Annotated in this window: 53 protein-coding genes (1 of these 53 running past the window's edge); 23 read left to right on the top strand and 30 right to left on the bottom strand. The window is 68.2% G+C overall.

Annotated features, from left to right (window positions below; translation table 11 throughout):
* Positions 1 to 135, top strand: partial view of an enoyl-ACP reductase FabI gene (fabI, locus tag CDO44_RS11235; protein WP_087780327.1) — the final stretch only. The gene continues 660 nt to the left of window position 1, outside the view; the window shows 135 of its 795 coding nt (coding positions 661-795); the start codon falls outside the window, past its left edge; its stop codon occupies positions 133 to 135.
* A gap of 201 nt (positions 136 to 336) precedes the next feature.
* On the opposite strand, the gene CDO44_RS11230 is transcribed toward fabI, so the two are convergent.
* Together CDO44_RS11230 and CDO44_RS11225 are read right to left on the bottom strand one after the other, a co-directional pair.
* Positions 337 to 1719, bottom strand: a complete 1383-nt coding sequence (locus CDO44_RS11230; RefSeq protein WP_198951348.1) for a sigma-54 dependent transcriptional regulator — start codon at positions 1717 to 1719, stop codon at positions 337 to 339.
* On the bottom strand, positions 1716 to 3530 hold the full coding sequence (locus tag CDO44_RS11225) for an ATP-binding protein (protein WP_158213260.1): 1815 nt from the start codon (positions 3528 to 3530) through the stop codon (positions 1716 to 1718). Before CDO44_RS11225 ends, CDO44_RS11230 begins: the two co-directional genes overlap by 4 nt.
* Before the next feature lie 325 nt (positions 3531 to 3855).
* Between CDO44_RS11225 and CDO44_RS11220 the strand changes: the two genes are divergently transcribed.
* Together CDO44_RS11220 and CDO44_RS11215 are read left to right on the top strand one after the other, a co-directional pair.
* Entirely contained in the window at positions 3856 to 5202 is a 1347-nt protein-coding gene (locus CDO44_RS11220; RefSeq protein WP_198951347.1) for a dicarboxylate/amino acid:cation symporter, read from the top strand.
* A 277-nt stretch (positions 5203 to 5479) separates the two neighbouring features.
* Entirely contained in the window at positions 5480 to 7225 is a 1746-nt protein-coding gene (locus CDO44_RS11215; RefSeq protein ID WP_087780325.1) for a tannase/feruloyl esterase family alpha/beta hydrolase, read from the top strand.
* A 262-nt stretch (positions 7226 to 7487) separates the two neighbouring features.
* On the opposite strand, the gene CDO44_RS28255 is transcribed toward CDO44_RS11215, so the two are convergent.
* Together CDO44_RS28255 and CDO44_RS11210 are read right to left on the bottom strand one after the other, a co-directional pair.
* Complete coding sequence (locus CDO44_RS28255) at positions 7488 to 7616, bottom strand: hypothetical protein (protein WP_254914568.1); 129 nt, start codon at positions 7614 to 7616, stop codon at positions 7488 to 7490.
* Positions 7617 to 7701: 85 nt separating this feature from the next.
* Positions 7702 to 7992, bottom strand: coding sequence for a hypothetical protein (locus CDO44_RS11210; RefSeq protein WP_087780324.1), 291 nt, complete (start codon positions 7990 to 7992; stop codon positions 7702 to 7704).
* A 142-nt stretch (positions 7993 to 8134) separates the two neighbouring features.
* On the opposite strand from CDO44_RS11210, the gene uvrA reads away from it, so the two are divergent.
* Entirely contained in the window at positions 8135 to 13945 is a 5811-nt protein-coding gene (uvrA, locus tag CDO44_RS11205; RefSeq protein ID WP_087780323.1) for an excinuclease ABC subunit UvrA, read from the top strand.
* 1 nt (position 13946) lies between these two features.
* Positions 13947 to 14573, top strand: a complete 627-nt coding sequence (locus CDO44_RS11200; RefSeq protein WP_087780322.1) for an aminotransferase class IV — start codon at positions 13947 to 13949, stop codon at positions 14571 to 14573.
* A gap of 7 nt (positions 14574 to 14580) precedes the next feature.
* Here the strand turns inward: CDO44_RS11200 and CDO44_RS11195 are convergent, their stop codons facing one another.
* A complete protein-coding gene (locus tag CDO44_RS11195) occupies positions 14581 to 15390 on the bottom strand; it encodes a ThiF family adenylyltransferase (RefSeq protein WP_087780321.1) in 810 nt (269 codons plus the stop codon).
* A gap of 205 nt (positions 15391 to 15595) precedes the next feature.
* Between CDO44_RS11195 and CDO44_RS11190 the strand changes: the two genes are divergently transcribed.
* A complete protein-coding gene (locus CDO44_RS11190) occupies positions 15596 to 16876 on the top strand; it encodes an MFS transporter (protein ID WP_369824615.1) in 1281 nt (426 codons plus the stop codon).
* On the opposite strand, the gene CDO44_RS11185 is transcribed toward CDO44_RS11190, so the two are convergent.
* Complete coding sequence (locus CDO44_RS11185; RefSeq protein WP_158213259.1) at positions 16794 to 18215, bottom strand: amidohydrolase family protein; 1422 nt, start codon at positions 18213 to 18215, stop codon at positions 16794 to 16796. The two genes, CDO44_RS11190 and CDO44_RS11185, sit on opposite strands and share 83 nt — an antisense overlap.
* Before the next feature lie 213 nt (positions 18216 to 18428).
* Between CDO44_RS11185 and CDO44_RS11180 the strand changes: the two genes are divergently transcribed.
* The 5 genes from CDO44_RS11180 to CDO44_RS11160 all read left to right on the top strand — a co-directional run bounded on the left by CDO44_RS11180 (position 18429) and on the right by CDO44_RS11160 (position 22190).
* Entirely contained in the window at positions 18429 to 19037 is a 609-nt protein-coding gene (locus CDO44_RS11180) for a gamma-glutamylcyclotransferase (RefSeq protein ID WP_233146145.1), read from the top strand.
* Between the two features lie 29 nt (positions 19038 to 19066).
* Positions 19067 to 19705: a pyridoxamine 5'-phosphate oxidase gene (gene pdxH / locus CDO44_RS11175; RefSeq protein WP_087780388.1), complete on the top strand. Its 639-nt coding sequence runs from the start codon at positions 19067 to 19069 to the stop codon at positions 19703 to 19705.
* 7 nt (positions 19706 to 19712) lie between these two features.
* Positions 19713 to 20795: a DUF72 domain-containing protein gene (locus tag CDO44_RS11170; RefSeq protein ID WP_087780318.1), complete on the top strand. Its 1083-nt coding sequence runs from the start codon at positions 19713 to 19715 to the stop codon at positions 20793 to 20795.
* 66 nt (positions 20796 to 20861) lie between these two features.
* Positions 20862 to 21383 (top strand): flavin reductase family protein, encoded by a 522-nt coding sequence (locus CDO44_RS11165; protein WP_087780317.1) that lies wholly within the window; start codon positions 20862 to 20864, stop codon positions 21381 to 21383.
* 21 nt (positions 21384 to 21404) lie between these two features.
* Complete coding sequence (locus CDO44_RS11160; RefSeq protein ID WP_087780316.1) at positions 21405 to 22190, top strand: hypothetical protein; 786 nt, start codon at positions 21405 to 21407, stop codon at positions 22188 to 22190.
* 22 nt (positions 22191 to 22212) lie between these two features.
* Here CDO44_RS11160 and CDO44_RS11155 read toward each other — a convergent pair whose 3' ends face one another.
* The 3 genes from CDO44_RS11155 to purE are packed head-to-tail and all read right to left on the bottom strand — an operon-like array spanning position 22213 to position 24851.
* Positions 22213 to 23208 carry an L-threonylcarbamoyladenylate synthase gene (locus tag CDO44_RS11155; RefSeq protein WP_087780315.1) on the bottom strand — a complete coding sequence of 332 codons (996 nt, stop codon included), beginning with the start codon at positions 23206 to 23208 and terminating at the stop codon, positions 22213 to 22215.
* 6 nt (positions 23209 to 23214) lie between these two features.
* Entirely contained in the window at positions 23215 to 24381 is a 1167-nt protein-coding gene (locus CDO44_RS11150) for a 5-(carboxyamino)imidazole ribonucleotide synthase (protein WP_087780314.1), read from the bottom strand.
* Positions 24378 to 24851 (bottom strand): 5-(carboxyamino)imidazole ribonucleotide mutase, encoded by a 474-nt coding sequence (gene purE, locus CDO44_RS11145; RefSeq protein WP_233146144.1) that lies wholly within the window; start codon positions 24849 to 24851, stop codon positions 24378 to 24380. Before purE ends, CDO44_RS11150 begins: the two co-directional genes overlap by 4 nt.
* Between purE and CDO44_RS28080 the strand changes: the two genes are divergently transcribed.
* On the top strand, positions 24823 to 24960 hold the full coding sequence (locus tag CDO44_RS28080) for a hypothetical protein (RefSeq protein WP_233146149.1): 138 nt from the start codon (positions 24823 to 24825) through the stop codon (positions 24958 to 24960). The genes purE and CDO44_RS28080 overlap by 29 nt on opposite strands.
* A 56-nt stretch (positions 24961 to 25016) precedes the next feature.
* On the opposite strand, the gene CDO44_RS11140 is transcribed toward CDO44_RS28080, so the two are convergent.
* Positions 25017 to 26108, bottom strand: a complete 1092-nt coding sequence (locus tag CDO44_RS11140; protein WP_087780312.1) for a YeiH family protein — start codon at positions 26106 to 26108, stop codon at positions 25017 to 25019.
* Between the two features lie 109 nt (positions 26109 to 26217).
* Here CDO44_RS11140 and CDO44_RS11135 point away from each other — a divergent pair, with 109 nt between their 5' ends.
* On the top strand, positions 26218 to 27156 hold the full coding sequence (locus CDO44_RS11135; protein ID WP_198951346.1) for a LysR family transcriptional regulator: 939 nt from the start codon (positions 26218 to 26220) through the stop codon (positions 27154 to 27156).
* 91 nt (positions 27157 to 27247) lie between these two features.
* Entirely contained in the window at positions 27248 to 28090 is an 843-nt protein-coding gene (gene trxA, locus CDO44_RS11130) for a thioredoxin (protein WP_087780311.1), read from the top strand.
* A 188-nt stretch (positions 28091 to 28278) separates the two neighbouring features.
* Here the strand turns inward: trxA and CDO44_RS11125 are convergent, their stop codons facing one another.
* Positions 28279 to 29196 (bottom strand): tripartite tricarboxylate transporter substrate binding protein, encoded by a 918-nt coding sequence (locus CDO44_RS11125; protein ID WP_233146139.1) that lies wholly within the window; start codon positions 29194 to 29196, stop codon positions 28279 to 28281.
* Here CDO44_RS11125 and CDO44_RS28075 point away from each other — a divergent pair.
* The 3 genes from CDO44_RS28075 to CDO44_RS11115 all read left to right on the top strand — a co-directional run bounded on the left by CDO44_RS28075 (position 29077) and on the right by CDO44_RS11115 (position 30245).
* Positions 29077 to 29421 (top strand): tripartite tricarboxylate transporter substrate-binding protein, encoded by a 345-nt coding sequence (locus tag CDO44_RS28075; RefSeq protein WP_233146143.1) that lies wholly within the window; start codon positions 29077 to 29079, stop codon positions 29419 to 29421. The two genes, CDO44_RS11125 and CDO44_RS28075, sit on opposite strands and share 120 nt — an antisense overlap.
* 92 nt (positions 29422 to 29513) lie before the next feature.
* On the top strand, positions 29514 to 29792 hold the full coding sequence (locus CDO44_RS11120) for a GntR family transcriptional regulator (protein WP_158213257.1): 279 nt from the start codon (positions 29514 to 29516) through the stop codon (positions 29790 to 29792).
* 6 nt (positions 29793 to 29798) lie between these two features.
* The gene (locus CDO44_RS11115) at positions 29799 to 30245 is read left to right on the top strand and encodes a UTRA domain-containing protein (protein WP_369824628.1); all 447 of its coding nucleotides are present in this window, start codon (positions 29799 to 29801) and stop codon (positions 30243 to 30245) included.
* 4 nt (positions 30246 to 30249) lie between these two features.
* On the opposite strand, the gene CDO44_RS11110 is transcribed toward CDO44_RS11115, so the two are convergent.
* The 6 genes from CDO44_RS11110 to tkt are packed head-to-tail and all read right to left on the bottom strand — an operon-like array spanning position 30250 to position 38037.
* Positions 30250 to 31134, bottom strand: coding sequence for a phosphoribosylaminoimidazolesuccinocarboxamide synthase (locus CDO44_RS11110; protein ID WP_087780307.1), 885 nt, complete (start codon positions 31132 to 31134; stop codon positions 30250 to 30252).
* A gap of 28 nt (positions 31135 to 31162) precedes the next feature.
* On the bottom strand, positions 31163 to 32227 hold the full coding sequence (gene fba / locus CDO44_RS11105; RefSeq protein WP_087780306.1) for a class II fructose-bisphosphate aldolase: 1065 nt from the start codon (positions 32225 to 32227) through the stop codon (positions 31163 to 31165).
* 34 nt (positions 32228 to 32261) lie between these two features.
* On the bottom strand, positions 32262 to 33710 hold the full coding sequence (gene pyk, locus CDO44_RS11100; protein ID WP_233146138.1) for a pyruvate kinase: 1449 nt from the start codon (positions 33708 to 33710) through the stop codon (positions 32262 to 32264).
* A 4-nt stretch (positions 33711 to 33714) separates the two neighbouring features.
* Entirely contained in the window at positions 33715 to 34917 is a 1203-nt protein-coding gene (locus tag CDO44_RS28070; protein WP_087780304.1) for a phosphoglycerate kinase, read from the bottom strand.
* A 4-nt stretch (positions 34918 to 34921) separates the two neighbouring features.
* Entirely contained in the window at positions 34922 to 35932 is a 1011-nt protein-coding gene (gene gap / locus CDO44_RS11090) for a type I glyceraldehyde-3-phosphate dehydrogenase (RefSeq protein ID WP_087780303.1), read from the bottom strand.
* Positions 35933 to 35988: 56 nt separating this feature from the next.
* Positions 35989 to 38037 carry a transketolase gene (tkt, locus tag CDO44_RS11085; protein WP_087780302.1) on the bottom strand — a complete coding sequence of 683 codons (2049 nt, stop codon included), beginning with the start codon at positions 38035 to 38037 and terminating at the stop codon, positions 35989 to 35991.
* A 122-nt stretch (positions 38038 to 38159) separates the two neighbouring features.
* Between tkt and CDO44_RS11080 the strand changes: the two genes are divergently transcribed.
* Positions 38160 to 38903 carry a 16S rRNA (uracil(1498)-N(3))-methyltransferase gene (locus CDO44_RS11080; RefSeq protein ID WP_087780301.1) on the top strand — a complete coding sequence of 248 codons (744 nt, stop codon included), beginning with the start codon at positions 38160 to 38162 and terminating at the stop codon, positions 38901 to 38903.
* A 277-nt stretch (positions 38904 to 39180) separates the two neighbouring features.
* Here the strand turns inward: CDO44_RS11080 and sodC are convergent, their stop codons facing one another.
* The 6 genes from sodC to CDO44_RS11050 all read right to left on the bottom strand — a co-directional run bounded on the left by sodC (position 39181) and on the right by CDO44_RS11050 (position 45164).
* Positions 39181 to 39705, bottom strand: coding sequence for a superoxide dismutase family protein (gene sodC, locus CDO44_RS11075; protein WP_087780300.1), 525 nt, complete (start codon positions 39703 to 39705; stop codon positions 39181 to 39183).
* Positions 39706 to 39739: 34 nt separating this feature from the next.
* Positions 39740 to 40186, bottom strand: coding sequence for a barstar family protein (locus CDO44_RS11070; RefSeq protein ID WP_087780299.1), 447 nt, complete (start codon positions 40184 to 40186; stop codon positions 39740 to 39742).
* A gap of 3 nt (positions 40187 to 40189) precedes the next feature.
* Positions 40190 to 40612, bottom strand: coding sequence for a ribonuclease domain-containing protein (locus CDO44_RS11065; protein ID WP_087780298.1), 423 nt, complete (start codon positions 40610 to 40612; stop codon positions 40190 to 40192).
* Between the two features lie 2 nt (positions 40613 to 40614).
* The gene (locus CDO44_RS11060; protein WP_233146137.1) at positions 40615 to 41886 is read right to left on the bottom strand and encodes a patatin-like phospholipase family protein; all 1272 of its coding nucleotides are present in this window, start codon (positions 41884 to 41886) and stop codon (positions 40615 to 40617) included.
* Positions 41846 to 44167, bottom strand: coding sequence for an NADP-dependent malic enzyme (locus CDO44_RS11055; RefSeq protein ID WP_087780296.1), 2322 nt, complete (start codon positions 44165 to 44167; stop codon positions 41846 to 41848). The genes CDO44_RS11060 and CDO44_RS11055 overlap by 41 nt, the downstream gene beginning before the upstream one ends.
* Before the next feature lie 70 nt (positions 44168 to 44237).
* Complete coding sequence (locus CDO44_RS11050) at positions 44238 to 45164, bottom strand: FAD-binding protein (protein ID WP_087780295.1); 927 nt, start codon at positions 45162 to 45164, stop codon at positions 44238 to 44240.
* A gap of 282 nt (positions 45165 to 45446) precedes the next feature.
* On the opposite strand from CDO44_RS11050, the gene CDO44_RS11045 reads away from it, so the two are divergent.
* The 3 genes from CDO44_RS11045 to CDO44_RS11035 all read left to right on the top strand — a co-directional run bounded on the left by CDO44_RS11045 (position 45447) and on the right by CDO44_RS11035 (position 47919).
* Positions 45447 to 46604 carry a pyridoxal phosphate-dependent aminotransferase gene (locus CDO44_RS11045; protein ID WP_087780294.1) on the top strand — a complete coding sequence of 386 codons (1158 nt, stop codon included), beginning with the start codon at positions 45447 to 45449 and terminating at the stop codon, positions 46602 to 46604.
* 77 nt (positions 46605 to 46681) lie between these two features.
* On the top strand, positions 46682 to 47050 hold the full coding sequence (locus CDO44_RS11040) for an antibiotic biosynthesis monooxygenase (RefSeq protein ID WP_087780293.1): 369 nt from the start codon (positions 46682 to 46684) through the stop codon (positions 47048 to 47050).
* The gene (locus CDO44_RS11035; RefSeq protein ID WP_087780292.1) at positions 47047 to 47919 is read left to right on the top strand and encodes a sigma-70 family RNA polymerase sigma factor; all 873 of its coding nucleotides are present in this window, start codon (positions 47047 to 47049) and stop codon (positions 47917 to 47919) included. The genes CDO44_RS11040 and CDO44_RS11035 overlap by 4 nt, the downstream gene beginning before the upstream one ends.
* A gap of 100 nt (positions 47920 to 48019) precedes the next feature.
* Here the strand turns inward: CDO44_RS11035 and CDO44_RS11030 are convergent, their stop codons facing one another.
* Positions 48020 to 48958, bottom strand: coding sequence for a transglycosylase SLT domain-containing protein (locus CDO44_RS11030; protein ID WP_087780291.1), 939 nt, complete (start codon positions 48956 to 48958; stop codon positions 48020 to 48022).
* 639 nt (positions 48959 to 49597) lie between these two features.
* Here CDO44_RS11030 and CDO44_RS11025 point away from each other — a divergent pair.
* A complete protein-coding gene (locus CDO44_RS11025) occupies positions 49598 to 51145 on the top strand; it encodes a UbiD family decarboxylase (RefSeq protein ID WP_087780386.1) in 1548 nt (515 codons plus the stop codon).
* 46 nt (positions 51146 to 51191) lie between these two features.
* Here CDO44_RS11025 and CDO44_RS11020 read toward each other — a convergent pair whose 3' ends face one another.
* The 6 genes from CDO44_RS11020 to CDO44_RS10995 all read right to left on the bottom strand — a co-directional run bounded on the left by CDO44_RS11020 (position 51192) and on the right by CDO44_RS10995 (position 56730).
* Positions 51192 to 51566, bottom strand: coding sequence for a hypothetical protein (locus CDO44_RS11020; protein ID WP_087780290.1), 375 nt, complete (start codon positions 51564 to 51566; stop codon positions 51192 to 51194).
* Positions 51563 to 51973, bottom strand: a complete 411-nt coding sequence (locus tag CDO44_RS11015) for a phage holin family protein (protein WP_087780289.1) — start codon at positions 51971 to 51973, stop codon at positions 51563 to 51565. The genes CDO44_RS11020 and CDO44_RS11015 overlap by 4 nt, the downstream gene beginning before the upstream one ends.
* A gap of 10 nt (positions 51974 to 51983) precedes the next feature.
* Positions 51984 to 52295: a YqjD family protein gene (locus CDO44_RS11010; protein WP_087780288.1), complete on the bottom strand. Its 312-nt coding sequence runs from the start codon at positions 52293 to 52295 to the stop codon at positions 51984 to 51986.
* 128 nt (positions 52296 to 52423) lie between these two features.
* On the bottom strand, positions 52424 to 53800 hold the full coding sequence (gene dacB, locus CDO44_RS11005; RefSeq protein ID WP_198951350.1) for a D-alanyl-D-alanine carboxypeptidase/D-alanyl-D-alanine-endopeptidase: 1377 nt from the start codon (positions 53798 to 53800) through the stop codon (positions 52424 to 52426).
* A gap of 188 nt (positions 53801 to 53988) precedes the next feature.
* Positions 53989 to 55575 (bottom strand): PAS domain-containing methyl-accepting chemotaxis protein, encoded by a 1587-nt coding sequence (locus CDO44_RS11000; protein ID WP_087780287.1) that lies wholly within the window; start codon positions 55573 to 55575, stop codon positions 53989 to 53991.
* Positions 55576 to 55626: 51 nt separating this feature from the next.
* Complete coding sequence (locus tag CDO44_RS10995) at positions 55627 to 56730, bottom strand: alpha-hydroxy acid oxidase (protein WP_233146136.1); 1104 nt, start codon at positions 56728 to 56730, stop codon at positions 55627 to 55629.
* 3 nt (positions 56731 to 56733) lie between these two features.
* Here CDO44_RS10995 and CDO44_RS28065 point away from each other — a divergent pair.
* Positions 56734 to 56981, top strand: a 248-nt coding sequence (locus CDO44_RS28065; protein WP_233146135.1) for a hypothetical protein, incomplete at its 3' end; no start/stop codon positions are given.

Below are 56981 nucleotides of genomic sequence, written 5' to 3'. Positions count from 1 at the left end.
CTGCGCCGCAACGTGACCATCGACGACGTCGGCAATGTGGCCGCCTTCCTGCTGTCGGACCTGGCCTCGGGCGTCACGGGCGAAGTGACGCATGTGGACGCGGGCTTTTCGACGGTCGTTCCTGGGATTGGTTGACCCCCCCTACGCGCTTACGCGCGCCCCCCAGGGGGCGGCACTGGCGGACCGGCGGAGCCGGATCCGCTGTGCCCTGGGGTACTACCAGGCTGGCGGGGGGCGGCGTTCTTGCCCCATTGCATCCTGGATCTGAGTGCGAGGGAAGTCCCATCTCTCTTCCTCTCAACGCCGCCGCGCCGGCGGCACGGCCGTCTTCAGGGCTCAGCCTTCCCCACGCGACACGAACTCGGTCCGGTCGATTCCGTGTCGCTGCAACTTGTCGTAGAACGTCTTGCGCGGAATGCCCAGGGCTTGCAGCGTCGCCCTGACGTCGCCCCGATGCCGCGCCAGCGCCTCGCGTATCAGCTCCGCCTCGTAGCGCTCCATGCGCTGCGGCAGGCTGGCTTCCGATGGCGGCTCCTCCGGCCCCGCATCCTCCACCCCCAGCACCACCCGCTCCGCGTAGTGCATCAACTCCCGCACATTTCCCGGCCATGCGTGCGTGCGCAAGTGCTGCCGCACGGCCGGCGTCAAGGCCGGCGGCTCCATCTTGAAACGCGCCGCGGCGCGGGACACGAAATAGGAGAACAGGAGCGGGACGTCCTCCCTCCGTTCCCGCAAAGGCGGGATGCGAACCGTCACCACATTCAGCCGATGAAAGAGATCCGCCCGGAACTCGCCCCGCTGGGCCGGATCGCTCAGGTCCACCTTCGTCGCGGCGACCACGCGCAGATCCACCGGCCGCACCTCGTTCGTACCGAGAGGCGAAATCTCGCGCGTTTCCAGCACCCGCAGCAGCTTGATCTGGGCCGACAGCGGCATGCTCTCGATCTCGTCCAGGAACAGCGTGCCGCCGCTCGAATGCTCGATGCGCCCGATACGCCGCCGCTGGGCGCCCGTGAACGCCCCGGCCTCGTGGCCGAACAACTCGCTTTCGATGACCGTATCCGGCAGCGCGCCGCAATTGAGTCCGACGAAAGGCCGCGCATGGCGCGCCCCCCACGCATGCAAAGCCTGGGCGACCACTTCCTTGCCCGCGCCCGTTTCCCCCAGGACCAGCACGTCGACGTCCGCCGTGGCCAGGTGATGCAGGGTCTTGCGCAGGCGTTGCATGACGGGCGTCTCGCCGATCAGCGGCAAAGTCTCGCCCGCCTCCTGCGCCAATCTCTTCAACCGGCGGTTGTCCAGCACCAGGCGCCGCTTGTCCAGCGCGTTGCGCGCCGCAGTCGCCAGCCGCTCGGCCGGATATGGCTTGGCCAGGAAATCGTAGGCCCCCTCATGCATGGCCGCCACGGCCATCTCGATGTCGCCGTGGCCGGTAATGAGGATCACAGGCAGATCGGGGTCCCGTTCACGCAAGCGCCGGAATAGTTGCAGGCCGTCCATGACGGGCATGCGCACGTCGGTCACCACCACGCCGGCGAAATCGGCCGGAATGCGGTCGAGCGCCTCGGCCGCCGACGCCGCGGTTTCTACCTCGAAGCCCCCGAGCTCGAGCGTCTGCAGGTTGGCCTCTCTCATGGCGGGATCGTCGTCGACGAACAGCACACGGTTGACGGGATCGGCGCGTGACGACGCCGGGGCGGAGGAAGCGGAAGCGTTCACGAAACGGCCTCGGGAAGGTGGATGGTGAACCGGGTGCCGCGGCCGGCCTCGGAGCGCACCGACAACGCGCCGCCGAAGTCGGCCACGATGTCGCGGCTGATGACCAGCCCCAGGCCCAGGCCACGCGGCTTGGTCGTGACGAAAGGCGTATAGAGCGCGGCCATCACGCTCTCCGGGAGCCCGGGTCCGTTGTCGCCCACGACGATGGCTACCTGGCCGCCGTCGCGTTCGGCGCCGATCCGGATCTGCGGCCCGGGCGTGCTCTCGAGCGCGTCGATGGCGTTCTGCAGCAGGTTGACGAGAACCTGTTCGAGCCGCACGCGCTCGGCCTTCACGGACAGTCCCGGTTCGGACGGGGTACGGTGCAGCGCAATGCCGTGCCGGCGCAGCTGGAAGCCCACCAGGGTCAACGCGCCGTCGATGGCGGCGTCCACGGACACGGGACCATCCACGGCATTGGCGCTCTTGCGAGAGAACGTCCGCAGTTCGTCGGTGATGACGCCTATGCGTTCGGTGAGCGCGGCGATCGCCGCCATGTTTCCTCTCGCGCGGTCTACGCTGCCGCGATCCAGGTAGACCGCCGAGTTGTCCGCATAGCTGCGGATGGCGGCCACGGGCTGGTTGATTTCATGGGCGACGCCGGCAGTGATCTGGCCCAGGAAGGCAAGCTTGTTGGCTTGGACGAGTTCCTCCTGCAGCTTGTGCAATTCGGCCTCCGCGCGCCGCCGGTCTTCCATTTCGGCCAGCAGCTGGTCATTGGCGTCCCGCAGTTCACGGGTGCGGGACGCCACCCGCGACTCCAGTTCCTGGCGTGCCGCTTCCTGCGCCCTCACGCGGTCGTAGGCGCGATGCCGGCGATGCATCCAGATGCCGGCCGCGAACAGCGCGCACAACACGGCCAGGGCCGCCGTCGCACGGGCAGAGGCGGCAGCCCGCGCCATGGCCTCGCGCGTCGCGCCCAGAAGATGGAATTGCCACGGCGTGCCCGGCACCGGAACTTGCACGTGAACGAAAGCCTCTTCGCGCTGGCCGGGAAGGCGCGCCAGCACCTGATCGGCGGACGCCGCGGGATCGGCGCGCACCGGCAGCGGCGACAACGGGGCGGTGCCGAACTGCAGGCTCGCCCGCAGCGCGTCCCGGTCGGCCGGAGCCAAGGGCCGGGCGGCCAGGAAACGCCATGCCTCCACCGACGACAACAGCACCACGCCGTGCTCGTCGGTCACGAACACAGGGTCGGGAAAGCGACGCCAGCCCGCCTCGACGCGATCGAATTCCACCTTGACCACGATCACGCCCAGCATCCGGCCGTCCTGCTCCAGTTGCCGGGCGAGATACAGGCCCGGCTGGTTGCTGACGTTGCCCAGCGCGAAGTATTCGGCCTGGCCCGTGGCGGCCGCGCCCTGGAAATAGGGCCGGAAGGCGTAGTCCGAGCCGACGAAGCTGGTGGGCTGGTTCCAGTTGCTGGCGGCCATGCCTACACCGCGCGTATCGAGCAGGTAGATGACGGCGGCTCCGGTATCCCGGCTCAATGCCTCGAATTTCAGGTTCAGCGCCCGGTAGCGAGCCGGGTCTCCCGTGGCCAGCGCCGTCCTTACCTCGGAGTCCTGTGCCAGCACGAAGGGAAGCGAGCGTTGCTTGTCGAGCTCGCTGGTCAGCAGCGCCACCTTGAGCGCGGCCGCGTTGCCCGAGCCTGCGAGGACGTCGGCATAGGCCTGGTCGCGGCCGATGCCCCCCGCGGCCCACAGCGCGGCAGCCAAAACCCCCAAGCCGATCAGCGCAAAGCTGATCCAGGCCCGGCGGTGGCCGGACACGGGGGACTCCTGTTCATTGCCGGAGGCGGATGGGCGAGAAGGCGGGACCATGAGGCGGGCTTGCGTTGATGTGCGAATTATCGCACCGAAAATCCGACGATGAGCGAAAAACCGCACAACCAACCGGGACAGACAAGCGAATCGTTAGATTTTTATTTAAAAATCAATAGGTTATTGGATCACCCAATGTTCCCGAAAGGCAGGCATGCCGATTGCATAGGTAGTTATCAACGAGGCTCGCAGAGCTTTGGAAACCGTTGAAAACGAGGCTTCGTCCCCGCCCCATCCGGCCGGAGACGCACGGCCGCAGGAAGGGGACATCCCGATGATCGACATGCCCGGCACGGCGCAGGCGCCCGTGCGCAAGAAGAAGTTCTATCAAATCCTTTACGTCCAGGTGCTGTTCGCCATTACGGTCGGCATCCTGCTCGGCCACTTCCACCCCGAACTCGGCGAAGCCATGAAACCCCTGGGCGACGCCTTCATCAAGCTGGTCAAGATGATCATCGCCCCGGTGATCTTCCTGACCGTGACCACCGGCATCGCCAGCATGCGCGACCTGCAGAAAGTCGGCCGGGTCGTCGGCAAGGCCATGATCTATTTCCTGGTCTTCTCCACGCTGGCCCTCGTCATCGGGATGGTCGTGGCCAACGTTGTCCAGCCCGGCACCGGCCTGCACATCGACCCGGCCACGCTCGACGCCAAGGCCGTTGCCTCCTATTCGGCCAAGGCCCACGACCAGACGCTGGTCGGTTTCCTGATGAACATCATTCCCAACACCGTGGTCAGCGCCTTCGCCAGCGGCGACATCCTGCAGGTGCTGTTCTTCTCGGTGCTGTTCGGCATCTCGCTCGGCGCCGTCGGCGACAAGGGCTTGCCGGTGCTGAATTTCATGCAATCCATCTCGTCGGCCTTCTTCAAGCTGGTCGCCATCCTGATGAAGGCCGCGCCCATCGGGGCGTTCGGCGCCATGGCCTTCACCATCGGCAAGTATGGGATCGGCTCGATCGCCAATCTGGCCTTGCTGGTCGGCACCTTCTACCTCACCTCGCTGCTGTTCGTGCTCATCGTGCTGGGCGCGGTGGCGCGGTACAACGGCTTCTCGATCCTCAAACTCATCCGCTACATCCGCGAAGAGCTGCTGCTGGTGCTCGGCACCAGCTCGTCCGAAGCCGCCCTGCCCACGCTGATGGAAAAGATGGAGCGCGCCGGCTGCTCCAAGCCGGTCGTCGGCCTGGTCATCCCCACCGGCTATTCGTTCAACCTGGACGGCACCAACATCTACATGACCCTCGCTGCCCTGTTCATCGCCCAGGCGATGGACATCCACTTGCCGCTGGGCGACCAGGTCCTGCTGCTGCTCGTGGCCATGCTCAGCTCCAAGGGAGCGGCAGGTATTACCGGCGCCGGCTTCATCACGCTGGCGGCGACCTTGTCGGTGGTTCCCTCCGTGCCGGTGGCCGGCATGGCGCTCATCCTCGGCATCGACCGCTTCATGTCGGAATGCCGCGCGCTGACCAACCTGGTCGGCAACGCGGTGGCGAGCGTGGTGGTGGCGCGCTGGGAAGGCGAACTGGACAAGGACATGCTGGATCGGGCACTGACCTCGTCCGGCGCCAAGCAGATCGAGGCCGGACTGGAAGACGACGGCCTGGTGGCGACGCATCGGTAATCACCCCTTCGGGCGGCCAGTCGGCCGCAGTTCCGGAAAAGGCATGCGCGCGCATGCCTTTTTTCTTTGGCCCGGATCGAGAGGCCACATCGGGAATAATTAAATCTACAACGAAGAAATTTTCAAAAAAGACCAATTCATCTAGGGTTTTACCTGAATCCGCCCTTTATTTATTTAACTATATTAACTATATGGCGAGACCATCGGCCGCCATCCGTTGCGCAGCCAAGATGTACCCAGAGCATCCGCGCGTTCGGCCACGAGGAGGAGACAATTCATGAAAACACGCTATTTGGCCGGAGCCGGCACGTTGGCCGTCCTGGCCGCCCTGCACGGCTGCGGCGGATCCGATGACGGTCCGGTCGCCAATGGCCCGTCCGAGCCACCCCCGCCGGCGGTAAAACCGCGGCTCGCCTGCGCCGACATCACCGCGGAAGCGCTCGGCATTTCCAGGCTCGAGCTGGATGCCGCAGCAACCGTGGATGCCGTGGCGGCGGCCAATCCCGCCCAGGCTCAGCCTTCGCACTGCCGCGTGCGAGGACGGCTCAACGTGCGCAACAGCGAAGTCGACGGGAAGGCCTATGCCATCGGCTTCGAGCTGCGCATGCCCGACGTCTGGAATGGCCGGTTTTTCTTCCAGGGTGGCGGCGGTACCGACGGCGCGATCAATCCGGCCCTCGGCTCGATGACAGGCGCGGGAGCCACCACCAACGCGCTATCCATGGGCTTCGCCGTCGTCAGCACCGACGGCGGGCACACCAGCGAGAGCGAGCCCATCGTGGGCGGCTCGCTGTTCGGCCTGGATCCCCAGGCCCGGGTGGATTACGGCTACAACGCCGTCGGCACCGTCACGCCGGCCGCCAAGGAAATCATCACGCGCTTCTATGGCCGCGCGGCCGAGCATTCGTATTTCGTCGGCTGCTCGAACGGCGGCCGCCAGGCCATGGTGGCGGCCTCGCGCTTTGCGGATCAGTTCGACGGCATCGTCGCCGGCAATCCCGGCTTCAACCTGCCGCAGGCCGCCGTGCAACACGCCTGGGACAACCAGGCGTTCGCCGCGGTCGCGCCGCGCACCGCCGGCGACCGGCCCATCATCAGCCAGGCGTTCTCCATGGCCGACATGCAACTGGTGGCCGACAAGGCCGTGGCGGCCTGCGACGCGCTGGACGGCGCCGCCGACGGCATGATCGACGACCCGGTCGCCTGCAAGGCGGCCTTCAAACCCGAGGACTTGACCTGCGCCGGCGCCAAGGACGCCACGTGCCTGACCGGGCCGCAGGTCGAGGCGTTGAAGAAAGTCTTCGGCGGCCCGAAGAACGCCAAAGGCGAAGCCCTCTACGCCGACTGGCCGTACGACGCCGGCGTGGGAACCATGGGCTGGCGCTTCTGGAAACTGGGGTCTTCGGAAACCGAAGTCCCGAACTCGCTGATTGCGACGCTCGGCGGCGGTTCGCTGCCCTATGTCTTCACGACGCCGCCGACGCAGGTGCGCGGCACCGGCACCCAGGTGATCGATTATCTGCTGCGGTTCAGTTTCGAAACGGACGCGCCCAAGATCTACGCGACGAATTCGGTCTATACCGAATCGGCGATGAGCTTCATGACGCCGCCCAACCCCGCCGACCTGGGCGCGTTCAAGTCGCGCGGCGGCAAGATGATCGTCTACCACGGCAACAGCGATCCGGTGTTCTCCGTGAACGACACCATCGACTGGTACGAGGCCCTGCGAAAGACGCATGCCGATGCGGCCAGCTTCGCCCGCCTCTTCACCATACCCGGCATGAACCATTGCAGCGGGGGCCCGGCGACCGACAAGTTCGACATGGTCACGGCCATCGTCAACTGGGTGGAAAACGGCGTTGCGCCCGACGCCGTGCAGGCCTCGGCCCGCGCCGGCAGCGACGCCCCCTGGCCCGGCCGCACCCGGCCGCTCTGCCCGTACCCGCAACAGGCCCGCTACCTAGGCAGCGGCTCGCTGGAGGAAGCGAAGAACTTCCGCTGCGTGACGCCGGGAGCGTCGTAACCCCGCGGCCAGGGGTACCTTCGCCCGAAAAAAAGCCACCCGCAAGGGTGGCTTTTTATTCTGCGTATCACGCAATGCGCACAACGCATGGTGCAGCGACTCCCTAAACCCAGGGCACAGCGGATCCGGCTTCGCCGGTCCGCCAGTGCCGCCCCCTTGAGGGGGAGCGGCTGAAGGCCGCATGGGGGTGGGATTCCCCTCCGGTCCGCCGGTGCCGCCCCCTAGGGGGGCGCGCGTCAGCGCGTAGGGGGGAGCGTCGGCATCAAGCCCGCTTGACCTTCTCCAGCATCTTGAAAATGCCCTTGGGCGCCCCAACAAAAAGACGCTTGAAGGGCTTGCCCAGGCAGCGGCGCTCGAGGGTGTTGCGGCGCGTGCGTTTCTTTTCCGCCATGTCGATCTCCAGTCGTTGAATCCGGCTAACCCGCTATTCTAGCGGATATTCGGCACGAGCAGGCAAGCGGCACCGCACTGCCGCATCAACGCTGGGGCGCGCCGCCGACGAACTCCGTGGTTTTCTGTTCGGCCTTGCCGAGCACCCGCCCCAGCGCCTTCTGGGTCTGGTGCGAGACGACCCGCCAGGTATGGCCGACTTCGGGAATGGTGTGGACGGCGACCGTCCCCGCCAGGAGCGCCAGCGCGATCGCCACCAGCACCGCCACGCGCAGGCTGCGTGGAGGCGGCGGCACGTCGCCGAGGGTGGGCGGCGGAATGTACATCCCGGCCTCGGCACCCAGCAGATCGAGGGGGGAGGATTTGCGCTTGCTCATGTCGATATCCTAACTTGGCGCCCCGGCTGCCGCCTGTACTGTCTTGTTACTTAATCTTGTCAAACGTTGCGATTTTCGCAGCATCGGCTAACCGGCTACGATTGAAAGATCGCCGGCCTTTTTCCGGCTTCAAAAGCGAACGATGTCCTCCGCCCCCTCCTCCCCCGATTCTCCCCAGGAAACCGCAGCCGAACCCGAGATCCGGGTGGTCGGCGCGCGCCAGAACAACCTGAAGAACCTGAGCCTGTCCATTCCCACCAATGAACTGGTGGTGGTGACCGGCGTATCCGGCTCAGGCAAGAGCTCGCTGGTCTTCGACACGCTCTATGCCGAAGGCCAGCGCCGCTACGTCGAGACCTTCTCCCCCTATGCGCGCCAGTTCCTGGACCGCATGGACAAGCCCCAGGTCGACCGCATCGAGGGCATTCCGCCCGCCATCGCCATCGACCAGACCAACCCGGTGCGCACCTCGCGCAGCACGGTCGGCACCATGACCGAGCTGAACGACCACCTGAAGCTGCTGTACGCGCGGGCGGGCCGGCTGTTCTGCCGCCAGTGCGCCCATCCGGTGCAGAAGGACACGCCCGAGTCCATCTACGCGTCGCTGGCCCGGCGTTCGGCCGAGGCAGGCGATCCGAGGCTGGTGGTGACCTTCCCGGTACAGGTGCCGGCCAACTACAGCGAGGATGAAATCCGCGACTTCCTGGAACGCCAGGGCTACACCCGCGTGCATGCGCAGCGCAAGGTCGGCACGGGCAAGAACGCGGTGCAATTGCTGGACGTGGTGCAGGACCGCTTCCGCTTCGGCAACGCCGAGCGCTCGCGTGTGATGGAGGCGCTGGACGCGGCGCTGCGGCTGGGCGCGGGCCGGGTCGACGTGCGCGTCGTGGACGCCGAGGGCAACGAGACGGCGCGGTGGAAGTACAGCGACGAGCTGCACTGCGCCGATTGCGACATTGCCTATTCCACGGCCACGCCCAGCTCGTTCTCGTTCAACTCGCCGCTGGGCGCCTGCGAGACCTGCCGCGGCTTCGGCAGGGTGATCGGCGTCGATTACGGCCTGATCATCCCCGACGAGAGCAAGACGCTGCGTGGCGGCGCCATCAAGCCGTGGCAGACCGCCAGCTACAAGGAATGCCAGGACGACCTGGTCAAGTACGCGACCCGCGCCGGCATTCCTCTGGACGTGCCGTGGCGCAAGCTGACCGCCGCCCAGCGCGAATGGGTGCTGCAGGGTACGCCCGACTGGAAGGGCGGCAGCGACGCGTGGAAGCACCAGTGGTATGGCGTCAAGCGCTTCTTCGACTGGCTGGAGACCAAGGCCTACAAGATGCACATCCGCGTGCTGCTGTCGAAGTATCGCGCGTACACGCCCTGCACCGACTGCAACGGCGCCCGGCTCAAGCCCGACTCGCTGCTGTGGCGCGTGGGCACCAAGGCCGAAGCCGACGAGGTGCTGCCCGAATCCGACGACCGCTACACCCGCTTCCGGCCGGTGAACGTCTCCTGGAACGAAGCGACCCTGGCGGCGCTGCCGGGCCTGTCCATCCACGACTTGATGCTGCTGCCCATCGAACGCGTGCGCGCCTTCTGCGACGCCCTCCATTTCGAAGGCGTAATGGACGCCGCCACCGAGCTCCTGCTCCAGGAAGTCCGCGCGCGACTCAAGTTCCTGTGCGACGTGGGCCTGGGGTACCTGACGCTGGACCGGCAGAGCCGCACGCTGTCCGGCGGCGAAGTGCAGCGGATCAATCTGACGACCGCGCTCGGCACGTCCCTGGTGAACACGCTTTTCGTGCTGGACGAGCCTTCCATCGGCCTGCACCCGCGCGACATGAACCGCATCGTCGAGGTCATGCACCGGTTGCGCGACGCCGGCAACTCGCTGGTGGTGGTCGAGCACGATCCGCAGGTCATGCTGGCCGCGGACCGCGTGATCGACATCGGGCCCGGCCCCGGCGAGCGCGGGGGCAATATCGTCTTCAACGGTTCGCCGACGCAGTTGCGGCAGGCCCGCACGCTCACCGGCGACTATCTTTCCGGACGCCGGCACGTGGCGGCCCCGCGGCCCATGCCCGTCACCCAGGGCACGCCGCGGCTGATCGTCGAAGGCGCGCGCGAACACAACCTGAAGAACGTGACGGTGGAATTCCCGCTGGGACGCCTGGTATGCGTGACGGGGGTCTCGGGCTCGGGCAAGTCGACGCTGGTGCAGGACGTGCTGTACCCGGCCCTGCTCAAGCTCAAGGGCAAGCCCACCGAAGCGGCCGGGGCGCACGACCGCATCCTCGGCGACGACTGGATCACCGAGGTGGTCATGGTCGACCAGTCGCCCATCGGCAAAACGGCCCGCTCCAACCCGGCCAGCTACGTCGGCGCATTCGACGGCGTGCGCAAGCTCTTCGCCCAGGCCCGACTGTCCAAGGAACGCGGCTACACCGCCGGCATGTTCAGCTTCAACGCCGGCGACGGCCGCTGCCCCACGTGCGGCGGAACGGGCTTCGAACACGTCGAGATGCAGTTCCTGTCCGACGTCTATCTGCGCTGCCCGGACTGCGACGGCACCCGCTTCCGCCAGGAGATCCGGGAAGTCACGATCGAGCGCAAGGGCCGCGCGGCATCGATCTCCGATGTGCTGGAAATGACGGTGACCGAGGCCCTGGACTTCTTCGAAGGCGAGCGCGACGTCCAGGTCGGCCTGGCGCCGCTGGCCGACGTCGGCCTCGAGTACGTGCGGCTGGGCCAGCCCGTGCCCACCCTGTCGGGCGGCGAGGCGCAACGCCTGAAGCTGGCCGGCCACCTGGCCGAAGCCGCGCGGTCCGGCATTTCCACCATCGGCGCCAAGCTGTCGAAGAAGGGCAGCCTGTTCCTGTTCGACGAACCCACCACCGGCCTGCACTTCGACGACATCTCGCGGCTGATGGGAGCATTCCGCAAGCTGCTGGCCGCAGGCCACACGCTCATCGTCATCGAGCACAACCTGGACGTGATCCGGGCCTCGGACTGGCTGATCGACCTGGGCCCCGAAGGCGGGGACGCCGGCGGCGAGGTCATCGCGACCGGCACGCCCCAGGACATCATGAGGCATCCGGCCTCGCATACGGGGCGGGCGCTGCGGGAGTACGAAGCCGAAATCGGCAGCCTGGCGGATGCCGCCGGCAGCCCGGACGCCTCCGCCGAACCGGCCTTGCGCGTGGCCGAGCGATTCGAGCCCTATGTGGTGGCCGGCGCCGACGTCGACGCCGGGGTGCCGCTGCAGAACCTGCTGTCCAGGCGCCGGCATGCGTCGCGCGCGATCGAGATCAAGAACGCGCGCGAGCACAACCTGAAGAACGTCGACGTCGAGATCCCGCGCAACACCTTTACCGTGATCACGGGCGTATCGGGCTCGGGCAAATCGACCCTGGCCTTCGACATCCTGTTCAACGAAGGGCAGCGCCGCTACCTGGAGTCGCTGAACGCCTATGCGCGCTCCATCGTGCAGCCGGCGGGCAAGCCCGACGTGGACGCCATCTTCGGCATCCCGCCCACGGTGGCCATCGAGCAGCGCACCAGCCGCGGCGGCCGCAAGTCGACGGTCGCGACCATGACCGAGACGCATCATTTCATGCGGCTCCTGTACATGAAGCTGGGCACCCAGTACTGCCCCAACTGCGACATTCCGGTCGAGCCGCAGACCTTCGACCTGATCGTCAGCCGCATCATGCGCGAACTGAAGGGCCAGCACATCGGCGTGCTGGCGCCGCTGGTGAGCGCGCGCAAGGGCTACTACACCGATCTCGCCAAGTGGACCGCCAACAAGGGCTACACCCATTTGCGCGTGGACGGCGCCTTCATTCCCACCGCCAAGTGGCCGCGCCTGGACCGTTTCAAGGAACACGACATCGACCTGCCGGTGGCCGACTTCATCGTCGATCCGGCCAACGAGGCGCAGCTGCGGGCCGCGGTGCACGAGGCGCTGGAGCACGGCCATGGGGTGATGAGCGTGGCCTGGCCGCTGCAGAAGCTGCGCGCGGCGATGTCGAGCGGCGCCGAGGCGCCGGCGCCCGATCTGGAGCAGCGGGTGTTCTCGGTCAAGCGGGCGTGCCCGTCCTGCGGCCTGAGCTTCCCCGAACCCGACCCGCGCATGTTCTCGTACAACTCCAAGCACGGCTGGTGTCCGTCCTGCTTCGGCACCGGCGTCAAGCTGCACGGCTTCGATGCCGAACAGACCGGCGAGGAAACGGCCTGGAACGCCTGGTACGAGGACGAGGTGCTGCCCTGCACGGAATGCCATGGCCAGCGCCTGAACCGCAATGCGCTCGCGGTGCGCTGGCGGGACCGCTCGATCGCGCAATTGGCTTCCATGGCGGTGCGCGATGCCGGCGCGTTCTTCCGCGAACTCGAGACCGAGGGCCGCGAGGCCGACATCGCGCGCGACATCCTGGCCGAATTGCGCAGCCGGCTGGAATTCCTGGAGGAAGTGGGCCTGGGCTACCTGGCGCTGGATCGCGCCGCGCCGACCCTGTCCGGCGGCGAGGCCCAGCGCATACGGCTGGCCGCGCAACTGGGCTCCAACCTGCAAGGCGTCTGCTACGTGCTGGACGAGCCGACCATCGGCCTGCATCCGCGCGACAACCGCATCCTGCTCAACGCGCTGGCCAGGCTGGAGGGCAAGGGCAACACCCTGGTGGTGGTCGAGCACGACGAAGACACGATACGCCGCGCCGAGCACGTGATCGATATCGGGCCCGGCGCCGGCGTGCGCGGCGGGACGGTCGTCGCCCAGGGCCGGGTCCAGGACATCATCGCCAACCCAGCCTCGCTCACGGGCAAGTACCTGGCCCACCCCCTGCAGCACCCCTTGCAGGCACGCCGGCCGGTTGCCGACGACACGCCGCGCATCACGGTGCGCAAGGCCAGGCTGCACAACCTGCGCGACGTCGACGCGAGTTTTCCCGTCGGCCGGCTCACCGTCGTCACGGGCGTGTCCGGCTCGGGCAAGTCGACGCTGGCGCGCGACGTGCTGCTGGACAACCTGCAGCGGCGCATCGGCAAGGAAGCCACCGAGAAGAAGAACGGCAACTGGAGCGGCTGCGCGGCCATCGACGGCTGGGACGGCATCGACCGGGTGCTGGAAGTCGACCAGACGCCCATCGGCAAGACGCCGCGCTCCTGCCCGGCCACCTACGTGGGCTTCTGGGACACCATACGCAAGCAGTTCGCCGACACCATGGAAGCGCGCATGCGCGGCTGGACCGCCGGCCGCTTCAGCTTCAATACCGGCGAGGGCCGCTGCCCGGTCTGCGAAGGCCAGGGCATGCGCACCATCGAGATGAACTTCCTGCCGGACGTGAAAGTGCCCTGCGACGCCTGCAATGGCGAACGCTTCAACCGCGAGACCCTCGCCGTGCACTTGCGCGGCAAGAGCGTGGGCGAGGTGCTGGCGATGGAGATCGACGACGCCGTGGAGTATTTCGCCGCGCATCCGTCCATCCTCAATCCGCTGCAGCTGCTGCAGAGCGTGGGCCTGGGCTACCTGACGCTGGGCCAGCCCTCGCCCACCTTGTCGGGCGGCGAGGCGCAGCGCATCAAGCTGGTGACGGAGCTGGCCAAGGCCAGGCTGGACGAAGGGACGATGCGCACCGGTCGCGCCTACAAGGCGCCGCACACGCTGTACGTGCTGGACGAGCCCACCGTGGGCCTGTCGATGGCGGACGTGGAAAAGCTGATACGCGTGCTGCACCGGCTGGTCGACGCGGGCAATACGGTGGTGGTGATCGAACACAATCTCGATGTCATCGCCGAGGCGGACTGGCTGCTGGACATGGGGCCGGAAGGCGGCAACGAAGGTGGACAGGTGGTCGTGCAGGGCACGCCCGAGCACGTCATGGCGCAGCGCGCGCGGTCGCATACCGGCCGCGTCCTGGCGGAATTCATGACGCCCCAGGCCGCGATGACCAAGGCCTCGTGACATGCGGCCCCGGCTGATAGAAACCATCCGGATCGACGCCGACGGCCGCATGCCCCTGCTGCCTTGGCATCTGGAGCGGCTCGGCCGCTCATGCGCCGAACTCGCCTACCATGGTTCGGTGGACGCCGTGCAGCGCGCCGTCGCCCGCGCGGCGGCGGGCCTGCCCGAAGGCGTCGCGCATCGGATGCGCGTGCTGGTCGCGGACAACGGCGCGGTGGAGATCGAGACTTCGGTGCTGGCCCCGTTGCCCGCCCGGCCCCGGGTGGCCTTGGCCGCCGGACGCCTGGACTCGAACGCGGCACTGCTGCGCCACAAGACGACGTGGCGGCCCTGGTACGACGGCGCGGCGGCCTGGCTCGCGGGCCATCCCGAACATTTCGACCTGCTGTACCTGAACGAGCGCGACGAACTGTGCGAGGGCAGCCGCACCAACGTCTACGTGCTCCTGGATGGCCTGTGGATCACGCCGCCCATTTCGTGCGGACTGCTGCCGGGCGTGCAGCGCGAGGCGCTGCTGGACGAGGAAAAAGTCCGGGAGGCGGTCGTCACGCGCGACAGCCTCGTGCGGGCGCAAGGCCTGCGGCTCTCCAACGCGTTGCGCGGCTGGTTCGACGTCGTGCTCGACTAGGACCCGTTCAGCGCTCCGCCGGAAACACGACGCGCAGGACCTCGTGCGCCGCCGCCAGGCCCATGGCGGCAGTCACCGTCACGGCCGACCCGTAGCCGGCGCAGGACAAGCCCTGCGGCGCCTCGGCCGGTCCGTCCACATCCTGGGTCCAGGCCGCCGGCAGCCGCGCCGGTTGGTCCACCCACAGCGCGCGCACCTTCATCTTCGGCACCCGGCGCGCCGGCTTGCCGGCCACGGGCGAGGCCTTGGGATAACCGTGCTGCCGCCGCAACTGGTTGCGGATCTTGGCCAGCAGCGCGTCGTTGACCGCTTCCGACAGGTCCCCCGCGCGCAGGGCGAGCGGATCGGTCTTGCCGCCGGCGCCGCCGCATACCACCAGCGGCGCGCCGCTGCGCCGGGCATGCAGGATCATCGCGATCTTGGCCGCCACCTGGTCGGTGCAGTCCACCACCACGCTGCCCGGATCGGCCAGCAGGCACGCGGCGTTGTCCGGGTCGAGGAAATCGTCCACCAGGTTCAACGCGCAATGCGGGCTGATGTCGCGGATGCGCTCGGCCATGGCTTCCACCTTGGCCTGGCCCAGCGTGCGGCCCAGGGCATGGACCTGGCGGTTGATGTTGGACTCGGCGATGTGGTCGAGGTCGATCAGCGTCAGGGTGCCGATGCCGCAGCGGGCCAGGGCCTCGGCCGTCCACGACCCCACGCCGCCCAGTCCAACCACCGTGGCGCGCGCGGCGCGCAGCGCATCGAGCGCGCCCGGTCCGTACAGGCGATCGAGGCCGCCGAACCGGCGTTCGGTATCGATGTCGCAACTCATGACGGGGGCCTGCGGAAAGAACGGGATGGACGCATGGAAAATACGGCGCCGGGCCGTGAGGGCAAGAACGCCCCGATAGTAGCAGGGCGGCCGATGCGGCGAAGATCCCGGCCCGCCGCATGGCCGTACGCGTCGCGCGGCGTTAGAATGATGCCAAATCAAAAGCCGCCGCGAGACCACGGCGGCACTCTCCGCCGCACCCATCTTGCCCCATCCGCCGCCGCGCCAGGACGCCATCACCGCCGAGCCGCAATCCGCGCCGCTCGACGAACGCGGCGTCGCCGTCTTCTGCGCGCTGGCTATCCTCACTCACATCGCGCTGACCGGCGGACGCGTGACCGTCTCGCTGGGCGCGCTGGCGCAGGGCGCATCCAGTTTCACCGTGGGCGTGCTCATGGCCCTGTTCGCGCTGGTGCCCATGCTGCTCTCGGTCCATGCCGGCCGCTGGGTCGATCACATCGGCGCGCGCCGGCCCATGCGTATCGGCGCCGCCCTGCTCATCGCCGGAAGCCTGCTGCCTTTCGCGCTGCAGGACACGCGCGTGCTGTTCGTGTCGAGCTGCCTGACCGGCATCGGCTGCATGGTGTTCCAGATCGCCGTGCAGAACGTGATGGGCGTGTACGCGACGCCCGACCGGCGCATCCTCAATTTCTCGCGCCTGTCGCTGTCCTTGTCGATCTCCGGGTTCGGCGGGCCCCTGGTTGCCGGGCTTTCGATCGATCACCTGGGATTCCGCTGGGCGTTCGGCGTCCTGCTGCTGTGCCAGCTCCTCGCGCTGGGCGTCCTGCTGAAACAGCAGCGCCGCCTGCCTCGCGCCGCGGGCACGGCCCGTCACGCCGCCCGGGAACAAGTGGGCGACCTGCTGGCCAGTCCCATCCTGCGCCGGGTCCTGATCGCCACCGCCCTCTTGTCCGGAGCCTGGGACCTGAACTCCTTCATGGTGCCCATCTTCGGCGCCGCCATCGGGCTGTCCGCCACGACCATAGGCATCATTCTGTCGGCCTTCGCGGTGGCCACATTCGTGATCCGCATCATGCTGCCGTGGATACAGCGGCGGATCGCGCCGTGGACGCTGCTGCGCACCGCCATGTTCACCGCCAGCGCGGTCTACGTGCTGTATCCGTTCTTCCGCGAGGTTCCCGTCCTCATCATGCTGGCCTTCCTGCTGGGCCTGGCCCTGGGCAGCGGCCAACCCAGCCTCCTGGCACTGCTCCATGCCCACGCCCCGCCGGGCCGGGCGGCCGAGGCACTGGGGCTGCGAATGGCCACGATCAACGGCGGACAGTTCGTGCTCCCCCTTGCCTTCGGCAGCCTCAGCGCCATGGCCGGCCTGGGCCTGCCCTTCTGGACGGTGGCGGCATGCCTGTTCGCGGGCGGGCTGTTCAACCGGCCGCCGCCCCGCATCACGCCTGCTGCGCCCGCTGCACCATCTGCAGGGCACGCTGACGCAGTTGACGGGCCGCCAGCTCGGCCCGGGCGTCGGTAAGGCGACCTGCCGCCTTCACTACCCGGCCGTCGACGATCACGGTGTCGATGTCGGCGGGCGTACCCTGCAAGACCAGCGTTCCCACCGGATCCAGCATGGGCGCCGTCGCGACGCTGTCGCTGCGGATCAACAACAGGTCGGCGCGCTTGCCCGGGGTGATCGAGCCGGTCAGGTCGCCCAGGCCCAGCGCCTGCGCGCCGGCGATCGTGGCCAGTTCGAGCATGTCCCGCGCCGAAACCGCCTTGGTCGCGGGGGCCTTGCCGGTCGCGGCAAAAGACTCGGCGTTCAGGCGGGCGATCTCGGCCGCCAGCGCCACGCGCATCTGCGTCATCATGCCGCCGCCGAACGCCGACGGGATGTCGGTGCCCAGACTGACGGGCAGCTTCGCCCGCGCCGCCTTCCAGATGGCGGGGTGGCCATGGCCGCAATGCAGTTCCGCCTCGGGTGTGCAGACCATGCAGGCGCCGTGGTCCGCCGCCATCCGGAATTCGTCGCCGTCGAGCTCGTTGGCGTGCACCAGCTGCAGCTTGCCGTCCAGCAGCCCCTGTTGCGCCAGCGTGGCGATCAGGCGCTTCTTGCGCTGCGCATAGATGGGCGCGCCGCAATGGAAGGAAGTGAGGACGCCCAATTCGCGAAGCATCCTCATGTCGGCGAAGGCGGGTTCGAGCGGCATGAAGTCGGGACCGGGCAGGCAGGCGCCCAACGCCACGCGGCCGTCCTCGGACGACAGCCGGCCGACCCGTAGCGAACGAGCATGCTCGACCATGCGGCGCAGCGGCGCATCCGACCCCTGGGGCGTGCGGGCCGCAATGGTATAGGCAAAGATCGCGCGCACGCCGGATTCGAGCAGGCCGTCGACGGCGGCTTCCGCGTGGTCGGGCGTCATGGCCTCCCGATTCCAGTCCATCAAGGTGGTGGTGCCGAGCGCCATCTGTTCCAGCGCGCCCACGTATTCGGCCAGCCGCACGTCCTCGGGGCTCATCCGGTTGGAATATTTGAGCACCAGCGTGCTGTAGTAGTCGGCAAAGGTGTGTTCGGTCGATATGCCCCGCTGCATGGTCTGCGCCAGGTGGATATGGCCGTTCACGAATCCCGGCGACACCAGCATGCCCGTGCCGTCCAGGACGGCGGCGCCGGCCGGCGCTTGCAGGTGCCGGCCCACCGCCGCGATGCGCCCGTCGATGACCAGCACGTCCGCCATGGGCAGGTCGCCGAGCCGGGGATCCATCGATATCACATAGCCGCCGCGAATGACGAAGTCCCTCCGCGCGGCCGGGCCGGTTGGCGCCGCTGCGCCCAGGACCGGCCAGGCCGCCGCCGCACCGACGGCTGTTTTCATGAAGGCTCTGCGTTCCATGTTTCCCCCAACTTTGATTGGAATGTCGTTGGCTTCCATTTGCAATCGATAGCATTATGCATGCTATCGATTGCAAATGGAAAACGAGTGAAATCCCGGATTTGGACGAATATCCCGCGCCGGCGATAGAATGGAAGCCCTCCCCCTGCTTGCGCACTCTTGTCCCTCGCCGCCTTTCCGCCGGAATACGCCCCGCTGCTCCTCACCGCCGCCGAGCGCCAGGCGTCCATCGAAACCGCGCTGCGCGACTGGAACCGGCGCGATGACGTCTGGCTTTTCGCCTACGGCTCGCTTATCTGGAAAGCCGACTTTCCCGTGCAGGAACGCCGCATGGCCACGGTGCGTGGCTACCACCGCTCGCTGTGCCTGTGGTCCCGCATCAATCGCGGCACGCTGGCTTCGCCGGGCCTGGTGTTCGGGCTGAACCGGGGCGGCAGCTGCCGCGGGGTCGCGCTGCGCCTGGCTGCCGCCGACGTCGACGACGTGTTCGCCGCGCTGTGGGAGCGCGAGATGATGATGGGTTCCTACCTGCCCCGCTGGCTGCGCTGTGATACGGCCACGGGCCCCGTCGAGGGCCTGGCCTTCGTCATCGACCGGGGAGGATCCGGCTATGCCGGCGGCCTTGCCGAGGCCGAGGTACTGGCGGCGATCCGCCGCGCGCATGGCCGCTACGGCGCCTGCGTGGACTACGTGCTCGATACGGCGCGGGCGCTGCGCGCCCATGGCATCCGCGACCGGCGCCTGGACCAGCTCGCGCGGCGGCTGACCGCGCCGCACGAGGCCGCCCCCCGCAACCCGGTATAGTGATGGGTGGAATTTCTTCTTCGCGTTCGATCATGTCCATCGCCGACATTCGCCAGAACTACCAGCAAGGCGCCCTGCTGGAGGCCGACGCGCCCGCCTCGCCGTTCGAATTGTTCGGCGCCTGGTTCGGCCGCGCCGTGTCCGACCAACTTCCCGACCCCAACGCCATGGCGCTGGCCACCGTGGACGAACGCGGCCGGCCGGCGGCCCGCACGGTGCTGCTCAAGGGCTACGACGAACGGGGCTTCGTCTTCTACACCAATTACCAGTCCCGCAAGGGCCGGGACCTCGCCCATCTTCCCTACGCCAGCCTGCTGTTCTTCTGGCCCGCGCACGAACGCCAGGTCCGCATCGAAGGCCGCGTGGAGCGCACGTCCGAACAGGAATCGGATACCTACTTCCACAGCCGGCCGCTCGGGTCGCGCATCGGCGCCTGGGCCTCGGACCAGAGCGCAGAGATCCCCGACCGCGAAGTCCTGCGAGAACGCGAGACGCGCTTGCGGGCCGAACTGGGCGAACATCCTCCGCGGCCGGCGCACTGGGGCGGCTACCGCGTAGTGCCGGACGCCATCGAGTTCTGGCAGGGCCGGCCGTCCCGCTTGCACGACCGCCTGGTCTATCGTCCCGTGCCCGAAGGCGGCTGGCGCATCGTGCGCCTGGCTCCCTGAGCTTGGCATGGCCTCGCAGGAACGCCCTCCGGGCGCGAGCGTACCGCCCGACACGGCCGGCGGCCAGGGCTCGTTTTTCGACGACGCGCCCGCTGCGGCCAAGCCGGCCGCCAAGGGCAAGGCCAAGACCGTGCCGGCGGCCGAGCATCCCGCCGGGCTGCGGCAGCTGGGCGCCGCCATGCCGCCCGAGGTCTACCTGGGCACCTCGTCCTGGGCATTCTCGGGCTGGAACGGCATCGTCTACGGCGCCAAGGCGAGCGAATCGCTGCTCTCTCGCGAAGGCCTGCCGGCCTATTCGTCCCACCCCCTGCTCAACAGCGTCAGCCTGGACCGTACTTTCTACGCGCCGCTGACCGCCGAACAGTACGCCCACTATGCGGGCCAGGTGCCGGCCGGCTTTCGCTTCGTCGTAAAGGCGCCGAACCTGGTGACCGACGCGGTGCTGCGCGAGGACCGCGGCGTGCCGGCAGGTCCCAATCCCAGCTTCCTCGACCCGGTCCTGGCCACGGACCATTTCGTCACCCCGTGCCTGGAGGGCCTGGGAACGAAAGCCGGACCCCTGGTGTTCCAGTTTTCGCCGCTGCCGCCCGAGATCCTGGCCGATCCTGCCGGCTGGGTGGCGCGTCTGTCGGCCTTTCTTGCCGCGCTTCCCCCTCTGCCGGCCTCCCGGGGCCACGAGCAGCCGTTCTACGCGGTGGAGTTCCGCGATCCGCAGGTGGTCACGCCGCGCATGATGAAAATGCTGGCCGAACAAGGGGTGCGCTATTGCGTGGCCATCCATGCGCGCATGCCGTCGGCGGCCCGCCAGATGCAGGCGGTGGCGGCCACCGGTCCGGGCCCGCTGGTCGTGCGGTGGAGCCTGCTCGCGGGACAGCGCTACGAGGCCGCCAAGGCGCGCTTCTCGCCTTTCGACAAGATACAGGTGGAAGATCCGGAAACGCGCCGGGTACTGGCCGAAGCGGCCCGGGCCGCGCACGCCGCGGGTCAGCCAGCCTGGATCGTCGCCAATAACAAGGCCGAGGGCAGCGCGCCGCTCACGCTCGAGCTGCTGGCACGGGAAATCGCAGCACGCCTGGCGCCACCCGGATAAAATGAGGCTTTACAGCAACGTCAGCCGCGCAACCAGCGACCTGGGTGCGTCAGCCCCTTCCCCTGGATGCCTGCAGCTCTCCCGGATTTCGATTCCACCGCGTTCCGCTCGGCCCTGGGCCGCTTCGCCACGGGCGTGACGGTCGTCACGGCCATGGGGCCCGACGGGCGGCCCATCGGCCTGACGGTCAGTTCGTTCAACTCGGTCTCGCTGGCGCCGCCGCTGGTGCTGTGGAGCCTGTCCTTGACCTCGGGCTCGCTGCCCATTCTCGACGCCGCGAGCCACTATGCCGTCAACGTGCTGGCCGCCGACCAGCTCGAGGTGGCCAAGCGTTTCGCCACCCGCGGCAATGCGACCGACCGCTTCGCCCAGTTCCCCTGGCGGCCGGGAGGCAACGGCGCGCCGCTGCTGGAGGGTTGCACGGCCTGGTTCGAATGCTATAACCGCAGCAGGTACCGTGAAGGCGATCACTGCATCTTCGTGGGCGAGGTCGAGCGCTGCGGTCATACCGACGCCATGCCGCTGGTGTTCCATGCGGGAGGCTTCGACCTCACGCCGCAGCGTTCGCGCAAGACTCCCGCTTCCTAGAACCTTTCCGCCGGGCTTTCCATGCATCGTCGCTTCGCTCTCGCTCTGCTCTGCACCCTGTCCCTCGCCGCCTGCAACGGCGGCTACTTCGGCTCGCCGGAGGAAGACGGGGGCGACGGGGGGGGCGGGGGCGGCAACAGCGATGCCCAGGGCATCTGGGCGGGCAACATCACCAGCGACACGCTATCCATGCACATGCTGGTCACGCCCACCAACGAACTGTGGGCCATGTCTTGGAGCGAGAACTTCAGCCAGGTACGGCGCCTGACGCGCGGCACCGGCTCGCTCAACGGCAAGGCCTACTCGGGCACCGGCAAGACCTTCGGCACCGGGGACACCACGGCGGAAACCGCGAACATCACGGGCACCGTCGCCAGCGGCGCCAGCTTCGACGGCAACCTCGGGCAGAACGTGACCTTCACCTCGACGTTCAACGGCCAGTACAACGAGGCCTTCGACCTCGCCGCCTATGCCGGCACCTGGCAGGGTCGCGACAGCGCCAGCTCCCGCGTGACTTTCACCATCCAGGCCAACGGCGATTTCGAGGCCAGGTCCGAGATCAGCGGCCGGCCTGACACCTGCAACATCAGCGGCGCGCTGGCCAAGGCCTCGTCGGGCAAAAACTACGCCACCACGACCTTTTCGTTCGGCAACGCCACCAACTGCCTGAGCCAGCACGCGGGCACGAGCATGCAAGGCGTGGCGATGCGATTGACGGAACAGAACAAGGAGCCACTGTTGCTGATCATGGCGACCAACAGCGCGCAGTCGGCGGCGTGGTTCGCCTACGCGCGCAAGCAGCCGTGAGGAACCAGGGCCCGTTCAGGCCCTAGCCCGCCCCCGATCCCACGGCCGCGCGGCCAAGACGGTCCCGCACCGCAGACCAGGCCGGCGCCGCGGGCGGATTCTCTAGCAGCAGCAAGTCCAACCCGCGGCCATCGAGTTCACGCAGCGTGGCATAGAGCGCCTGCGCATATCGTTCGGGCTCGCTGGGGGCTTGGACCCAGACGGTGGCCCCGCCGGGATCGCGCGACGACCAGACGCCCACCGAACGACCCTGGGCGCGCGCGGCAGCCACTTCAGCCGCCAGCACGGCGGCACCGGCCAGCTTGAGCGGCGTGCGGGGCGCGTAATGCGCCGACAGCGATCCCGACACGCGCGGCACCGAGCGCCGTTCGTCCATCTGCGCCCGCGTGAGAACGGCGGTGCCGAGCACCGCGGACAAGGCCACGGCCGATACGTGCCCGGGCCGCAGCAGGATGGGGATGTCGCTGGAGACGTCGACGATGGTCGATTCGATGCCCACCTCGCACGGTCCGCCATCGAGCACCACCGGCACGGCCTGGTCGAACTCGCCGGCCACGTGCTGCGCCGTGGTCGGGCTCACCCGCCCGAAACGGTTGGCCGAGGGCGCCGCCACGCCGCCGCCGAATGCGGCCAGCAGGGCCTGGGCCACAGGATGCGAAGGGCAACGCAGCCCCACCGTATCCTGCCCGCCCGTGACGGCGTCGAGCACGCCGGGGGCGCGCGGCAGGATCAGCGTCAACGGGCCTGGCCAGAATGCCGCCATCAGTCGCCGCGCGGCGTCGGGAACGCGCGCCGCCCAGCGCGACAGGTCGGCGCCGGCGGCCACGTGGACGATGACCGGGTGGTCGTTGGGCCGGCCCTTGGCGGCGAAGATGCGCGCCACGGCCTCGGGATCGGACGCATCCGCGGCCAGGCCGTAGACCGTCTCGGTGGGCATGCCCACCAATTGCCCGGCACGCAGCAGGTCGGCCGCTTCGGCGATGGCCGCGGGCGTCGGCGGCAGGATGCGCGCGCTCATCGGCGACTACGGAAAAACGATGCCCAGGGCGGCCGCGACTTGCGCCGCGCTGCGCCCTGCCTCGTCACGGTCCGCGCCGAGGCAGGTCACATGCCCCATCTTGCGGCCCCGCCGCGCCTCGGCCTTGCCGTACAGGTGGAGCTTGGCCGAGGGCGCCTGCAAGGCCCGGCCCCATTCGGGCTCGACCGCCTGGTCGCCGCGCCGGAACCAGATGTCGCCCAGGACGTTGAGCATGACCGAGGACGCGAGCAAGTCGGGAGCGCCCAGCGGCATGCCTGCCAGCACGCGGACCTGCTGCTCGAACTGGCTGGTGACGCACGCATCGATGCTGTAGTGGCCGCTGTTGTGGGGACGAGGCGCGATCTCGTTGACGATCAGGCGATCCTCGGGCAGCACGAAGAACTCCACGCAAAGGACCCCGCAATAATCCAGCCCCGCGGCGACCTGGAGCGCCGCCGCGGCGGCGCGGCGTGCGATGTCCGCGGAAGCCCGGGGCGACGGCACGGTGGAGATCGCCAGGATGCCGTCGCGGTGCACGTTCTCGGAAACGGGATAGGTCACCACTTCGCCGTCGAAGCCGCGCGCCACGACGACGGAGATCTCGAATTCCAGCGGCAGCCTCGCCTCGAGCACGCAGGGCACGCCGCCGAAGGAGGCGAACGCGGCGCGCGCCTCGTCGGCCGACTCGACCCGCGCCTGGCCCTTGCCGTCGTAGCCCAGGCGAGCCACCTTCAGGATGCCGGGAAACAGCGATGCGGACGCGGCGTCGATGTCGGCCGCGGAGCGGATCTCGGCATACGGCGCCACCGGCACGCCGATCGAAGCGATATAGCCCTTTTCGGCGATGCGGTCCTGGGCGATGGCCACCGCGCCGGCGGCCGGGCTGACCTGGCAGCGCTCGGCCAGCTTCTCCAGGCTGGCAGCCGGGACGTTCTCGAATTCGGTGGTGACGGCGGCGCAGCGCTCGGCCAGCTGCGCGAGCGCCGCCTCGTCGTCGTAGTCGGCGCGGATGTGCAGGTCGGCTACCGCGCCCGCCGGACAGTCGGCGATGGGATCCAGCACCGCCACGCGATATCCCATGCTCTGTGCGGCATGACAGAACATGCGTCCCAGCTGACCGCCTCCAAGCAGCCCGAGCCAGCCGCCCGGCTGCACCGTGCGCCCCGCCGTCATGCCTGGCCTCCGGGCGGCAGCGCCATGGCGCGCGCGGCCTCGGTCTGCCGGGCGCGGAAGGCGTCGAGCTTTTGCCGCAACGCGGGCTCGGTACAAGCCAGGTTGGCCACCACGTGCAAGGCCGCATTGGCCGCGCCTGCCTCGCCGATGGCGAACGTGGCGACCGGTACGCCCTTGGGCATCTGCACGATGGAAAGCAGGGAATCCTCGCCGCGCAGGTACTTGGACGGCACGGGCACGCCGAACACGGGCACCGGCGTCAGCGCCGCCAGCATCCCCGGCAGATGCGCCGCCCCGCCGGCCCCCGCGATAATCGCCCGCAGGCCGCGGCGCGTGGCGTCGGCGCCGTACTCCACCATGTCGAGCGGCATGCGATGGGCCGACACGACCCGCGCCTCGTGGGGAACGCCGAACTCGTCGAGCACGGCCACGGCGTGCTTCATGATCTCCCAGTCGCTGGAAGACCCCATGACGATGCCGACCTGCACCGCCGCGGAAGAGGAAGAAGGGGAAGAAGAGGAAGGACTGGACATGTGGGACCTTGCGGGCGCCCGGCGCATGAGCCGGGCGAGCGTCTAAAGACAGGATTTTAACCCGCAGCCGAGCTTCGGCCCCTGTCGGTTTCGACGGCGCCCCTACCCCATCAAGCGATTGATCACCGCGCCGCCGGCCACCAGCCACGCGAACAGCAGGCCGGCGAGCAGCAGCGGGCGCAGCCCGGCGCGGCGGATGGCGCCAACGTGGGTCGTCAGCCCCAGGCCGGCCATGGCGATTGCCAGCAGCAGGGTATCGATGTCGATCGCCACCGACACCAGCGGCGCGGGCAAATGGACGAGAGAATTGAACGCGACCATGGCGATGAAGCCCACCGCGAACCAGGGGATGCACAGTCCCCCGCCCTCGCCCGCACGGCTGCCCGCGCCGTTCCTGGCTCCCCCCCAGGCGAGCCATGCCGAGAGCGCCAGCAGGAACGGCGCCAGCATCATGACGCGCACCATCTTCGCGATCACGGCCGTGTCGGCCGCCTCGGTGCCCACCGCCCGCGCGGCGGCGATGACCTGGGCGACCTCGTGGACCGTCGAGCCCACGTAGACGCCGAAACCGTGCGCGCCGCCGGGAATCAGCCCCCACTGCGCATTCAGCTCGTAGAGGAACGGATACAGGAACATGGAAAGCGTGCCGAACACCACGACCGTGGCCACGGCCACCGCCACCTGGTCGGGCTTGGCGCGCAGCACCGGCGCGGTGGCCATGACCGCCGCCGCGCCGCAGATGGAACTGCCCGCCCCGATCAACCAGGCCGAGGCGCGGTCCAGCTTGAATACGCGGGTGCCGAGCAGCCAGGCCAGGCCGAAGGTCGACAGCAGCACCACCGCATCGACAGCGACGCCCGCCACGCCTACGCCGCCGATGTCCTGCCACGTCAGGCGCAACCCGTAAAGGACGACGCCGGCCCGCAGCAGGGTCTGCTTGGCCACCCCCACGCCGGCGGCGCTCTGCGCGGCAATGCGGGGGTAGACGGTATTGCCCACCAGCATGCCGAGCACGATGGCCAGCGTCAGCGCGCTCAGGCCGCGGCTGGCGAACACGTCCCATCCTCCCAGCATCATCGCCGCCGCCCCGATGGCGCCGGCCAGCAGCAACCCCGGGCCCGCCTGCCGGAAGAAGCCTGCCGGTCCGCGCACCAAAGCAGGCGCCGGGGCGGGAGAAACGGAGGAATAAGGCATAAGCTAATAACTTCTGGAATTAACGCCCTCCACTCTATTCGCCGCCCTTGACGGGGTAAAACGGTTTATTTTTGTATATTCAAACGGAAAAACTGGTTATTCGAGTTATATGGAAACCTTGCGCCTGACGCTGCGCCAATTGCAGATCTTCGCCGCCGTGGCCGACACCGGCAGTACCAGCGCGGCGGCGGCGGCCGTTGCGTTGTCGCAGTCGGCCACCAGCGCCGCGCTGAACGACCTGGAGCGTGCGCTCGACATGGCGCTTTTCGACCGAGTGGGCAAGCGCCTCGTGCTCAATGACAACGGCCGGGAACTGCTGCCCCAGGCACGCGAGCTGCTGGACCGGGCCGCCGGCATCGAACGCTGGGCCCACGACGACCAGGGACACGTGGGCCTGCTGCGCATCGGGGCCAGCACCACCATCGGCAACTACGTGCTGCCCACGCTGCTGGCCGGCTTCCAGCGCGACCTGGAAAGCTCCGGCCAGCCGAGCTGGACCGCGCACGTGGCCATCGCCAATACGCTGGCCATCGCCACGCAGGTGGTGAATTTCGAACTGGACCTGGCCCTGGTCGAGGGACCGTGCGAGCAGCCCGAGCTGACGGTCGAGCCGTGGCTGGCCGACGAGCTGGTCATCGTCGCCGGCGCGCGCGACCCCATCGTGCCGGCGAGCGGCGGCCTCGTTTCCACGGCGCAGTTGCGTGCCGCCACCTGGCTGCTGCGCGAAGAGGGATCGGGAACGCGCGAGACCATACGCGAAGCGTTGACGCCCCACTTGCTGCACATGAAATCGGGCATCGAGTTCGGCAACTCGGAAGCCATCAAGCGCGCCGCCGCCGGCGGGCTGGGCATCACCTGCCTGTCGCGCTGGGTGGTGAGCGACATGCTCAAGACCGGGGAACTGGTCGAGCTGCCCACTGCGCTGCCCCGGCTGGTGCGATCGTTCTACCTGATTTCCCATGCGCGCAAGCATGCGACGCCGGGCGTGCGCCGGCTGACGGCCTACCTGCGCACGTTCGCGCTGACCTCGGCGCCGCCCCTGCCCTGACCCACCCGAGCGCCGCGGAGGCGGCCAGCCCGCCGCGCGCCAAAATGAAGCACAATCTCTTTTTCGCTCATTGCTTCATAGGATTTCCGGTATGGATGTCACGCTCGCCAATTTCGAGCGCGAGGTATTGCAGGCCTCGCGCGAAAAGCCGGTCCTCGTCGACTTCTGGGCGCCGTGGTGCGGCCCCTGCCGCTCGCTGACCCCGATCCTGGAAAAGCTCGAACGCGACTACGGCGGCAGCTTCAAGCTGGTCAAGGTCAACGTCGATGAAAACCAGCAGCTGGCCGCCCATTTCCAGGCCCGCAGCATCCCGCTGGTGGTCGCCATCCTCAACGGCCGGCCGGTGGACCAGTTCACCGGCGCGCTGCCAGAGGGACAGATCCGCGCCTTCATCGACCGCCTCCTGCCCTTGCCCCACGAGCAGGAGCACCAGCAGGCGATGGCGGCCATGCAGGCCGGCGACGTCGCCGCGGCGGAAAAACACTTGCGCGCAGCCCTCGTGCTCGATGCGACCTACGATCCGGCGCGGATGGACTATGTCGAGCTCCTGCTCACCACGGGCCGCCCCGAGGATGCCAAGGCCCAGTTCGAACTGCTCACGCCCCAGGCCAAGGCCGACCCCCACTACGCCAACCTGGAAACCGCGCTGAACGCCGTCGAGCAGGCCCAGGACTCGCCCGAGGAAACCGAGCTGATGAAGCGCATCGAGCAGAACCCGGACGATCTGCAGGCGCGCCTCGACCTGGCCAACAAGCGCATCGCGCGGCGCGCATGGGCGGGGGCGATGGACGAGTTGCTGGAAATCGTCAAGCGGGATCGCAGCTTCCAGGACGAGATCGGCCGCAAGACCATGATCGCGGTCTTCGACATGGCTTCGGCGCAACCGGAACTGGTTTCGCAGTACCGCCGGAAACTATCAACGGTATTGTTTTAGGCTAGAGGGAGGCCGCCCCCCTACACCCCTCCGGGTGCCCCCTCCAGGGGCGATGCGGATCCGGCTTTGCCGGTCCGCCAGCGCCGCCCCCTTGAGGGGGAGCGGCCAAAGGCCGCTAGGGGATGGGCCTTCCTTCCGTCCGCAGCGCCGCCCCCTGGGGGCGCGCGTCAGCGCGTAGGGGGGCTCCTCTACTCCACCTTTATCCCGGTATCGGCCACGACCTTGCCCCAGCGCTGCGTTTCATCGGCGACCAGCTTGGCCAGCTCTGCCGGCGACGACGGCGCCGGATCGGCATAGACCCCGGACAGCTTCTCGGCCACGGCGGGCTCGCGCAGCGCATCCGCCACTTGCCGCGACAAGATGTCCACCGCAACCTGGGGCGTGCCTTTGGGCGCGAACAGTGCGAACCAGCCTCCCGACTCCAGTCCCGCCACGCCTGACTCGGCGAAGGTGGGAATGTCCGGCGCGAACCGTGATCGCTGGGTGCCCGTTACCGCGATGGCCTTGATGCGGCCATCCTTGAGCAGCGGCATCGCGGGCGGCAGGCCGGCCATCACGAGATCCAGCTCGCCCCTCGCCAGCGTCGGCAGGGCCTCGGCGAAACTCCGGCTGTACGGAATGTGCAGCAGCTTCAGCCCATAGCTGTCCTGCAGGTAGGCAGCGGCCAGATGCAGGTTGGTGCCCACGCCGGGCGTGCCGTAGCGCAACTCTTTCTGCCTGGCCAAGGCCAGGAACTCTTGCGGGTTCGACGCCGGCAGCTGGGGGCTGGCCAACAGCACGTTCTGGATACGGGCCAGCAGCGCGACGGGCGCGAAATCCTTCTCCGGCTTGATGCGCCATTCCGGATACAGGTGGGTCAGGATGCCATGCGTATCCTTACCGCCCAGCAGCAACGTATAACCGTCGGCCTTGGCATCGGCCACCGCCTCGGTACCGATCTTGCCGCCCGCGCCGAGCTTGTTCTCGACCACGAAGGACTGGCCGGTCTGGCGCGACAGCTGCTCGCCCACCACCCGGGCGATCATGTCCGGCGCCGTGCCGGGACCATAGGGAACGACGTTCCGGCGGTCACCGAGATCGGCGGCGAGGAAAACACCATTCCCCACACCTACTTCGGCTTCGCCCTGCCGGCCGGTGCGCCCGCGGCCGTACGCGACCAATTGTCGCTCAACGTCCGGCAGGTCCTTGCCGACCCCGCGATCCGGGCGAAACTCGCCGACGGCGGCTTCGAGCCGGCCCAGGGCACGCCCGAGGAGATGCGGGCCACGGTGGAACGCGACATCGCGGCGTTCGGCCGGCTCGCGCGGACACTGAACATCCAGCCCGAGTGATGGCCAGCCGGCAGAATAATGGCGGGGATGGAATAATCGCGGTCGTCTCCCCCGGAGCACCGACCGCTCCTCCCGAACCAGGCTTTCGACCCATGTCCTCATTCGCCGATACCACGCTCGACCGGATGGCGCGCTACCTGCAATTGGCGTCGCTGTTCCGTAACAAGATCATTACCGGAGACTGGCCTGTCGGCGGCCGCATCCCCAACGTCGCGGACCTGGCCGAGCAGTTCGAGGTGGCGCGCGGCACCATACGCGAAGCCCTGGGCGTGCTGGAGGACGAAGGGCTGATCGAGCGTTTCCGGGCGAAGGGCAGCTTCGTCCGCAAGACCCCCAAGGCGCGCAGCGCGCATCGGCTGGCCATCGACTGAGCCTCCCTGATCTCGGCCCACGAGGGCGCGGACATCGAGGTCCTGGAACAGCGTGACCTGGACGAACTGCCCGCCTTCGCGGCCGGAGAAGGCGAACCGGCCGCGCACTACACGATGATGCGCCGGCTGCACTCGCGCGACGGCCATCCCTATCTGGCCGCGCGCTTCGTCCTGGATCGCGAGCTGTTCAAGCAGGGACCGCCCAAGCGCTTCCGGCACGAGGCCACCCTGCCCATCCTGCACGAGCTAGCCGGCAAGCGCATCGCGCAGGCCAACCAGGTCATGACCATAGGCAGCGCCGACCGCGAGATGGCCGCGCTGCTGGAGCTGCCGCTGAACGCCCCGGTGGCGCACGTCGTACGGCGCGCCATCGACACGTCGGGCAAGCTGATCTACGTGGGGGAAGGGATATACCGGGGGGATTCGGTCAGGCTGGAGATCGCGCTGATCTGATCAATCAGACCCCGACCAGCCGGACCCGCGCCTCGCGGTACTTGTCGGACGTGCGTTCCAGCACGTTCTGCGGCAGCCGCGGCGCGGGCGCGGTCTTGTTCCAGGGCTGGGTCTCGAGCCAGTCGCGCACGAACTGCTTGTCGAACGATGGCGGGCTGCTGCCCGGCACGTAGGAATCGGCCGGCCAGAAGCGCGACGAATCCGGGGTGAGCACCTCGTCCATCAGGTGCAGCACGCCTTTCTCGTCCAGGCCGAACTCGAACTTGGTGTCGGCGATGATGATGCCGCGCTGGGCGGCATATTCGGACGCCAGCTGGTAGATGCGCAGCGAGACCTCGCGGATCTGCTCGGCCAGCTGCGGGCCGACTTCCTTGACCACGTGCGCGAAGCTGACGTTCTCGTCGTGCGAACCCAGTTCCGCCTTGGCCGCGGGCGTGAAGATGGGCGCCGGCAGCTTCTGCGCCTGCACCAGCCCTTCGGGCAGCTTGATGCCGCATACGCTGCCGGTGTCCTGGTAGTCCTTCCACCCCGATCCGATCAGGTAGCCGCGCACCACGGCCTCCACCAGCACGGGCTTGAGCCGCTTGACCACGACTGCCCGGCCCGCGACCTGGTCCCGCTCGTCGGCCGCGACGACAGACTCGGGGTCGATGCCGGTCAGGTGGTTGGGAATGATGTTGCCGAGCCGGCCCAGCCAGAAGTTGGTGAGCGAGTTCAGCACCTCGCCCTTGCCCGGGATCGGATCGTCGAGGATGACGTCGAACGCGGACAGGCGGTCGGTGGTGACGATCAAGAGCTTGTCGTCGCCGACAGCGTACATGTCGCGCACTTTGCCGCGCGCCAGCAGCGGCAGGGAACGGATGGTGGACTGGTAAAGCGGTGCGGACATGACGCTGCCTTGTTGCGGGTTGAATGCCTTAATTGACGATTTGCGCGAGCTTGCCGGAGGCGTACTCCGACGCGATCACGGTCAGCGGCACGGGCTTGATCTTGCTGGCGTTGCCGGCGGTGCCGAACTGGGTGTAGCGCTCCACGCAGATCTTCTTGGCGGCGGCGCGCGCGGGCTTGAGGTATTCGCGCGGGTCGAACTTCGAGGGGTTCTCGGCCATGAACTGGCGGATCGCGGCCGTCATGGCCAGGCGGATGTCGGTGTCGATGTTGATCTTGCGCACGCCGTGCTTGATGGCTTCCTGGATCTCCTCGACCGGCACGCCGTAGGTTTCCTTCATGTCGCCGCCGAACTCGCGGATGATGGCCAGCAGGTCCTGGGGCACGCTGGAGCTGCCGTGCATGACCAGGTGCGTGGTCGGCAGGCGGCGATGGATCTCCTTGATGCGGTCGATGGCCAGGATGTCGCCGCTGGGCTTGCGGGTGAACTTGTAGGCGCCGTGGCTGGTGCCGATGGCGATGGCCAGCGCGTCGATCTGGGTGCGCTTGGCGAAGTCGGCGGCCTGCTCGGGGTCGGTCAGCAGTTGCTCGCGGGTCATGGTGCCCTCGGCCCCGTGGCCGTCTTCCTTGTCGCCCTTCATGGTCTCGAGCGAACCGAGGCAGCCCAGCTCGCCTTCCACCGAGATACCTTGCACGTGGGCCATGTCGACGACCTTGCGGGTGACTTCGACGTTGTAGTCGTAGTCGGCGATGGTCTTGCCGTCCTCGCGCAGCGAGCCGTCCATCATGACGCTGGAGAAGCCCATGGCGATGGCGCCCTTGCAGACATCGGGCGACTGGCCGTGGTCCTGGTGCATGACCACGGGGATGTGGGGATAGGACTCGACGGCGGCGGCGATGAGCGCCTTCAGGAAGCCCTCGCCGGCGTACTTGCGGGCGCCGGCCGAGGCCTGCATGATGACCGGGCTGTTGGTTTCGTCGGCGGCTTCCATGATGGCCTGGACCTGTTCCAGGTTGTTGACGTTGAAGGCCGGGATGCCATAGCCGTTTTCCGCCGCGTGGTCGAGCAGTTGACGCATGGAAACGAGTGCCATTGTGAACTCCTGAATGAGAAATGATGTGTGGGTGTCAGCCGTGCTGGCCTATCCGCACGATTTTTAGAGTATTGGTTCCGCCTGGAGACCCCATGGGTTCGCCTACCGTGAAAACGACCAGGTCGCCGGGCCCCGCCACGCCCTTTTCCACCAGCAGTTTCTCGGCCGCCAGCAGCGAAGCGTCGCGGTCGCCCGATTCTTCCAGTTGCAGCGTCCGCACATTGCGGTACAGCGCTACTTTACGCTGGGTCGCCACGCGCGGGGTCAGCGCGTAAATAGGTGTTGCACTATCGTGCCGGCTCATCCACAAGGTGGTGGCGCCGGAATGCGTCAGCGCACAGATGGCTTTGCATCGCAGATGGTGGGCGGTGAACAGCGCCCCATAGGCGATGGACTGGTCCACCCGCTGGAAAGTCTGGTCGAGGAAGTCCTTGTCCAGCTCGAAATGCTGCGACTTTTCGGCCTCCAGGCATATCGACGCCATGGCTTCGACCGTCTCCACCGGATAGCGCCCCACCGCGGTCTCGGCCGAAAGCATGACGGCGTCGGTGCCGTCCAGCACGGCGTTGGCCACGTCCGACACTTCCGCCCGGGTGGGCATGGCGTTGACGATCATGGACTCCATCATCTGGGTGGCCGTGATGACGGTACGGTTGCGCGAGCGCGCCAGCCGGATCATGCGCTTTTGCAGCGCCGGCACGGCGGCCGTACCCACTTCCACGGCCAGGTCGCCGCGCGCCACCATGATGCCGTCGGACGCATCGATGATTTCCTCCAGCACGGAGATGGCCTCGGCGCGCTCGATCTTGGCGATCAGCTGCGGCCGGGCGCCGGTGGGCGCCCCCGCGATGGCCACCAGCTGGCGGGCCATTTCCATGTCGGTACGGTTCTTGGGGAAGCTGATGGCGATGTAGTCCACCCCCATCTGCACCGCCGAGCGCAGGTCTTCCATGTCCTTGCCGGTCAGGGCCGGCGCGGTCAGGCCGCCCCCTTGGCGGTTGATGCCCTTGTTGTTGGACAGCTCGCCGCCGACCACGACTTCGGTGTGGATCTCGGTACCCGAGACGCGGATCACGCGCAGGCGGATCAGGCCGTCGTTCAGCAGCAGGATGTCGCCGGCCCGCACGTCGCGCGGCAGGTCGGGATAGTCGAGGCCGACGCGGCCGGCATCGCCCAGCTCGCACGCGGCGTCGAGGATGAAGGGCTGGCCGGGTTCGAGCAGCACCTTGCCGTCGGCAAACCTGCCGACGCGGATCTTGGGCCCCTGCAGGTCGGCCATGATCGCGACTTCGCGGTCGCAGGCCAGGGCGGCGGCGCGAACCAGGCCGGCGCGCGCCGCGTGGTCTTCCGCGGTGCCATGCGAAAAGTTGAGCCGTACTACGTCGACGCCGGCGCGTATCATCCGCGCCAGCGTGTCGGCCGAGCTGGAAGCCGGGCCGAGCGTGGCCACGATTTTCGTGGCGCGAGCGGAAGGTGCGTCCACAGGGTCAGGCGCCTTGGGCGGCGCGCTCCTCCAAGATGGCGACCGCGGGCAGGGCCTTGCCTTCCAGGAACTCGAGGAAGGCACCGCCGCCGGTCGAGATGTAGCCCACCTGGTCCGCGATGCCGTACTTGGCGATCGCGGCCAACGTATCGCCGCCCCCGGCGATCGAGAACGCCGGCGACGCCGCGATGGCGCGCGCCAGGGTTTCCGTACCGTGCGAGAAGGCGTCGAATTCGAACACGCCCACCGGTCCGTTCCAGACGATGGTGCCCGCAGCCTTGAGCAGCCCGGCCAGGCGCTCGGCCGTGACCGGGCCGATGTCCAGGATCATGTCGTCGGCCGCCACCGCATCGGCGGACTTGGTCTCCGCCTGGGCATCGGCAGCGAAGCTCTTGGCGCAGACGACGTCGGTGGGGATCGGCACGGCGGCGCCACGCTTTTCCATGACGTCGATGATGGCCTTGGCTTCGTTCACCAGGTCGGGTTCGGCCAGCGACTTGCCGATGGGCAGGCCCTTGGCCAGCATGAAGGTGTTGGCGATGCCGCCGCCCACGATCAGCTGATCGACCTTGTCGGCCAGGCTCTTGAGGATGGTGAGCTTGGTCGACACCTTGGAACCGGCCACGATGGCCACCAGCGGCCGCTTGGGCGACTGCAGGGCGCGCCCCAGCGCGTCGAGCTCGGCGGCCAGCAGCGGACCGGCACAGGCGACCGGGGCATGCCGGGCAATGCCGTGGGTGGTGGCCTCGGCACGGTGAGCCGTACCGAAGGCATCGTTGACGTAGACATCGCACAGCGCGGCCATCTTGCGCGCCAGCGCGTCGTCGTCCTTTTTCTCGCCCTTGTTGACGCGGCAGTTCTCCAGCAGCACGACCTGGCCGGGCGCGACGGCAACGCCGTCCACCCAGTCGGTCACGAGCTGCACCGGCTTGCCGAGCAGCTCGGACAGGCGCTTGGCCACGGCCGCCAGCGAATCGGCGGGAGTCAGGGTGCCCTCGGTGGGACGGCCCAGGTGCGACGTCACCATGACGGCGGCGCCGGCACCGAGCGCCAGCTCGATGCCGGGCACCGACGCGCGGATGCGCGTGTCTTCGGTGATGTTGCCCTGGTCGTCCTGCGGCACGTTCAGATCGGCGCGGATGAACACCCGCTTGCCGGCCAGTTGTCCCTTGGCCGCCAGATCGGCCAGCGTGATGACCTTGCCCATGCGCTTACTTCGCCGACATCAGCGCCACGGTGGTGTCCAGCATGCGGTTGCTGAAGCCCCACTCGTTGTCGTACCACGACGAGACCTTCACCAGGTTGCCGTTGACCTTGGTCAGCGTGGCGTCGAAGGTGCTGGAGGCCGGGTCGTGGTTGAAGTCGGACGACACCAGCGGCTCGGTCGAGTAGTTCAGGATGCCCTTGAGCGAGCCTTCCGAGGCTTCCTTCAGGATGGCGTTGACTTCCTCGACGGTGGTGTCGCGCTTGGCGATGAAAGTCAGATCGACCACCGACACGTTGATGGTCGGGACGCGGATGGCGTAGCCGTCCAGCTTGCCGTTGAGCTCGGGCATCACCAGGCCGACCGCAGCGGCGGCGCCGGTCTTGGTCGGGATCATGTTCTGGGTGGCCGAGCGGGCGCGGCGCAGGTCCTCGTGGTAGACGTCGGTCAGCACCTGGTCGTTGGTGTAGGCGTGCACGGTGGTCATCAGGCCCGAGACGATGCCCAGCTTGTCGTGCAGCGGCTTGACCAGCGGGGCCAGGCAGTTGGTGGTGCACGAGGCGTTCGAGATGACGGTGTGCTCGGCCTTCAGCACGTCCTGGTTCACGCCGTAGACGATGGTGGCGTCCACGTCCTTGCCGCCGGGGGCGGAGATGACGACCTTCTTGGCGCCGCCCTTCAGGTGGGCGCCGGCCTTTTCCTTGCTGGTGAAGAAGCCGGTGCATTCCAGCACCACGTCCACGCCCAGCTCGCCCCACGGCAGCTCGGCCGGGTTGCGGTTGGCCAGCACGCGGATCTTGTCGCCGTTGACCACCATGTAGTCGCCCTCGACCGTGACGGTGCCCGGGAACTTGCCGTGGGCCGTATCGAAGCGCGTCAGGTGCGCGTTGGTCTTGGGTGCGCCCAGGTCGTTGATGGCGACGATTTCGATGTCGTGCTTCTTGCCCCCTTCGTAGTGGGCGCGCAGGACGTTGCGGCCGATGCGGCCATAGCCATTGATCGCGACACGGATAGTCATGGTGTTTTCCTTTGATGAGAAGAATCTGTGACGACGTTGGTGGACGACTGCCCCGCTCAGCCCACCAGCTTCCGGACGGCGTCTGCGACCCGTTCGGCAGTGAACCCGAAATGCTTGAACAACACCCCGGCCGGCGCAGATTCGCCATAGGTATCGATACCTATGACCTCGCCGTCCAGGCCCACGTACTTGCGCCAATAGTCGGTCACTCCGGCCTCCACCGCGACGCGCGGCAGGTTGCGCGGCAGCACGTGCTGGCGCCACGCCTCGTCCTGCCGGTCGAAGATCTGGGTGCAAGGCATGGAGACCACGCGCACGAAGATTTCCTCCTTGGCCAGCACTTCCTGCGCCGCCAGCGCCAGCGCCACCTCGGAGCCCGTGGCGATGATGACCGCACGCGGGTTGAGCGCGTCGCGCAGCACGTAGCCGCCGCGGGAAATGGCCGCGATGGTGGCCTGGTCGCGCTCGACGAAGGGCAGGTTCTGGCGCGACAACAGCAGCGCCGTGGGTCCGCCGGCCTTCACGTCCATGCCGACGCTGGCCGGGCGGCCGACCGCCGCGCCCCAGGCCACCGCGGTTTCGGTGGTGTCGCAGGGCCGCCAGACTTCCAGGTTGGGAATCAGGCGCAGGCTGGCCGCATGCTCGACGGACTGATGGGTGGGGCCGTCCTCGCCCAGGCCGATGGAATCGTGCGTGAAGACGTGCACCACGCGCTGCTTCATCAGCGCCGCCATGCGCAGGGCATTGCGGGAGTAGTCGGAGAAGGTCAGGAAGGTGCCGCCGAACGGCAGGTAGCCGCCGTGCAGCGCGATGCCGTTCATGACGGCGGCCATGCCGAACTCGCGCACGCCGTAGTTGATGTGGCGGCCGAACTCGATGCCGTCCTTGCCGGCGCGCACCGGCGCGACGCCCTTCCAGTCGGTGTAGTTGGAGCCGGTCAGGTCGGCCGAACCGCCCAGCAGTTCGGGAAGGATGCCGGCCAGCGCCGTGATGCTGAACTGCGAGGCCTTGCGGGTGGCCACGGTTTCCTGCTTCTGGTTGGTCTCGGCCACGAACTGGGCGAGCTTCTCGGCGAAGTCGGCCGGCAGCTCGCTGCGCATGCGGCGCTGGAATTCGGCGGCCTGCTCCGGGAATTGCGCGGCGTACTTGTCGAACAGCGCGTTCCATTCCCCTTCGACCTGCGCGCCCTTGGCCTTGGCGTCCCAGAAGGCATAGACCTCGGCCGGCACCACGAACGCGTCGTGGGGCCAGCCGATGGCGGCACGGGTGGCGGCGATTTCCTGGTCGCCCAGCGGCGCGCCGTGGACCTTGTCGGTGCCTTCCATGGTGGGGGCGCCCTTGCCGATGATGGTGCGGCATTCGATCAGGGTCGGCCCGCCGTGCCTGGCTGCCTGCGTCTTGGCCTGGGCGATGGCGGCATCGACCGCCTTGGCGTCGTGGCCGTCGACGTTGCGGATCACGTTCCAGCCATAGGCCTCGAAGCGCTTGGCGGTGTCGTCGGCGAACCAGTACTTGATCTCGCCGTCGATGGAAATGCCGTTCGAGTCGTACAGCACGATCAGCTTGGACAGCTTCAGCGTACCGGCCAGCGAGGCGACTTCGTGCGAGATGCCTTCCATCAGGCAGCCGTCGCCGACGAACGCGTAAGTGAAGTGGTCGACGATGGGCAGCCCCGGGCGATTGAACTCGGCCGCCAGCAGCGCCTCGGCCAGCGCCATGCCGACCGCGTTGGAAATGCCCTGCCCCAGCGGCCCGGTGGTGGTTTCCACGCCGGCGGTGATGCCGACCTCGGGGTGGCCCGGGGTCTTGGAATGCAGTTGGCGGAAGTTGCGCAGCTCGTCGATGGACAGGTCGTAGCCCGTCAGGTGCAGCAGCGAGTAGATCAGCATGGAACCGTGGCCGTTGGACAACACGAAGCGGTCGCGGTCGGGCCAGGCCGGGTTGGCGGGATTGTGACGCAGGTGTCCGTGCCAGAGCGCCAGGGCGATTTCAGCCATGCCCATCGGCGCGCCGGGGTGGCCGGAGTTGGCCTTCTGGACGGCGTCCATGGACAGCGCGCGGATGGCGTCCGCCATGTTGAGTTGAGGGGCGGCTTGATTGCTCATGAAGACACTCGTTCCGGGCGGGAAATCCCGCTGCTACAAAGCTTTCGAGTTTAACATTCGTCCAGGTCCCCCGCCCTTTCGCGGGTGTCGCCGCTTGTCAAAAGTTACATCGCTCACCGTCCATGCCCCTGCCCCGCTTCCACGTCGATCTTCCGCTGCAGGCCGGCACCCGCCTGGCCCTGCCCGATCCTGTCGCCCATCATGCCCTGCGCGTGCTACGGCTGCGCGACGGCGAGGAGATCGTCCTGTTCGACGGCCGCGGCGGCCAGTATCCGGCCCGGCTGGAGGTCGACGGCAGGCAGGCCATGGCCCTGCTGGGCGCCCACGACCCGCGCGAGGCCGAGCTGCCCGGCCGTATCGTGCTGGCACAGGCCATTCCGTCGGGGGACAAGATGGATTGGGTCGTGGAAAAAGCGGTCGAGGTAGGCGCCGCGGCCGTCCAGCCCCTGGCGGCCGCCCGCAGCGTGCTGCGCCTGTCGGGCGAACGGCTGGAAAAGCGGCTGCGGCACTGGCGCCGGATCGCGGTGGCAGCCAGCGAACAGTGCGGCCGCAACCGTATTCCCGAGGTGGCCGAACCGCTCACGCCGCAACAATGGCTGGACCGCCCCCCCGCCGGTGGCGCCGTTCGCCTGCTGTGCGATCCGGACGCCGACCTGCGACTGACCGACTGGGCCGCCACCCTGGCCTCCCCGCCCACGGCCATCGAACTGCTGGTCGGCCCCGAGGGCGGCTGGTCCGACGAGGAGTACGCCCTGGCCCGCCACCACGGCGTGCGCATGCTCCGCTTCGGCGACCGCATCCTGCGCACCGAAACCGCGGGTACGGCCCTGATCTCGGCGCTCAGCGCAAAGTTTGCCTGGGTGTAGAACGAGCCCACCCCCTCCGCGCTCCGCGCGTCCCCCTCAAGGGGGCGATGCGGGTGGACCGGCGGAGCCGGATCCACCGCATCCTGGGTCTAGGGCCGTTGTCTTGGGGTGGGGCGCCTGTGCTTCGCTGGCTGCCAGCGGTAGCTACGGTGCCGCAATCCGAGAAATTCGCACTAGACCCAGGGCGCCGCGGATCCGGCTTTGCCGGTCCGCCAGCGCCGCCCCCTTGAGGGAGACGCGCGGAGCGCGGAGGGGGTGGGCTTCCCCCACCCCCTCTCTACATCACCCCGCAAGCGGTCCGGGCGCCGCCGCCGCCGAGCGGGGCGGGATGGTCGGCGTGGTTGTCGCCGCCCTGGTGGATCATGAGGGAACGGCCCTTGAGATCGGACAGCGATTTCAGGCGCGGGGCCAGTACCGGGTAGCTGGCCTTGCCGTCGGCATCCACGTACAGGGCCGGCAGGTCGCCGAGGTGGGCATCGTCGTCCCAGGGGGCGCCGTGCTTGCCGGTCTTCTTGGGGTCAAGGTGCCCGCCGGCCGCCAGCGCAGCGACCGGCTTGCCGTCCTGCTGGCCAGGATCGCAACGGGGATTGGTATGCACGTGGAAGCCGTGCTGGCCCGGCGCGAGGCCGGAGAGCGCCGGGGTGAAGACCAGCCCGTAGGCGGTTTCCTTGACGGTCACGGTGCCGAGGTCGCGCCCCTTGCCCTGGGCGTCGACGGCCGACATGGGAATGGACAGATCGGCGAGCGCCGGAGCGCTGGCCAAGGATGCTGTCAACAACATGAAACCCACACGGTGCTTCATCGAGGACTCCTCCTGGTTGCACGCCGACCGGGCATCAGTCGGCGGAAGATGGTCTGGCCGGTCCTGCTGCGCCGTCGGCGCGATCGAGAATGAAGGCGAAGGTCTTGCCGTTTTCGCGGGCGAATTCGACCACGTCCTCGCCCACCTGCGCGATGGCCGGCGCGTGCTCGGCCAGGCCCGGGTCGTCCTTGTGCAGATGGCGCAGCGCCAGCACCATGCCCACCTGCTGATCCAGCACGGTGTCGCACAGGCAATCGTAAAGGGCGTCGAGATTGCCGCCGAAGTGCTCGGGAAAATCCACGGCGTTGGCGATCGCGCGCAACACCGCGGACTTGCTCTTGGCGCGCGAACAATCCACTTCGAACAGCGCCAGCTTCGATTCCTGGGCGGCGCGCTTGAGGGTCTGCGCGTCGACGCCCTGGTCATACAAGGCTCCGCCAGTCTTGAGGCACTCGCTCAACGTTCTCGAGTTCAAGGACATGGATCACTCCCGTATGCGCCGGAACGACGCATAGTGATCGGACGTATACCAATATTCGCCGCTGGTGGCCGGGTCGCCGGTGTCGCCCTTGCCGGCAACGATACGCCTGGCGCCGCGGTTGCGGGCCCCGGGGGTGGGTACTGTGTACTCGGTATAGTACCCACGAGGCCGCAAGGGCAAAAGCCGCTCGCGGTTATAAAACGTCACGCCGTCGCGCGGGTGGCTGAACCGGTGTCCGGACTGGATCTGGGCCAGCACCCGCTGCGCTTCCGGCGGCAGATCGCGCACGGAGACGGTGCCGGCCTCGCCTCTGGCCCAGGCGGCCGCGCCCAGCGCCAAGGCCAGCAGACCTGCCGCCAGCCATGCCGCCAGGCGGCCGCCGACGGGCAAGAAGCGCGGCAATCGCGAACTATTCCTGCTAGACATCGCTATTCCTCGTCGGTACGGAAAAAGGCAAGGACTTCCGCACTGCGGACGAGCGTATCGCCAAACCCCAGAGCGATCAACTCGCGGGTATAGCCCGGCTCGAACAACAGATACGACGCCAGCGCGGCGCCGGTCAACTCGTCCGGCCCGGACGATACGCCCATCCCCCGCAGCAGCGACCGCATGGCAGGAGGCAGGCTGTCCTGGTGGCGCGCGGCGATCTCGTCCAGGCGCTGGCTGGGTGAGATCGATAGCACCTTGATCGGGCGCAGCGGCCCGTTCCAGCGCTCCTCGGCCGGCAGCCGCGACAGGGTCTGGTTGATGCGCTGGATACGCTCGATGTCGGCATCCAGGCTGTCGAGAAAGATGTTGGACAAGGCATGGCCGCCGATCTGCGCCAGCGTCGGATAAGTCGCCGCGCCGGTCCGCCGGCGGGGATCCGCCTCGGAATGGCCGCCGCCTATGATCAGCACGCGCCCGGCTCCAAGGTGGATCGCCGGACTGATGGGGGCGAGCTGCCGCATGGAACCGTCGCCGCACCACTCGGGCTCGCCGTGCACCAGGAGCCGACGGGCCGGAAACACGAACGGGATCGCGCTCGACGCGAGCAGGTGCTCGACGCCTATCTCGGCCCGCACGGCAATGCGCAGGGAACGGCGCCACGGCTCGATCTCGTAGGCCGACTGGTAGAAAGTGATGTGCTGGCCCGAGGTGTAGCCCGTCGCGGCAATGGCCAGCGCCTGGACCACGCCGTCGGCCAGGTTGGCGTCCAGCTGTCCGAAGTCCAGCACGCCGCGCAGCAGTTCGCCCAGCGGCTGGTTGTCCAGCAGCGACGGTTGCCGTCGTCGCCCCACGCGAGCCAGCATCATCGCGAACGACAGCATGGACAGCCAGCCGCCTCCGCCGCGCGGGGTCTTGAGCACATCGGTCCGGTAGACCTGCTCGGGGCGGAAGTTCTCCCACACGTCCAGCATGTGGTCGACGGTCTGTGCGAGGTGATGAGCGCCGCAAGCCAGGACAGCGGCGTTGATGGCGCCGGCCGACGTGCCGCACAGGACGTGGAAGGGATTGGCCGGCAGGCCGCCGGGGCGATCGCTCAGGATGCGGACGATGGCCCTGAGCACGCCCACCTGATAGGCGGCGCGGGCGCCGCCGCCGGAAAGCACGAGGCCGGTGCACGCGGGACGCAGCACCGGCACGGTGGGGGCCGCCCGCGCGGCCCCCGAGGAAGGATCAACGCCCGCCGCTGCCATCCAGACGCGAGGCGTTGGCATCCATGACCGTCAGCGCGGTCATGTTGATGATGCGCCGCACCGTCGAACTGGCGGTCAGGATGTTGACCGGGGCCTTGCAGCCAAGGAGGATGGGACCGATGGCCACGTTGTTGCCGGCCGCCGTCTTGAGCAGGTTGTAGGAGATATTGGCCGACTCGATGGTGGGGCACACCAGCAGGTTGGCTTCGCCCTTGAGGGTGCTGTCCGGCATGATCCGGTTGCGGATCGCCTCGTCGATGGCGCAGTCGCCGTGCATCTCGCCATCCACTTCCAGCCACGGCGCGCGTTCCTGGATCAGCGCCAGGGCCTCGCGCATCTTGACGGCCGACGGCGAATCGCTGGAGCCGAAGTTGGAGTGCGACAGCAGCGCGGCCTTGGGCTCGACCCCCAGGCGCTTCATTTCTTCGGCCGCCATGATGGTGATCTCGGCCAACTGGTCGGCGGTGGGATTCTCGTTCACATGCGTGTCCACCAGCACCACGGTGCGCTGCGGCAGCACGAGGAAGTTCATCGCCGCATAGACCTTGGCGTTGGGATTGCGGCCGATGACCTCGTCGATGAACTGCAGGTGGTTGACGTAGGGCCCGACCGTGCCGCAGATCATGCCGTCGGCGTCGCCCTGGTGGACCATCATGGCGCCGATCAGGGTCAGGCGCCGGCGCATCTCGATCTTGGCGTATTCCTTGGTGATGCCCTTGCGCTTGGTCATCTCCCAGTACGTCTGCGAGTAATTGCGGTGGCGCTCGTCGAACTCGGTATTGGTGACCTCGACGTCCTGCCCCAGGCGCAGGCGCAGGCCGAGCTTCTCGATGCGCTTGGCCAGCACGGCCGGGCGGCCGACCAGGATGGGCTTGGCCAGGCCGTCGTCGACCACGGCCTGCACGGCGCGCAGCACGCGCTCGTCCTCGCCCTCGGTGTAGACGATGCGGGCCTTGCCGCCCTCGCGCACCGTGCGGCGCGCGGCGCCGTACAGCGGACGCATGAAGGCGCCCGAGTGGTAGACGAACTGCTGCAGCTGCTCGACATAGGCGTCCATGTCGACGATGGGCCGGGTGGCCACGCCGGAATCCATGGCGGCGCGCGCGACCGCGGGCGCGATGCGGACGATCAGGCGCGGATCGAACGGCTTGGGAATGAGGTACTCGGGTCCGAACGACAAGTCGTTGACGTCGTATGCGGCAGCCACGATCTCGCTCTGCTCCTGGCGGGCGAGCTCGGCGATGGCGTGCACCGTGGCAATCTCCATCTCGCGCGTGATCGTGGTCGCCCCGACGTCGAGCGCGCCCCGGAAAATGTACGGGAAGCACAGCACGTTGTTGACCTGGTTCGGGTAATCCGAACGGCCGGTGGCGATGACGGCGTCGTCCCGCACGGATTTCACCACTTCGGGCAGCACTTCCGGCGTGGGGTTGGCCAGCGCCAGGATCAGCGGCCGCTTGGCCATGGACGCGACCATCTCCGGCTTGAGCACGCCGCCGGCCGACAGGCCCAGGAAAACGTCCGCGCCCTCGACCACCTCGGCCAGCGAGCGCTTGTCGGTTTCCTTGGCGAAACGCTCCTTGTCGGGATCCATCAGCGTGGTGCGGCCTTTCCAGACCACGCCGTCGATGTCGGTGACCCAGATGTTCTCGATGGGCAGCCCCAGGTCCACCAGCAGGTTCAGGCAGGCCAGCGCCGCCGCGCCGGCGCCCGAGGTGACGAGCTTGACGTCCTCGATCTTCTTGCCCACCACGGCCAGGCCGTTCAGGACGGCGGCGGCAACGGTGATCGCGGTGCCGTGCTGGTCGTCGTGGAACACCGGGATGTTCATGCGCTCGCGGGCCTTGCGTTCGACCGCGAAGCACTCGGGCGCCTTGATGTCTTCCAGGTTGATGCCGCCGAAAGTGGGTTCGAGCGCGGCAATGATGTCGACCAGCTTTTCGGGGTCGGTTTCGTTGACCTCGATGTCGAATACGTCGATGCCGGCGAACTTCTTGAACAGGACCGCCTTGCCTTCCATGACGGGCTTGGACGCCAGCGCGCCGATGGAGCCCAGGCCCAGCACCGCCGTGCCGTTGGAAATCACGCCCACCAGGTTCCCGCGCGCGGTATAGCGGAAGGCCGCGGCGGGGTCGTCGACGATGGCCTCGCAGGCCGCGGCTACCCCCGGAGAATAGGCCAGCGCCAGGTCGCGCTGGTTGACGAGTTGCTTGGTCGGAGCAATGGAGATCTTGCCCGGCCGGCCTTGCTCGTGGTATTCGAGGGCGGCCTTGCGCAGATTGGGGTCGAGGGGTTGAGCCATTGAAAAATAACGCCCCGGTGGGGGTCACACAAAGTTATGCGAGGTGCGGATTATCCGCTCCCGGCACGGGTTAGACAACCGACGACGGGAAAACGCCTCCCGCGTCGAACGTGGCTTTGACGGTGGCGTCGAGCCGGTCGGCGGGCGTTTCCCGCCCAGAAGTCCGGTCGTCCCGCTCCCGCACCGCCAGCACCGGCGGCTGGGCGCCGACGTCGCGCAGCCGCAGGCGGAACCGCCCCGCCCAGGTCAGCGTCCCTTCGCTGCCGAGCAGCAGGTGCGCCGGATTGGGGACGGGGGCCGCATCCTTGGCGTCCGGCCGGGGAACGAGCGCGTCGATCCGGTAGCCGGCCGCCCAGACCGGCTCTTCCAGCATCGCCGCCACGGCGGGATCGGTCGCCAGCTGGAACAGCTCGGACACCAGGCGGCTGGCGGCCGCCGAACGCAGGGGCCGGGTCGAATCCGTGCCGAAAGGCCCCAGCTGCTCGAACGAGCCGTCGGCAAGCATGACCAGGGCCGCTTCCAGCCCGGATTCGCGGCAGCGCCCCGGCTGCCAGCCGCGCGTGCGCATCAGCCATGACCCGATGGGTTCGTGGTCCGCGCCCGCATGCCAGCGCCACGACGTGCCGTCCAGGCGCGACCGCAGTTCGCCCATGGGGCATCCGGCCTGCACGACCGCGATTCCCGCGCGCTCGTCGATCTTCTCGATGGCGGCCAGGAGCGAAACGTCGAGCCGCAGCCAGGCGCGATCGGGAGGCAGGGCGGTCTCGCGCGCGCCAGGCTGTACCAGCAGCACGCCGAACTCCCTGCAGAGCGCGCAGGCATGATAGACATCCTCCTCCCGCTCGACGGCCAGGCGGGCCCGGCCCGGAGCCCCGGCCGCCGGGGTCTCGTCGCTTACTTGTCCGCGCGCCATGCGTGCCAGCCGTTGGCAGAACGCCGGCCACGGCGCATCGGACAGCATGCGCGGCAGGAAGAAAGCGCGGCGTCCGGGTTTCACGGCAGGCTATCCCGGGCGCTGCCCGTCTGAAACATGGCGAGGCACCCGCGCGCCGCCCATGATGGCAGGAGCGGGTCGGGCGCAACCGGGGACGGATCGAGCGGAACCATGCCTGCATTGTAGCGGGGCTGCCGGCCCATCCGTTTTCCGGCGCGGGAAGAGCGGTCCCGACGCGTCGCCCCCTTCCCGGCATGAACCGCAAACGCGCACTAATATGGAGGCTGGGACCTCGTCCAGCAGGGCGCGCGTCCCCTACTCCCGTCAACTCCGCTGTTCATCGCCATGCTTCGCCTTTCCCCCCGCATTGCCCGCATCGCCCCGTTCTACGCCATGGAAGTCGTCAAGCAGGCGGCGGCCTTGCAAGCCGCGGGGCGCGACATCGTGCAGATGAGCATTGGCGAGCCGGATTTCACCGCCATTCCGGCAGTGGTCGAAGCCCTGGAACGCACGGCGCGCGCCGGCCAGACCCAGTACACCGAAGCGGTGGGCATCGCGCCGCTGCGCGAGGCGATCGCAGGTTTCTACCAGACGCGCTTCGGTGCCCGCGTCGACCCGTCCCGCATCATCGTCACGGCGGGCGCCTCGGGCGCGCTGCTGCTCGCCTGCACGGCGCTCATCGACGCCGGCGCGCAAGTGCTGATGCCCGATCCCACTTATCCCGCGAACCGCCATATCGTGACCGCGGCCGGCGGCGAACCGGTGCTGATCCCGGCCGGCCCGGCGGATCGCTTCCAGCTTTCGGCCGAGCACGTGCGGCGCCACTGGACGCCGCGCACCGCCGGCGTGGTGGTGGCTTCGCCCAGCAACCCGACCGGCACGTCCATCGCCCCGGACGCGCTGGCCGAGCTGGTGCGCGAAGTCCGCAGCCGCCAGGGCTTTGCCATCGTCGACGAGATCTACCTGGGGTTGAGCTACGACGGAGACCGGCGATCGGCCCTGGCGCTGGGCGACGACCTGATCATCGTCAACAGCTTCTCCAAATATTTCCACATGACCGGCTGGCGCCTGGGTTGGCTGGTCGTCCCGCCGCAACTGGTCTCCGCCTTCGAGAAACTCGCCCAGAATCTCGTCATCTGCCCGTCGGCGCTGGCCCAGTACGCGGCGGTGGCATGCTTTCACCCCGAGTCGCTCGACATTTTCGAGGCACGCAGGGAGGCATTCCGCCAGCGCCGGGACTATCTGCTTCCCGAGTTCGAGCGACTGGGCCTGCGCGTCCCGGTCAAGCCGGACGGAGCCTTCTATATATATAGCGATGTGCGCGCGCATGCCTCCGACAGCGCAAGCTTTGCCAACCGCCTGCTGCACGAGGCCGGCGTATGCGCCGTGCCGGGATTGGATTTCGGCGCTGCCGAAACCGCCTCGTACCTGCGCTTCTCATACGCCACGGACCTGGCCCGCCTGCAGGAAGCCGTGGCGCGCATGGAACGGCTGCTCCAGTAGCACTACCGGGCGACGTCACATCTCGCCCCGCTGTCTTGTCATGTCTATCCCAACGGCAATGTCCAAAGGAGACCACCATGGCAAACAGGAACATCGCAATCATCGACGCCCAGGCCGCGTGCCTGACGCTGATCAACGTCTATGACGTCGAACCGGAGAAGCAGGCGGAACTGACCCGGGCCCTGTCCGAGGCGACCGAGAGCGCCATCCGGCACCAGCCCGGATTTCTTTCGGTCTGCATACACGGCAGCCTGGACGGCCGCAAGGTCGTGAACTACGCTCAATGGGCGTCGAAGGAACACTTCGAGAACTTCATGAAGCAACCCGGCACCCAGGAACAGCTCAAGCGTTTCGCAACCCTTGCCAAGAACGTGGCGCCCGGCCTGTACGAAGTGAGCGCCGTCCATGCGGAGCCGCGCACCGCCGCGCGCACGGCAACGCGATGAACGAGCCCCAGGCCGACCCGGGCCTGCCCCATCTGCGGCCGCGCCTCATCCGACTGGCATACCGGATGCTGGGTTCGATGGCGGAGGCCGAGGACGTGGTCCAGGATGCCTATCTGCGCTGGCTGGCGACCGATCACGACCAGGTCCGCCAGCCAGCGGCCTTGCTTCACACCATCGTCACGCGCCTGTGCCTGAACGAGCTCAAATCCGCCCGCCGCCGGCGCCAGGCCTATGTCGGACCATGGCTGCCGGAACCCGTGCTCGACCTTGGGGAGCCGGAGACCGGCGACGACATCACGCTCGCGCTGATGATCGCGCTGGAGCGCCTGTCGCCACTGGAGCGGGCCGCGTTCCTGCTCCATGATGTGTTCGGCATGGACTTCGAAGCGGTCGCCCAGGCCATCGGCCGCGAGTCGGCCGCCTGCAGGAAGCTGGCCAGCCGGGCGCGGGGGCACGTCCATGCCGCGCGCCCCCGCTTTCCGGTGACGCGGGAACAAGGCCAGAAAATCGCCGAGGCCTTCTTCGCCGCATCCCGCCATGGCGACATGGAAGGCCTGCGCGCGCTGCTGGCCGACGACGTGGCCGCCTTCGCCGACGGCGGGGGCAAGGTGCCCGCTTCGCCGCACCCCTTGGCAGGGATCGACGCAGTGCTGGAACGGCACGCCCAGCTCGCGCGCGAATTCGCCCGCACGCCGTCGGTCCTGGTGCGGTACGCCATCCTCGACGGCCTGCCGGGTTTCATCACGGTCGAGGCCGACGGAATCGTGCAAGCCACGGCATTGCAGATAGACGAGGGCAGGATCGTGGCGATCTACGTCACCCGCAACCCGGACAAGCTGCGCCACCTGGATCTAGGGTCGGTCCAGTAGCCCGGGAGCGAAAACGAGGGAGGAAGGCGGCGGGCGAACTGCGGGCACGCCTCCCGGGCCGGCATGCGCCTTTTCCCGGTACGGCGGGCCACGCCCTCGCTTACATGACTGCGGGGGTGCCGGGCTCGGCGCTCTTCACCGAGACGGCTTCGGAGGGCTGGGTCGGAATGGGCATGGGAGCGGCGGAGGCCGAGCGGGCCGGCGTCTCGGGGCGAGTCGCTCCCGGCAGTTCGGGAGCGACGCCGGCGGCAGACGCCAGCCTGCGGCGTTCGGCCAGTACTTTGTCGCCGTACGGACTGCTGCCGTCCGGACCCACGCCCACGTACATGCGCAGCCCACCCGTCAGCGAGCCGCTGCGGTCGATGTATTCCTTCAGGATCGATGCGCCGACACGGATGTTGGCCACCGGATTCCAGGCGGCCTGGTCGCCGCCGAAGGGCTCGAACCGCTCGCTATGGACGCGCGTCAGGACCTGCATCAGCCCCTGCGCGCCGACATGGCTTTCGGCAAAGGGATTGAAGCTGGACTCGATGGCGATGATGGCCAGCAGCAGCAGCGGATCGAGGCCCATTTCCTGGCCCACGCCATAGGCCGTCGAAATCAGCATCCGGGTGGCTTCGTTGGACACGCGGTACTTGCGGGCGATATAGCGCCCGAGGGATTCGCTCTGCACCGCCGAGACCTTGACCACCGGCAGCTTTTGCGTCACCTGGCCGTTGCCCATGGAACCCAGGAAGGCCACGGTATGGCTGTGGGACTGAACCTTGCTGGAGGCAACCTTGGGTTCGGCCTGGACGTGCGCCTGCGCCGGGATGGCGACCGGCCCTGCCGCCGGCGCGGCCTCGGCCTCGTTGCCGGACAACGCCGCATAGAATTGGGTAGCCGGGCCGCGCAGGCCGGGCACGGACGGAATGACCACAGCCGCCACGAGCACGGCCAAAACGATATAACCTGCAACTACGCCAGACCACTTCGCCATGCCGTCTCGGACATGGGCAGCGGCCTCTTTGAGCGACGAACGCGACTGCGCGTCGGGCATGCTTACCTCCTTGCATCGGCGGGCCACAAAGAATCCGCATCCGGAACTGCGCGAGTACGACTCCGGACGTCTAGGCCACAACCTGCTTGGCTGCACATCGCACCGCCGTCAGGACGACGAGCGGTACACCTGCATGGCGGCTACCGCAGAGATAGCTGGGAACCATGCCTGTTTCGGGCAGTAGGCGCGTACGCGCCGTTAAGAGAACTCCAGTATGGTGGGCGCCCGACAGCCCGTTGATTTCAGCCCGGCGGTCTTTTCCGGCCCTCATGGGCAGCTGGTGGGACGACGGCACCGGGCGTACGCTGAAAGTGCCCGGATTGTAGAAATGGGAGGGGGGTAGGTCAACCGCAAATCTTCACCATTTTGGTGCATTCCCAGAGAAGACCCGGTCATTGCCATTTTCTATTGGTTGCCATCCGACCGTATATGGAAATATCGCAAAAAGTGAGCATACACTATCACCAAGATGGCGTCGGATTCTGAAACATATGTAAAAATTGACCGGGTTGCCCCCGCGGCGACGCGCCAATCGGAGGCCGCGAACGGGTCCGGCTCCGCTTCCATACGCGTCTTCGCATGCCCCGTCCCGGGTTAAATTCCCGTCCTGACGACCCTCCCCACCAAGGTGCTTTGCCCGTGAAATACCGCGACCTCAGAGACTTCCTCCGCCAGCTCGACGCCCTGGGCGAACTCAAGCGCGTCCAGGCCGCGGTATCGACCCACCTGGAGATCACCGAGATCAGCGACCGTGTGCTGCGCGCCGGCGGGCCTGCCCTGCTGTTCGAGAACGTATTGCAGCCGGGGCGCGGCAAGGCCGCCATGCCCGTCCTTGCCAATCTGTTCGGCACCCCTCGGCGGGTAGCGCTCGGCATGGGCGCCGACGACGTCGGCGCGCTGCGCGAAGTGGGCGAACTGCTGGCCTCGCTGCGCGAACCCGAGCCGCCGCGCGGCCTGCGCGACGCCCTGGGCAAGGTCTCCATGCTGAAATCCGCACTGTGGGACATGGCGCCCCGCGAGATCCGCGGCGCCCCGTGCCAGGAAATCGTGCTGGAGGGGGACGACGTGGACCTGGCCCGCCTGCCGATCCAGCATTGCTGGCCGGGGGACGTGGCGCCGCTGTTGTCGTGGGGGCTGGTGGTCACTCGCGGACCCAACCGGAAGCGGCAGAACCTCGGCATCTACCGCCAGCAGCCCATCGCGCGCAACAAGCTCATCATGCGGTGGCTGTCGCATCGCGGCGGCGCGCTGGATTTCCGGGAACACATGTTGGCCCATCCCGGCCAGCCCTTCCCCGTCGCGGTCGCGTTGGGCGCGGATCCGGCCACCATCCTGGGGGCGGTCACGCCGGTACCCGACGCCCTGTCCGAGTACCAGTTCGCCGGGCTGCTGCGGGGCGGGCGCACGGAAGTCGTCCGCTGCGTGGGCAACGCGCTTACGGTGCCTGCCTCGGCGGAGCTCGTACTCGAGGGCCATTTGCTCCCGCTGTCCGACCCGCGGGCCCGGGCGCCGCAACCGGCGCCAGGCGTCGCGCCGCCTCCGGACAACGGCTACGAGGTGGCGCTGGAGGGTCCCTATGGCGACCATACCGGCTATTACAACGAGCAGGATTGGTTCCCGGTGTTCACCGTGGATCGCATCACCATGCGGCGCGACCCCATCTACCACTCCACCTATACCGGCAAGCCGCCCGACGAGCCCGCCGTCCTGGGCGTGGCTCTGAACGAGGTCTTCACCCCGCTGCTGCGACGCCAACTGCCGGAAATCGTGGACTTCTACCTGCCGCCCGAGGGCTGCAGCTACCGCCTGGCCATCGTCTCGATGCGCAAGCAGTACCCCGGCCACGCCAAGCGGGTCATGTTCGGCATCTGGAGCGTGCTGCGCCAGTTCATGTACACCAAGTTCATCGTGGTGGTGGACGACGACATCGACGTGCGCAACTGGCAGGACGTCGTCTGGGCCATCACCACCCGCATGGACCCGGTGCGCGACACCCTGCTGGCCGACCGCACGCCGATCGACTACCTGGATTTCGCCTCCCCGGTATCGGGACTGGGCGGCAAGATGGGCCTGGACGCCACCAACAAATGGCCGGGCGAAACCGACCGCGAATGGGGCCGGCCCATCGTGATGGACGCCGAAGTGAAGAAAAGGGTGGACGGGCTCTGGGAGGAGCTGGGTCTGTAGGTCCGGAAGCCGGGTTGCTCCGGCTCCCAAGCCCCGTCCCCGCGGACTAGCGCGGGTCGGTGTCGCGCCGGCCCTTGCCGTCGTCCTTGATCGCCCGCCAGAGCTTGAACGCCTGGTAGGCGGCGACCGCCCCGCCGCCCAGCTTCAACAGCCGGAAGATGCCGCGTACCCGTACGCGCGCCAGCAGCATCGATGCCGCCGACGAAACGATGGGATAGCGCCGCAGAAACCGCCACGCCTGCATCGCCGTCGTCACGCCGCCGCTGCCGCTCAGGCGGGGCCAGACCGACTTCACCATGTTGCCCGGGGTGACGGCCTCCCGTATCTGGTGCAGGTGGGCGCCCAGTTCCATGCGCTCTATGGACGAGCGCGCCAACAGCAGCTCCTTGCGGGCCTGCATGTCGGAGTAGCGCCGGCTCATGGGCGCTCTCCCCGCCGGGAGTCGGAATCGGCGACGGCGGCGAGCATGTCGCGGTCGCGCTGGAGTTCCGCCAGCGTATCCTCGAAGGCGATGGGCGCGTGCGAAGCCTGCCGGCGCACCATCAACAGCATGATCAGCCCCACCAGCAGGTACGCCGCTCCCACGAGCGCGATGGCGAGATGGCGGTATTCGGTATCCCAGAACACCACCACGATCAGGAACGAGAACATCATCAGCCCGAGCGTCAGGCAAAGCAGCGCGGCCAGCGCTACCAATACCATGCCCATCAGGCGCGATTTCTCTTCGGCCAGCTCGATGGCGACGAGTTCGAGCCGGGTGCGCAGGATGCCGACCGACGTGGCCGCCAGCGCCCGGAGCGAACTCAGGAGATGCGGAGACTCGGACACCGCTGCTCGATCAACGGCGGCTGTTGACCAGCAGGCCGGCCAGGAAGCCGACCGCGGCGGCGATGCCGATGGCGCGCCAGGGGTTGTCGTGCACGAAGTCGTCGGTGGCGCGGGCGGCGGCCTTGCTACGCTCCAGCATCGAATCCTGGACGTCGATCAGCTTCTCGCGGGCGCGCTTCAGGGAAGTCAGGGCCCGCTCGCGCAGTTCGACCGCGCGGTCGCCGGTGCTGGAGGCGGCTTGCTTGAGCAGGTCTTCCGCATCGTTCAGCACGACCTTCACGTCCGAGATCAGTTTTTCTTTGCCTGCAGTGCTGGTATTCATGGCTTGCGCTCCCTGCGTTGTTTTTCGGTTGGACGGTTCGATCATAGCAGCCGCCCCTGCATACCGGAACCCTCGCCTCGAGCGGGCAGCATCGGGTAACACCTGCAACCGCCCGCTTGCATCCTGCATCACTGCGCGGCCAGCCAGGCGACCAACTTGTCGTGGAAACCGTTGGCCTGCTGCGCGCGCTCGTCGTTGACCAGGCTGACCACGGCGTAGCGGCGCCCGCTGGCCGATAGCACGTAGCCGGCGAGCGCCCGCACGTCCCGCAGCGAGCCGCTTTTCAGGTGGGCCTGGCCGGCGGCCTCGGACTCGCGCAGGCGCCGCCGCACCGTGCCATCGATACCGGGGATGGCCAACGAGGACACGAATTCCGGCATGACCGGCGACTGCCAGGCCGCGGCCAGCAGCCGCGCGAGGCTGTCGGCCGAGATCCGGCCGTCGCGCGACAACCCCGATCCGTTGTCCAGCACCAGTTCGGGGAAGCGCAGGCCTCTTGCCGCCAGGATGCCTTCCACGGCCCGGTCGCCGTTGGCCACGGTGGCGGGTCCCGATTCGTAATTGGCCCCCAGGGTCAACAGCAGCAGGCGCGCCATCACGTTGTTGCTCATCTTGTTGATATGGCGCACCACTTCGGCCAGCGGCGGGGAATCGTGGGTGACGAACAGGATCGCGTCGCTCGGCACGCCGCCGGCACGGATGCTGCCCTGCAGGCTACCCCCCATTTCCTGCCACAGCACGCGGAACGCCGCCTCGGCATGCTTGGGCTGGGAGAGGGCAAGCCTGTAGATGCTGAACTCCCCGCAGCCGCCGGACACCGCGCCGGAAAGCCGCAGGGAAACGCCGGACGAGGTCAGGAAAGGCTCGGTCTGCACCGATGGCGAACCCGGGCAAGGCGCATCGGACCACTTCAGCGCCCCTTCCACCTTCACCCCCGGCAGGGCGGGGTCCATCGTGACCCGCCATTGCCGGTGGCGCGGATCGGGGGTGAACAGCAGGCGCACGGCGCCGAAACCCACCATCCAGGCATCCGGACTGGCGTTGTAGGGCCGGGAAGGATCGCCGTCGAAGGCACCGGGGTCGATCGCGACCGGACCGAACACCGACCGGTCCACCACCAGTTCGGGAATCTTGCGCACGCCGCGCAGCCGCAATTCCCGCAGCAGTTGCCAGAGGTCTTCGAGCTTGAACAGGGGATCGCCGCTGGCGCGCAGGTAGAGCGGACCGGACAGCGTGCCGTCGGCGGATACGGTCGTGCCCGGATCCACCAGCAATTGCGTGCGCCAGACATAGGCCGGGCCCAGACTGTCGAGCGCGGCGAAGGTGGTTACCAGCTTCATGACCGACGCCGGATTGCGCGGCTGTCCGGCATTGACGGACACCACGCGCGTGCCGTCCACCCGTTCGACCACCACCGAGAGCGAGCTTTCGGGCAGGCCGGTGGCGGCCCAGGCTGCCGACAGTTCAGGCGGCAGCCCCTGCGCCCGCGCGGTGGACAGCGCCAGGAATGCCAGTAGTGCCGCTACCGCGGCCCGCGCGCCCCTGCCCCATTCCTTGCCGAAGACTCCCGCCCCGAGACGATCCGCGACCGGACCGGTTTGCGCGCAACCGTGCAGCAACGCCTGCTCCCTCTACCTGTAAGCCGATTCGAACAGGCTAGAGCATAACGTAACGATTCCCGCGTTCGCCGCGCTCAGTGATAGAGCGAGGTTTCGTACCGCACCAGCAATTGCCGCATGTCGCCCACGGTTCCCTTGAGCGCGTCGGTGGCCTGGGCCAGCGAGGCGACTGAGGCCGACGTGCGTTCCACTTCGCCCGAGATGCCCTCCATGCTTTCGGCGACTTCCTTCGAGGCCGACGACTGCTGCTGCAGCATGCCGGAGATGTCGCGCGCCCGCTCCACCACCAGCGACGACGAGCGGCGCACCCGTTCGAAGAAACCGGCGCTTTCGCGAATCTGCTCGCCGCTGTACTGCACCGAGGCCACCGCCTCCTGCATGGACGTGGACGTCTCGGTGGCGAACCGCGTGATGGCCTCGAGCGCATGGCCGATGTCGCCGGTGCTGCCCGCCGTGCGATCGGACAGGGTCCGCACCTCTTCGGCCACGACGCCGAAGCCGCGGCCGTTCTCGCCGGCGCGGGCCGCCTCGATGGCGGCGTTGAGCGACAACAGGCGCGTCTGGTTGGCAATCTCGCTGATGGCCTGGGTAACGCCGGAGATCGTCGAGACGAGGTCGTGCAGCGAACCTATCTGCTCGTTGGTCCGGCCCACGGCCGCGGCGACGGAGTGCGTGCCCCGCACCGAATCGCCGATCTTGGCCTCGGCGGTATCGACTTCCTGCAGCGCCGACTCGGACAGGGACAGCGCGGTGCCGGTGTGCTGCGAGGCCTCGCGGATGGCCACGCTCATCTGCTCGACCGCCGCCGCAATGCGCGTCAGGCGATCGCGCTGCTCGTCGACCACCTTGCGGATCGCGGCGATCTCGCCGTTGACGCGGTCGGCACTGGCATCGACGGCCCGGGCTACCTGGAGCACGTCGCATAACGTGGAGCGCAGATGGATGCGGGTGGATTCGACGCGCATGGGCAGCCCGCCGAGATCGAACTGGTGGCGGCCCTCGATCGCCACCGACAGCATGCCTTCGTCGATGGCGGCCAGCGTATTGTCGATCCGGCGCAGGGGCGCGGCGATCCGCAGCCGCCAGACGGCCACCGCCGCGCAGACGGCCGCCGCCTGGCCCAGCATCCAGCCCCAGTGGGGCAGCAGCCAGGCCCCCAGCGCTGCGCCAAGGGAGAGCACGGCCACGCCCGCGCCCCAGGGCGCGGGATCGTGCCACCAGCGCGGGCGCGGCGTGACGGGAAACTTGGCCTTGCCGGCCGCGACCTCGGCATGGAGCGCCTGCGCAGCCGCGACCTCGGCGCGGTCCGGCGCGTTGCGCACCGACATGTAGCCCACGTGCCTGCCGTTCTCGTACAGCGGCGTGACATAGGCCTCGACCCAATAGAAGCCGCCGTCCTTGCAGCGGTTCTTGACCAGCGCGCGCCACGGCTGGCCGCGCTTGAGCGTCTGCCAGAGGTCGGCGAAGGCCTCGGGCGGCATGTCGGGGTGCCGGACGATGTTGTGGGGCTGCCCGATGAGCTCCTCGCGCGAGAAGCCGCTGACTTCGATGAACGCGGGGTTGGCGTAGGTGATGCGCCCTTTCAGGTCGGTGGTGGTCACCACGGGGCGGCTTTTCTCGACGAACCGCTCGATTGAAGTAACGGGCAAATTCTTGCGCATGGCTCTTGGGATGGACAACGACTCATGACGGTTGACGGCAAGAACCAGCGTTTACTTTAGCTTTATTTGCCACTCCGGCCCCAGGCGCGCCACGTCATCGCAACCCAGCAGCGCCAGCGTCCGGTCGACGTCCTGGCGCACCAGCTCGAGCGCGGCAGCCACGCCGGCTTCGCCACCCGCGGCAAGTCCGTACATGGGCAGGCGCCCCATGAGCACACCGCGCGCGCCCGATGCCATGGCCTTGACCACGTCGACCCCGCGCCGCACGCCGCCATCCAGCAGTACCGGACGGCCTCCGGCGGCCTCGACCACCTCAGGCAGCGCGTCGAGGCTGGCCATGGCGCCGTCCAGCTGCCTGCCGCCGTGGTTGGAGACGATCACGCCATCCACGCCTTCGGCGCAAGCGCGGCGGGCGTCGTCCGCATGGAGGATGCCCTTGAGCCACAAGGCATGCGGCCAGCGCCTGCGCAGGCGCCGCAGGTCTTCCCAGGCAAAGCTGGCATCCATCCGACGCTGCAGCAGCGCTGCTTGCGCCTGGGTACCGCTCGTCGCGGCTGCCGCCGCGAGATTGGCGAGCTGCGGCGCGCCGTGGCGCGCCATCTGCAGCAGCCAGCGCGGATGGCGGACGACGTCCCAAACCGTGCCCAGGCGCCAGCGCATCGGCAACGAAAAACCGTTGCGCAGGTCGCGCTCTCGCCGGCCGCTCACCGGAACGTCCGTGGTCAGCACCAGATGGCGGTAGCCGGCCGCGAGCGCACGATCGACCAGGCTGTCGGCCAGCCCGCGCTCGATCACGTATAACTGGAACCACAGGTTTCCGCCCACCTGCGCCACGGCCTCCAGCGTGCTGCTCGAAGCCGTGGACAGCACGTACGGAACGCCCGCTCGCGCCGCGGCACGGGCGGCCGCCACGTCGCCGTGCGGCCAGAACAGCCCGGCCAGTCCCACCGGCGCGATGCCGAAGGGAGACGACCACATCTGCCCCAGGATCTCGATCGACTGGGCGCGCACACTGACATCGCGGAGCGCCCGCGGCCGGAGCGCGACGTTCTCGAAGGCACGGCGGTTGGCCTTCAGGGTCGTCTCGTCCTCGGCCCCGCCGTCGAGATAATCGAAGGCCAGGCGCGGCAGGCGCCGCCGGGCAAGACGGCGCAAGTCATGCGCATTCAGCGGCCGGGCGGGCGCGATAACCGGACGGCCCTCCTGTCGCTGCGCGACATCCTCCCCAAGGGAGGGAGCGCCCCCTTCGGGCGGCCGGGCGGGCGCGCTCACCGGACGACCCTCCTGTCGCTGCGCGACATCCTCCCCAAGGGAGGGAGCGCCCCCTTCGGGCGGCCGGGCGGGCGCGCTCACCGGACGACCCTCCTGTCGCTGCGCGACGTCCTCCCCAAGGGAGGGAGCGCCCC

The organism is Pigmentiphaga sp. NML080357 (assembly GCF_002188465.1).
GTDB lineage: Bacteria > Pseudomonadota > Gammaproteobacteria > Burkholderiales > Burkholderiaceae_B > Pigmentiphaga.
The sequence above is the reverse complement of the archived record's forward strand: the minus strand, read 5'-3'. Positions and strand labels throughout refer to the sequence as shown.

Bases quoted from the DNA above. Each gene is read 5' to 3' on its own strand.
- CDO44_RS11040 (WP_087780293.1), top strand. From the start codon at position 46,682: ATGGCAAACAGGAACATCGCAATCATCGACGCCCAGGCCGCGTGCCTG.
- CDO44_RS11140 (WP_087780312.1), bottom strand. From the start codon at position 26,108: ATGCCTTATTCCTCCGTTTCTCCCGCCCCGGCGCCTGCTTTGGTGCGC.
- CDO44_RS11120 (WP_158213257.1), top strand. From the start codon at position 29,514: ATGTCCTCATTCGCCGATACCACGCTCGACCGGATGGCGCGCTACCTG.
- CDO44_RS11030 (WP_087780291.1), bottom strand. From the start codon at position 48,958: ATGCCCGACGCGCAGTCGCGTTCGTCGCTCAAAGAGGCCGCTGCCCAT.
- CDO44_RS11055 (WP_087780296.1), bottom strand. From the start codon at position 44,167: ATGGCTCAACCCCTCGACCCCAATCTGCGCAAGGCCGCCCTCGAATAC.
- CDO44_RS11070 (WP_087780299.1), bottom strand. From the start codon at position 40,186: ATGTCCTTGAACTCGAGAACGTTGAGCGAGTGCCTCAAGACTGGCGGA.
- CDO44_RS11065 (WP_087780298.1), bottom strand. From the start codon at position 40,612: ATGTCTAGCAGGAATAGTTCGCGATTGCCGCGCTTCTTGCCCGTCGGC.
- CDO44_RS11165 (WP_087780317.1), top strand. From the start codon at position 20,862: ATGCCTGCAGCTCTCCCGGATTTCGATTCCACCGCGTTCCGCTCGGCC.
- CDO44_RS11150 (WP_087780314.1), bottom strand. From the start codon at position 24,381: ATGACGGCGGGGCGCACGGTGCAGCCGGGCGGCTGGCTCGGGCTGCTT.
- CDO44_RS11155 (WP_087780315.1), bottom strand. From the start codon at position 23,208: ATGAGCGCGCGCATCCTGCCGCCGACGCCCGCGGCCATCGCCGAAGCG.
- CDO44_RS28070 (WP_087780304.1), bottom strand. From the start codon at position 34,917: ATGGGCAAGGTCATCACGCTGGCCGATCTGGCGGCCAAGGGACAACTG.
- CDO44_RS11020 (WP_087780290.1), bottom strand. From the start codon at position 51,566: ATGAGCCGGCGCTACTCCGACATGCAGGCCCGCAAGGAGCTGCTGTTG.
- CDO44_RS11185 (WP_158213259.1), bottom strand. From the start codon at position 18,215: ATGAAAACAGCCGTCGGTGCGGCGGCGGCCTGGCCGGTCCTGGGCGCA.
- CDO44_RS11045 (WP_087780294.1), top strand. From the start codon at position 45,447: ATGCTTCGCCTTTCCCCCCGCATTGCCCGCATCGCCCCGTTCTACGCC.
- CDO44_RS11080 (WP_087780301.1), top strand. From the start codon at position 38,160: ATGCCCCTGCCCCGCTTCCACGTCGATCTTCCGCTGCAGGCCGGCACC.
- tkt (WP_087780302.1), bottom strand. From the start codon at position 38,037: ATGAGCAATCAAGCCGCCCCTCAACTCAACATGGCGGACGCCATCCGC.
- CDO44_RS11195 (WP_087780321.1), bottom strand. From the start codon at position 15,390: ATGAGTTGCGACATCGATACCGAACGCCGGTTCGGCGGCCTCGATCGC.
- fba (WP_087780306.1), bottom strand. From the start codon at position 32,227: ATGGCACTCGTTTCCATGCGTCAACTGCTCGACCACGCGGCGGAAAAC.
- gap (WP_087780303.1), bottom strand. From the start codon at position 35,932: ATGACTATCCGTGTCGCGATCAATGGCTATGGCCGCATCGGCCGCAAC.
- trxA (WP_087780311.1), top strand. From the start codon at position 27,248: ATGGATGTCACGCTCGCCAATTTCGAGCGCGAGGTATTGCAGGCCTCG.
- CDO44_RS11135 (WP_198951346.1), top strand. From the start codon at position 26,218: ATGGAAACCTTGCGCCTGACGCTGCGCCAATTGCAGATCTTCGCCGCC.
- CDO44_RS28255 (WP_254914568.1), bottom strand. From the start codon at position 7,616: ATGGCGGAAAAGAAACGCACGCGCCGCAACACCCTCGAGCGCCGCTGC.
- CDO44_RS11000 (WP_087780287.1), bottom strand. From the start codon at position 55,575: ATGCGCAAGAATTTGCCCGTTACTTCAATCGAGCGGTTCGTCGAGAAA.
- CDO44_RS11210 (WP_087780324.1), bottom strand. From the start codon at position 7,992: ATGAGCAAGCGCAAATCCTCCCCCCTCGATCTGCTGGGTGCCGAGGCC.
- sodC (WP_087780300.1), bottom strand. From the start codon at position 39,705: ATGAAGCACCGTGTGGGTTTCATGTTGTTGACAGCATCCTTGGCCAGC.
- CDO44_RS28080 (WP_233146149.1), top strand. From the start codon at position 24,823: ATGATCTCCCAGTCGCTGGAAGACCCCATGACGATGCCGACCTGCACC.
- CDO44_RS11060 (WP_233146137.1), bottom strand. From the start codon at position 41,886: ATGCCAACGCCTCGCGTCTGGATGGCAGCGGCGGGCGTTGATCCTTCC.
- uvrA (WP_087780323.1), top strand. From the start codon at position 8,135: ATGTCCTCCGCCCCCTCCTCCCCCGATTCTCCCCAGGAAACCGCAGCC.
- CDO44_RS11170 (WP_087780318.1), top strand. From the start codon at position 19,713: ATGGCCTCGCAGGAACGCCCTCCGGGCGCGAGCGTACCGCCCGACACG.
- CDO44_RS11035 (WP_087780292.1), top strand. From the start codon at position 47,047: ATGAACGAGCCCCAGGCCGACCCGGGCCTGCCCCATCTGCGGCCGCGC.
- CDO44_RS11160 (WP_087780316.1), top strand. From the start codon at position 21,405: ATGCATCGTCGCTTCGCTCTCGCTCTGCTCTGCACCCTGTCCCTCGCC.
- CDO44_RS11010 (WP_087780288.1), bottom strand. From the start codon at position 52,295: ATGAATACCAGCACTGCAGGCAAAGAAAAACTGATCTCGGACGTGAAG.
- CDO44_RS11200 (WP_087780322.1), top strand. From the start codon at position 13,947: ATGCGGCCCCGGCTGATAGAAACCATCCGGATCGACGCCGACGGCCGC.
- CDO44_RS11215 (WP_087780325.1), top strand. From the start codon at position 5,480: ATGAAAACACGCTATTTGGCCGGAGCCGGCACGTTGGCCGTCCTGGCC.
- CDO44_RS11110 (WP_087780307.1), bottom strand. From the start codon at position 31,134: ATGTCCGCACCGCTTTACCAGTCCACCATCCGTTCCCTGCCGCTGCTG.
- CDO44_RS11220 (WP_198951347.1), top strand. From the start codon at position 3,856: ATGATCGACATGCCCGGCACGGCGCAGGCGCCCGTGCGCAAGAAGAAG.
- purE (WP_233146144.1), bottom strand. From the start codon at position 24,851: ATGGGGTCTTCCAGCGACTGGGAGATCATGAAGCACGCCGTGGCCGTG.